Source organism: Pseudoalteromonas sp. M58 (assembly GCF_042604605.1).
Taxonomy (GTDB): domain Bacteria; phylum Pseudomonadota; class Gammaproteobacteria; order Enterobacterales; family Alteromonadaceae; genus Pseudoalteromonas; species Pseudoalteromonas tetraodonis.
The window spans coordinates 2,651,884-2,709,554 of record NZ_CP152390.1 but is presented as its reverse complement, the minus strand read 5'-3'; the positions used below and the strand labels follow the sequence as shown (position 1 = coordinate 2,709,554).

Below are 57,671 nucleotides of genomic sequence, written 5' to 3'. Positions count from 1 at the left end.
TCTAGCATCAGCTCTGTAAGGCCTTGAAAAGCGGTGCGAAGGGTTAATAACCGATGTAACTAACTCAGCATAAGTGACTATTTTGGTTTTATTTCCGCCTAGTCTGATAGAAATATCGTCATGTTTTTTTATACTGTCATCTTCTACACCTGCAAGCGTATGGCATGCCAAACACTCATACTTAATAAAAACGGCTTTACCTTTTTCAGCATTTCCCTCTGGTAAGCTAAACCCCCTTGGAGAATCAACGCCTTTATCGCAACCTGCAAGTGCAATTAAGCATAAAATTATTAATGTATATTTCATGGTAGCTCCTTTGTCTTTCATTGGGTTTGGTGAGCGGCAATTGATAAACCATAACCATAAACAACTTATGGCTAATTAGCTAAAACTAAAAGCGACCGCATTAGCGACTAAACTATGTATTTACTGCGCTGTATGATATTTGCATCTGGCTATTATTTATATTTTTAAGGTTTAGTAAGTAGCAAGAAAAGGTAATAAGGCTACGCTTATTATTAAGTGTTGATTCATTAAAATGCTTGAACACTTTATTGTTTTATAAAGAGTCATTCACAATAAATGACTCATCTAGGGTCTGTTGACCTTTCAAGGTTAAATTTGCAGCAGTCTGTTTGGTATTTAGGCAAGACAGAGCCTATGTGGTGTGGTTATTCCCCATAAATAGGCGATAACGTAGCATCAATGCCAAACAGGCGCTGCCCGAAGGGTTCTGCCTAGGGACGATTTACTCTTTGTTACTCGGTTTTTACTTAGCCCACTAGGTTACAAACCTCGCGCCGCGATTAAACCGCCCCTAGTTTGAACAAATTTTAATCCACAAAGGTCAACAGACCCTAGTGTAGTTGAGGAAAAATAATAACCCTAATTATTACCTGCATTTATCTCTTCGGAGTTTTGCGATTGAAACATCGTAACCTCGTCGACATGCTGACTGACGCTGTTTTTTTGTAAGGCAATGTATAAGTCTGAATGAATATAAATACCGTCTTTACCTGAGGCGATACCAGCGGTTTTAAACCAAGAAAGTAGCTGGCGTTTTCTTCCCGCTAGCTCTAATCGAATACCTCGTTTTTTAAAAATCACATCTAGGTCTGCGAGCATGGCCATAACGCTTAAATCAAGATGAGTGAAGCAGGGCACAGCATCAATAATGACACATTGCGTGTCGTCTTTTTGTCTTGCATATTGCTCTAACAAGCGGCGTTTAAAATAACTGGCATTAAAATAGGTTAAAGGAGAATTAAAACGATATATAAAAACCCCTTGTACTGCTTTGGCTTTATCTGTTTCGTCTAAGCTTCTTACTACGCCTTTTATATCCACACCTAAAATGGTGTCTGATGGGCGCATAACAGTTCGAATAAATTGAAATAACCCTAGTAATACAGCAAGGGTAATTCCTGGTATAACACCAATAAACAGCACAGCAAAAAGTGTGGCTAAGGCTAAGTAAAATGCCTGCTTATCTTTAAATTTTAATTGCCAGATTGCCTTTAAATCAAGCAGGTGAACAGAGGCAATTATTAATACAATCCCGAGTGCAGCACTGGGAATAAACTCAAGCGGCGCCGTTAAAAAAAGAGCGATAACGCCAATAATAGCGGCAGCTATAATCGAAACTAATTGGGTTTTTCCGCCAGAGTCGTCGTTCACGGCTGTGCGTGAGTCGGCACCACTAACGGCAAAGCCTTGTGATAATGCTGACGCTAAATTAGCGATGCCCAAGGCTCTAAATTCTTTATCGGCATCGATGTCGTAGCCATTCTTTGCTGCAAAGCTTCGCGCCGTTAGCATCATGCTGACAAAGCTAACTATGGCTAAGTTGAGTGCCGGTACAACAAGTTCTCGAATAATACCCACGTCAAATACTGGGGTGTTAAACACAGGCAAACCACCGGTTACTGTGCCTATGGTTTTTATTTCAAACTGCTCTAAATTAAATAACCAAACGAATACCGCACCTAGTGCAATGGCAAACATAGAGGCTGGCCATGTAGGTTTTAAGCGCTTTAACACAAAGTAAACGCCGAGGGTAAATAAAGCCATTAATAAGGTGGGAATATGAGTTTGCGATAAATACGTAGGGACGCCACCTAAACGCTCAAGCAAGTAGCGTTCATCAAAGGTAAAGCCAAATACTTTAGAAAACTGACCAACAATAATGGTAATAGCTACACCGTTTAGTAACCCCATTAAAATTGGTTTAGATAAAAAGTCGGCTAATACACCTAGCTTAAAGCGGCTGGCAATAAAGCACCAAAAACCGGTCATTGCGGTCATGGTGATCACTAATTGCCAATGTTTAAAGCTATCGCCTGCAGCAAGTGGAGTAACAACTGCAGCAATAACCGCACATGTTGCGGCATCAGGGCCAATAATAAGCTGTTTAGAGGTACCAAAAAGTGCATAAAGCATCATAGGTAATACGCAAGAATACAGGCCAACTGCAGCATTAACGCCTGTAAGTTGCGCATAAGCTATAGCAACAGGTAAAGCAACGGCTGCAACCGATAATGCCGCCCTCACATCATCAGCAAACCATTGACGTTGATAATTAAATAAGGTGTGTAAACCTGGCATAAAGCTATATAGACGCGACAACACTTCAAATTCCCTGCTAATAATTAGGAGTCGATAGTAAGTTCTCTTTAATAATAAGTATAGTAACTAAACGTGTTAGATGCGCTAAATAGGGGGATTTCTAGTGTATTAATAAAAGGAATATAGTTTAAAAATAAAAAAGCCCAGCAAGTTACTGGGCGTTGTAAGTCAAATGACAGCTTTAAAAATTAGCTATTCAATTGACCAGTAGATGATTCTATGTGGGCGCGAACAAACCACTGATATTGCTCAAGCTCTGCAAGTTGCGCAATGATCATATCTTCAGATACCGGATCAAGCTCAGCAAGTGATTCTATGGCTTTACGGTGATCACCGTTAACGCCGTTATATACTTTGTCTAATGCGGCTAAGTGTTCAGTTACTAAGCCTTTACCTATGGCATAATCTTCCCATGTACGACGCTCAACAATCGATTTTGGTGTGCCAACTGGGACGCCGCCTAAAGTGGCAATACGTTCTGCTATGGTGTCGGTCATTTCACGGACGGTTTCTACTTGTGGGTCTAGCATTTCATGTACGCCAATAAAGTTTGGACCTACTACATTCCAATGAATATGTTTTAAAGTTAGCTGTAAATCAATTAGCGCTACCATGCGATTTTCTAGTACAGATATTGCTTTATTTGCTGATTCGTTTTCTACACCGGGAGCGGTAAATTCAGCGACTTTATTTGCATTATTACTGTTACTCATGATTCCTCCTACTATTTCAAAAATAGTGCTCGCTTTACTCTAGTGAGTATTTAAATTGCGATAACGAACACCTCTTGTATTTATAGAAGCAATCGTCATGCCGATAGTGACATAGTTTTAACTAACTGAAAAATAGCAGTTTAATTTTTATTTATAGTACTTGATAAAGCAGTAAGATTAAGTGCATATGAAAAATATGCACTTTTTTGTAAATTCTGCAAAACAGCAGTACTTTAAAGTGTTAGCGAATAGCGTGCCCTTTATAGTGGTTATAATGAAGGTATTATCATTGTTGATTAATGTCCTGTTACATATACTCAACTTAAAGATTCATTAAAGGAGAAGTGTATGTTGAGATTTTTTTCCATCGAGCAAGGAGTGATCAAAGAGTTAGAGCCTTTACCTGATACCCCTGTTGAAGTATCCATAAAGAATGCACATTGGATTGATACTATTAATCCAACACCGCAGGAGCAAAATGCGCTTGCAAAAACGCTCAATATAACTTTTCCAGATTCGGTAGATGTAGAAGAGATTGAAACGTCGTCTAGGTGCTTTATCGATAATGAAGGTTTACATGTGCATGCATTGTTTATGTCACCTAATGAAGGGCGATTTAATACTGTAACGGTAGCTTGTTTGTTGCAAAACAATTGCTTACTTACTATTCGTGATGAGGAATTGGCTGATTTTAGACTACTGCGCTTAAGAGCGCGCAAAGGTCAGGTGGCATGCGATACAGCAAAACAATTATTAATCACTTTATTTGATCAAAAAGTTGAAAACCACGCGGATATGCTCGAAGACATGCATCATCAATTAGAGAAGCTCAGTGCTTATGTACTTGAAGAAGATAACTCAGACTTAGAAGAGGCGGTTGGTCGCATAGCTCGCTTAGAAGATGCTAATGGTAAGGTGCGTTTATGTTTAATGGATACGCGACGCAATATTTCGTTTTTAATACGCCGTATAGGCGCGCAAAATGACGAGCGCGAATCTCTTAGAGAAATTGTACTCGACATAGAAACTTTAATGTCGCACTGTACCTTTTTGTTCGACAAGGTGAACTTTTTGATGGATTCAACACAAGGCTTTATTAATATTGAACAAAATCAAATTATTAAAACCTTTTCTATTGCCTCAGTGGTTTTCTTACCGCCTACAGTAGTGGCTAGTGTTTATGGTATGAATTTTAATATAATGCCTGAGCTACAATGGGAATGGGGTTATCCATTTGCAATTGGCATTATGTTGCTGTCGGGCTTTGCCCCTTATTTATTTTTTAAACATAAAGGGTGGTTATAATACTTTAATATTGCAAGCTGAGCGCTCAAATCATTACCCGGTATATTGATGTGCTTTTAATACTTCAAGGGGAATAATATCTAGCGCTTTTTGGTTTGTTGCTTCAAGTACAACAGGAGGAGCAACATTTGCAGCAATGGCATGATACCAACGAATCGCACATAAGCACCATTTATCGCCAGCTTTTAAGCCTGCAAAATCATATAAAGGATTAGGGCTAATTAAATCGTTACCTTGCGCCTTAGAAAATTGCAAAAATTCGTCGGTCATAATGGCGCACACACTGTGATTACCAAAGTCTGAATCTGGCACATAGCAAAACCCTTCGCGAGTATAGCCGCCATTGCCACAACATAGTTGTAGGCGAGTTCCCAGTACATTTAATTGATTAGCCATATAACAAATTACCTTTTAGTGATAACTGCTGAAAAGAGCTGCTTACCATAACAGGCTGTTAGTGACTTAGCTATATGCGAAGAGGCTTCTGGGTAGGTATTTGTTTATAAAATAGCTGCGCTTTGAGTAAATTCAAAACGCAGGTTTTTTATTGTGCTATTAAGTTAAGATAATAGCGCCGCAGCTAAGCGCACAAAATCAGAAGAGGTTAAAATACCTACCAGCTGACCTTGCTCACTAACCACAGGCATACAGCCATGGCGATTCTCTACAAAAAACTTAACCACATCTGATAATGGCTGGGCTGGAGTAACACTAATAAAGTCACTCACCATAATATCTTCTACTTTTGTGAGTTTTTCTTTGCGTTGTAATGCATTTGCGCCAAAAGTAGCCATGATCCCCATTACTTTGGCAACCATAATTTTTTGCGTAAGCATGCCAACAAATGCGCCATCTTCGTCGATAACGGGAATGTGACGAACATTTTTTTCTTTCATTAAATTATGTGCGTCGTGCAAAGTACTTTTTATATTCACTGAGAATGGGTTAGGTGTCATTAAGTCTGCAACGTTTTGACTCATGTTTATTCCTTTATAAAGCGTGTGGTATATCACATTATATTAGCGCGCTTTTTAAGCTTTGCACCTTATTGAGATCAAGGTTTTTGCAGATTTAATTCACAGGAGGGAAACAGGCATCACTTAATAAAACACCCTAAAGCGTTTTATTAAGTGATAAAAAATGACTATGGGTGAATGTTATTCGTAACCACGTTCTTTTTTAGTTTTAATAACCGCAATGTAACCGTGCCAACTAGCGTAACTAAGTAGTGGCATAATAATAATGAATCCAGCGGCACCCGCAGCAAAGCCCAGTGCCACAAGTACAAATATACAAATAGACCACACCAGCATGGCTGCAAAGTTTTCTTTAACTGCATGTATTGAAGAAACCACGGCAGTCATTATATCAACGCGTCTTTCCATCATAATTTGCGGGGTAAATGCCGAAATTGAAAACACACTAATCAGTAAAATACCGCCAATAATACTGCCTATGGTTAAAAACGCCGAAAGCTCTTCAAATGTTGGGTTTGCATGGCTTGGGTACAATGCATGAACAATTGCAGCTAAGCGCATCCAAATAACCATAATTACCATAAGTAACACGGCAAAACCCCACTCACCTACAGGGTTACGAAACATCGATTTTAATGAATGGCTTAAAGTAGGTTTATGGCCTTTTTCAAGCTCCCAAGCCACATCGTACAAACCAACCGCAAACACAGGACCTATTAAGGCAAATGCAACCGTGGCTGGCAGTATTGCAAGGTGGCTGTCGGTAAGTACAACAGAGTAAACAATCGCTACGGGAATAAGTGTGAAGATTAAACCGTAAATTAAGCTCAGCATGGGCGCGCGCGCCATATCCTTAAACGCTAACGAAAGCCAATGAAAAGCGGCAAATGTATTTACTTTGTTGCACTCTAAACAACGTGCGAATTTGGTGTCTTTTTCTAATGTGTTTGTAGTTGGCATAAAGATGCTCCTTTTTTAGTCACCTTTTAGTTTTAGAACATAGATGTTTTATTTACAACTCATAAACAACTTATACGCAAGATTTAGTTGCATTGTTCATTTGTTAATCATTTTTATTGCGTGTTAGCGATTAGGTATATTTTTGAGCACGTACTTAAAAAAGTGGGTTCGTATTTCTTTTACACAGTGGTAATCTAAACGCTGTAGCTAATTTTAAGAGACCGTAATGAAGGAAAATAAACAACAATATCAAGGAGCTTTACTGAGCAGTAAACGGTTTTTACCTCTGTTTGTGACACAGTTTTTCTCCGCTTTAAATGACAATGTTTACAAGCAATCAATCCTCCTTATTTTAATTTTTCAGGCTGCTACGGTGGCCGATGGTGCTTTTTATTCTAACGTGGCTGCGGGATTATTTATTTTGCCATTCTTTTTATTTTCGGGCATGGCTGGTCAAATTGCAGAAAAGTTGGAAAAATCAAAGTTGATCAGCATCGTAAAGTTTTGCGAAATTCCAATAATGCTGGTGGGCGTGGTATCTATTTTAACCGAGCAGGTTTGGTTAATGTTAGGTACTGTGTTTTTAATGGGTTTACAAAGCACTTTTTTTGGGCCATTAAAATACTCAATTTTACCGCAGCATGTGGCTCCTCATGAATTAACCAAAGCTAATGGGTTAGTTGAATCTGGCACCTTTGTGGCTATTTTATTGGGCACCGTATTTGGCACTTATTATATAACTCAAGCTGCAGGCCCTGTTTATATCAGTATCGCGATAGTGAGCTTGGCGGTTATTGGTTATTTGAGTAGTCGTTTTATACCAAAAAGTGCTGCGAATGATGCTAATTTAAAGGTATCGCTTAATCCTATTTCCTCGACCAAAAGTGTATTTAATGTGCTTAACGCACAAACCGAGTCAGTGGGTAAATCAGTATTGGGGATCAGCTGGTTTTGGCTGATTGGTGCGGTGATACTAACAGCGCTCCCTAATTACGTAAAACATGTAATGGGAGGCGATGAGCTGGTGGTTACCTCAGCTTTAGTGGTGTTTTCGTTGAGTATTGCATTGGGGTCTTTACTTTGTGAGAAGCTATCGCGCTCACGTATTGAGTTAGGCATTGTGCCTTTTGGGGCGCTTTTAATTAGCTTGTTTTTATATTTATTAAGCCAAGAGCCAAGCATTGAGTTTTATCGCCAAACTAATGAATCGCTGCTTACCCTTGAACAAGTGATTAATACCGGCGATATGCTCTGGCACTTTATTTGGATGGCTGGTATTGGTATAGCTGCAGGTTTTTATACGGTGCCACTGTATGCACTTATTCAGCAGCGTACTCACCCAGATAGCCGTTCACGAGTGATTGCTGCCAATAATGTACTAAACGCCTTATTTATGGTGGGCAGCGCTGTTTTAAGTATTGTTACCCTAACGCTTTTACACTGGGAGATTTCACAATTACTGTTGTTATTAGCAGGGCTTAATTTACTGATATCGCTGTACATATATAGCAAAGTGCCTGAGTTTTTCTTACGTTTTATTATTTATATTTTAGCGATTTGTATGTATCGAGTACGCACTAAGGGAACGCTTAATATGCCCGATGATGGGGCTGCCGTGGTGGTGAGTAACCATGTTAGCTTTGTTGATTGGATGTTTATTTTAGCCGCGTCACCTAGGCCAATTCGGTTTGTCGTGTTTGCCCCTATTTATTATTCACCAGCACTTAATTGGTTGTTTAAAGTGGCCAAAGCCATTCCAATTGATAGTGAAAAAGCAAATCCTAAGGCGTTTAATAAAGCCTTTGACGATATCGCTCAGGCACTAGAGCGTGGAGAGCTGGTGGGAATTTTTCCTGAAGGCAAGCTCAGTGGAGATGGCGAGGTTGATGTATTTCGCCGTGGCATTGAAAAAATAATTCAGCGCACACCGGTGCCTGTTATTCCTGTCCATTTAGATGGACTATGGGGCAGTATGTTTAGTCGAAAAACGAAGTGGCGATTGCCTAGACCAAAGTGGTCGTTGGTCAGTGTGACTATTGGTGAAATGGTGGCTGCACAGAAGGTTAATGCCGATGATTTGCGCGAGCGAGTGGTTGCTTTAAAATAGCTTAATAATAAAAAAGCGCTGCAATTAATTGCAGCGCTATGGTTGTATTACTTAATGGTAATTAACGGTCTAAGTTCATTACTTTAGTCCATGCCGCAACAAAGTCTTCTACAAACTTTTGCTTTGATGTATCAAAGGCATACACCTCAGCAACTGCACGTAGTTCTGAATTTGAACCAAAAATCAGATCAACCGAAGTAGCAGTGTACTTTTGCTCGCCTGATTGACGATCAAAGCCTTGATAAATCCCCGCATCTGATGACTTTTTCCAAACCGTCGACATATCTAATAAATTAACAAAGAAGTCGTTATTTAGAGTGCCTGGCTTGTCAGTAAATACGCCGTAGTCAGTGCCTTTGTAGTTTGCATCAAGCGAACGTAAGCCGCCTACTAACACGGTCATTTCTGGCACGGTTAGGTCAAGCTGATCCGCTTTATCTATTAGCATTTCAGTTGGCGATTTATAGCTTTGTTCAGCATCAAAGTAGTTTCTAAAGCCATCGGCTGGCAGCTCTAATAAACTAAATGCATTAACGTCAGTTTGCGCTTGCGTAGCATCGCCACGGCCAGCATTAAACGGTACATCTACTGTGTAACCTGCATCTTTCGCTGCTTTTTCAATCGCTGCATTACCACCAAGCACAATTAAATCAGCAAGCGATACATGGCTTTTGCTAAATAAGCTGTCGTTAAAGTCAGCTTGAATCGCTTTTAATACGTTAAGTACTTTTGCGGTTTCGGCCGGATTATTTACCGCCCAATCCTTTTGTGGAGCAAGCGCAATGCGTGCACCGTTGGCACCGCCTCGCATATCAGAGTCACGGTAACTGGCAGCAGAAGCCCAGGCTACACGTACTAACTCAGGTACACTTAAGTTTGAGTCTAAAATAGCGGCTTTAAGCTTTTTCACAGCACCAGCATCAATGTTTGATTTAGTCTCTGCTGAAATTGGGTCTTGCCAAATTAAGTCTTCTTTAGGAACTTCTTTCCCTAAAAAGTTACGTGGTGGTCCCATATCTCTGTGAGTTAATTTGTACCATGCTTTAGCAAAGGCCAGTTGATACTCTTTAGGGTCATTTAAAAAGCGCTCAGCAATTTTGCGATACTCTGGGTCAAATTTTAATGCTAAGTCGGCCGTAGTCATTACCGGTGCGTTAAACTTACCTTTAATATGAGCGTCAGGTACAGCGTTGTGTAACGATTCATCCGTTGGGATCCACTGAATGGCACCTGCAGGGCTGCGAGTTTGTTTCCACTCAAAGTTAAGTAGGTTGCTTAAGTACAGTGATGACCAGCGGGTAGGTGCTTGTGTCCATGCGCCTTCTAAACCACTAGATACGGTATCTTCAGAGTGGCCTTTACCACATTTGTTTTTCCAGCCTAAACCTTGCTCTTCAATACCGGCTGCAGCAGGCTCTGCACCTACACAGTCTTTAGGTTTGTGCGCACCATGCATTTTACCAAAGGTGTGACCACCGGCGATAAGTGCGAGTGTTTCTTCATCGTTCATCGCCATGCGAGAAAACGCAACGCGAATGTTCTTAGCTGACCCAATTGGATCAGGAACCCCTTTAGGGCCTTCAGGATTTACGTAAATTAAACCCATGTGCGTTGCACCTAATGGGCGTTCTAATTTGCCGCTGGCATCTTCACGGTCGCTGGCAAGCATTTCTACTTCTGGACCCCAGTAAACCATGTCTGGTTCCCAGTCGTCAGTTCGCCCGCCGGCAAAACCATAGGTTTCAAATCCCATGTTTTCTAGAGCAACGTTACCTGCTAATACGATTAAGTCTGACCATGAAAGTGCTTCTCCGTATTTTTGTTTAATTGGCCAAAGTAAACGGCGTGCTTTATCTAGGCTTACGTTGTCTGGCCAGCTGTTAAGCGGTTCAAAACGTTGTTGACCACCGCCTGCGCCACCACGGCCATCAAGCGTACGGTAGGTGCCTGCGCTGTGCCATGTCATACGAATAAAAAATGGGCCATAGTTACCAAAATCCGCTGGCCACCAGTCTTGAGATTGCGTAAGTAGGGCGTCAATATCACTTTTTACTGTGTCTAAATCTAGGCTGTTAAATGCCTCTGCATAATTAAAGTCTGCACCATAAGGGTTAGAACGTAGATCATGATCACGAAGAGGAGATAGGTTTAGTTGATCTGGCCACCAAAATTGGTTTGTTCTGGTTGCGCCCATTTTAGCCTCACCCATGCCAACAGCACCTTGTGGCTTAGACATTTGTGGTTTTTCTTGGCTAAAAGCAGAGCCAGACATAAGTGCCATACTTATAAATCCAACAAGTGCTTTTTTAGTAAATGATCGGTTTTTCATTGTCAGCTTCCTTAAAGTTAACGAATTTCGTTATATACAAAGCGTATTACTATTATTAAAAATAGAATCTAATAATTTAAAAATTAGTGAGCTTTTACTCCATTCAAGTTGTTGTTTACAAAGCTTGAATGACTAAGCAGTGCGAATAGTATAGTAGAGGGGCTAAAAACCGTGTGCGAAAAAAACCGATTGATACAATCTATAAAAATGATTTATTAAAGTTAAATGATTAAATAAACAAATCACTAAAGAGCTTTGAAAGTGGCAGACATAAAAAAGCCCAGCGTAGGCTGGGCTATTAGATTAAAATCTGTGTTATTGATTTTTCATTAATTTACTGGTGATCACACCTGAGGTCATAGAGCCCGATACGTTGAGTGCTGTGCGTGCCATATCTATTAAGGGTTCAATAGAAATAAGTAAAGCCACAACCTCTATAGGTAATCCCATGGTAGGCAATACAACCAACGCTGCGAAGGTAGCACCACCACCAACACCTGCAATACCAAACGAGCTAATAACCACAATACCAATTAGCGGTAAAATAAACTCAAATGTAAGTGGGTCTATCCCCACACTTGGCGCAACCATCATTGCGAGCATCGCAGGATAAATACCAGCACAGCCGTTTTGACCAATAGTGGCACCAAAAGAAGCCGATAAGTTTGCAATTGCCGGAGGTACTTTTAACTGGTTAATTTGCACATCGACATTCATAGGAATGGAGGCCGCTGAGCTACGTGAGCTAAATGCAAAGGTCAGTACTGGCCAGATTTTTTCAAAATAATGCTTTGGATTTACACCCACAAAGCTAAGCAATAAGCCATGCACAACAAACATCAATAAAATAGCTACATACGAGGCAAGAATAAAGGCAAGTAAATTTAAAATATCGTTACTGCTAGAGTTTGCCACGACGCTTGCCATTAGGCCCGCAACACCATAAGGCGTTAGTGCAATCACCATGCGAACTAAGCTCATTACCGTAGCTTGTAGGGCGTTTACACCGTTACGAATTGGGCTGGCAAGTTCTGTTTTTTCCAGCATTACTTTACGTGCAGCTATACCAACAAGGACACCAAATATAACCGTGGCAATAATAGAGGTTGAACGTTGATTACTTAAATCAGCAAAGGGGTTTTCAGGAATAAAGCTCAGTAGCATTTGCGGCACGCTTAAGTCGGCTACATTCGCAGCTTTGCTTTGTAGGGTGTCCATTCTAGCGGCTTCTCGAGTACCCGAAACAAGCCCTTCAATACTGAGGTCAAATCCATAGGTGACAGCAATACCCACCAAAGCGGCAATTGCTGTGGTAAAGAGTAAAACAGAAATACTAATAAATGATATTTTACCTAAAGAGCCTTGGTTTTCGAGCTTTACCACTGCGGCAATCATAAAAATTAATACCAATGGCATGATGATCATTTTTAATAAACCGACATAGCCTTTACCCACCACGCTTACCCAGCTGAGTATTTCTTTAATCGTCTCTGGAGAGTGGGCAAATAAAAACTGTAGGGCTAAGCCAAAGGTGCTACCAAGCACTAAGCCAAATAAAACGGTACGAGATAAAGAGCTGCTTTTTTGCGAAAAAAGATAAATCGCGAACAGCAAACCGACAAATAATGCCAACATTAATAATACAGCAAGCGACATAGTACCCTCTTTTATAGCTGTGAATTAGCGCGGCACTTTAACGCTTTGTAAGACGTTAACAAAATACGCTTTCGCTATGGTATAGAATTAAAATGAATATAGTAATAATATTAAAGTATAACGAATGAGCACATTGTTGAAAAAATTAACCCATATGATTGTATTTTCTTTAATTTATGGCGTTTACTAGATGAAAGTAAGATCTTAACTACAGTTAAAATCGTAACCTTAGTACGCGGTAATAAGTTAATTTGTTCACTTTAGTTTTTATTTAAAAGAGGGAGTAGAGGTATGTTAAAGGCAATAATGGCACTGGTGATGGTTTTAGTGGTTAGTGGGTGTTCAACCCAATACCCAAACCAAGCACTACTTGGTAAGCAATTTCCTACTGTGACGGGAGAAAGCTTAGAGCAAAAGTCATTCACCATTCCTGAGGACTTTAACAACCCCAATACGTTGCTGTTAATTGGTTATAAACAAGATAGCCAGTTTGATATTGATCGTTGGCTTATTGGTTTAGATATGAGCGCAGTGAATGTGACCGCTTATGAGTTGCCCACTATTCAGGGTATGGTTCCTCGCATGTTTAGTACCTTAATCGATAGCGGTATGCGCAAAGGGATCCCAAAAGAGTTGTGGGGTGGGGTGATCACAATTTACAAAGATGGCGATAAGGTTCAGGCATTTACTGGTAACGAAAACCCGAATAACAGCCGCGTAATACTGCTTGATGAGAGTGGCAAAATTATTTACTTTTACGACCGTGGCTTTTCGGTCTCCGCGTTAAATAATTTAAAAGCAGTGATTGAAAAGCAATAGTTTGCAGATAAAATTAGTTGCCTTTGGGCACGCTATGACTAAACGTTAGCGTGCCACGTTATAAAAGCATTATTCGCTTACGTTGTTTCTGCCTTTCTTTTTAGCTCTATAAAGCGCTAAATCAGCATTTTTTAGAGCCTCGTCAAAGGTTTGTTTTGCTGTTCTTTGTGCTACGCCAATAGAAACAGTCACGTTCACCGTTTTATTGTCGCTTGGCTGTTTACCTTTGCGAGATTTTTTATCGGTGCGTTTTGGGTTTCTGATCACCATGTCGTAAGTTGCAATATTTTGACGCAGTGTTTCTAGTTCAGGAATTGACTGCTCAGCTGTTTTTCTTGGAAATACAACGGTAAATTCCTCTCCGCCATAGCGGTAAATCTTGCCACCCCCTTTAACGCCACTCATTTTTGCTGCCACTAGCTTAAGTACTTGGTCGCCAATATCATGGCCATAGGTGTCGTTGAATTTTTTAAAGTGGTCAATATCGAGCATAGCAACAGTGTATTTTCGCCCTAATGATAGAGCAAGCTGATTAAGTGCGCGGCGCGTTGGTAAGCTCGTTAAATCGTCTCTGTAAGCTAAATAATAAGAGTCGGTACTCACCGCTAATAAATACAGAGAAGCCATAAATACAGCAATGACAGACCAAGGAAAATCAATAACATGTTGTTGGTTAAGGCACCACACAATAAAAGTGATGAGTAACGCCGTTTGCGTCAGGTTATGTGTTCTTACGCTTTGCCAAATGAGTAAGCTGCCAATGAGCGACAGTGGTAAAGCTATGGGTAAATAAGGAAGCAGTTGAGTATAAACAGAAGGTTGTAATGATAGCCCTTGTAAATGCAGACTCAGTGCCAGCCACGCAAATGCTGCGCCGCCACATAGAATAATTAATAAGGTTCGGGTCGCAGTGTGTATTGATAAAAGTGCGCGATCTTTTATCACGGCTAACAACATTAATAAACTTGCAGCGCATAGTAAAACCCAATCAGATTGCGCTTTAAGCCAACTTGACCAGGGCAAAGCATACTCAAGTGAACATAAATAAAGTAACCAAAACGCGCACAAAATAGCAACTCGACTTCGATTAAACTGAGTGGCAAATATAGCGGTAATAATCAGTAATGGATAAACAAGATTATTAATAAGAGAGAGCTTACTTTGCCATTGGGTTTGAAATTGAGTTAATAACAAAAATAATCCACACACGGCTAAAAGACTCAAAGAAGTTGATTTAACTCCTGCTAATTTTAACAACCCATGCTCCAAAGACCGATGCCTAAAAAAATAAAAGCTTATTGTATTGATATATAAAAAATATTACTACTTTAATGCTTGTTAATTATTTAAAAACAATACTTTAAAACTAATTTTAATGTTTTTTATCGACATTTTTTAACCAAATGTATGACATTTTAGTAAATGTAAAAATAGTGAGCAGATTAAATTCAACAAGGTGGGAGACGATGTAAAAAGCGTTTAAACATTGAATAAGGCCATCCATGGCCTATTAATTAATCGTTTTTGTAGTAAGGGTAGTCACTGTAACCTTGCTCAGTCCCGCCATACATAGTGGATGCATCGGCTTCATTTAATGGCCATTGATTTTTTATGCGCGCTGGTAAATCAGGGTTTGCAATAAAAGGGCGACCAAAAGCAAATAAATCACCGTAGCCTTTAGCTAACATCGCCACCGCTTTTTCAACAGTGTACTTACCAGCGTAAATAATACGCCCAGAAAATTCAGCTCTAGCTGCTTGATAAAATTGCTCTGGTAAATCAGGAGCATTGTCCCAATCAGCTTCTGCAATTGAAAGGTAAGCAATACCGGCTTGTTCAAGTACTTTAATCGCTTCAATGTAGGTATGATGCGGGTTTGATTCTACTAACCCTAAATAAACACGGGTTTCATCAGTACTGCTAAATAAGGGCGCAAATCTAACCCCTAAGCGCTCAGGGCCTACTACGTCACTTACTGCCGCGACAATTTCTTTTAAAAAGCGCAGGCGATTAGTAAGAGAGCCGCCGTATTCATCATCTCGTTTATTGGTGTGCTCAGAAATAAACTGATTTACTAAATACCCATTAGCACAATGCAGTTCTACGCCATCAAACCCCGCTTCTAGCGCATTACGGGCAGCTTGTGCATACATGCCAACAAGCTCTTTTACTTCATCGGTTGTCAAAGCTTGTGGTTCACTTGGGTTGGCTAAAGCGCCTTGAGCCGGTCCTGTTTCAATAAAGACTTTAACGCTATCAGCTATTAGAGCTGAGGGGGCAATAGGTTTGGCTTCATTAGGCTGTAAGCTGGTGTGTGAAACGCGGCCAACATGCCAAAGTTGAGCAAAAATAATTCCACCTTCTGCATGTACTGCATCAGTTACTTTTTTCCAACCAGCTATTTGTTGATTAGAATGAATGCCCGGTGTCCAGGCATACCCTTGTCCTCTTGGTTCAATTTGAGTGCCTTCGGTAACCATAAAACCAGCACTAGCACGCTGTGCATAATATGTGGCCATCACATCGTTGGGGATATTGCCAGGAACTGTGCTGCGTGAGCGTGTAAGTGGCGGCATTACAATACGGTTTTTAAGTGTGTATGGGCCTAAATTGATTGATGAAAATAGACTGTCGATATTTTTACTTGGTTGACTCATTTTAATACCTTTTAAATTAATAATGCTGTTTAGCGCCAATTACAATGCTGGTGAGCATAGGGATTAAAAGGTACAATTTGAAACAATGCTTTTTTGTTTAAGATACAATTATGAATGGTATATCTCGGCTTGATATAAAACAATTACGAATATTGAGTGCATTACTTAAACTAAAAAATGTGTCGGATGTGGCCCGCAAAATGGGCTTAACCCAGCAGGCTATTAGTGAGCAGCTGCGAAAATTGCGTGACTTATTTGACGATCGGCTTTTTATTCGCCAAGGCAATACAATGGTTGCAACACCTAAAGCAATTGCACTAGAGAAGCCCATTAATCAAATATTAACTCAGGTAGAAGCGTTATTAATACCTAAACAATTTATCCCAAGTAGCTACAAGGGCGTATTTACAATAAGTGCGACTGATTACGCTATAGCAGCTCTTTTGCCACAATTATTAGAAATAACAAGACGCGAAGCGCCAGGATTAAAGCTGATTATTCGTGACTTTGCCTCTGATAATGTTAATCAATTAATAAGTGCAGGAGAGCTGGATTTATTAATTAGTTTTCCTGAATTTATCCCTGCAAACTTAATCTATGACACATTATTTGAAGAACAACATATTTGTATTGCGGGGAAAAACACGGTGTTTTCTTCATCGACGTTGAGCCTTGCTGAAGTGGCCGCACACCCTCAATTAGTGGTTTCAGCGTCACGTGCTAACTTACGAGGCTCTCACGACCAATGGTTTGCTGATAAGGGTTATGCGCGCAATATTGTTATGTCAGTGCCTGGCTTTTCATTTGTCCCCGATTTGCTTTGCAGTACTGACTTAATTGCTTTTTACCCATCGCGTTTACTGCCAAACGCCAAAGTGAAACAGCTTGAAGTTGAATTATTACCACCGCCATTTAAGGTGATTGCAGCGTGGCATCCACGTTCAAATAACAGCGATATTCACCAGTGGTTAATAGCGCAATTAAAACGGATTTAGTACTATTTAATTAGTTGACGAATATCGTTCCCTGTTGGTGCCTCATGGGCACGTAACGAAAAGGCGGGTAATATCGCTAATATATGGTCAAATATATCTGACTGAATATTTTCATACTCACCCCAATTAGTTGTATTGGTAAATGCATAAATCTCAATGGGTAAGCCATTTTTAGTTGGCTCTAGCTGCCTTACCATCAGTGTCATTCCCTGATGAATATGTGGATGCTGTTTTAATAGCGCGACTAAATAATGACGAAATGTGCCAACATTAGTGAGCCGACGACCATTTAACGTACAGCTCATATCTATTTTTTTCGTGGTATTTTGCTCGTTGATAACCGGTAGGGTAATTTCGAGGTAGTGACTTAATAAATCTGCTTTTTTCAGCGCGGTGATTTCTTGCTCATCTAAAAAGCGCACACTGCTCATTTCTATATGGATACTCCGTTTTATGCGCCGCCCACCGGATTCTGACATACCGCGCCAGTTTTTAAATGAGTCAGAAATTAGCGCATAGGTTGGAATAGTGGTAATGGTTTTGTCCCAATTTCTTACTTTAACTGTGGTCAAGGCTATATCAATCACATCGCCATCTGCGCCGTATTTGGGCATTTCTAACCAATCACCAACCGCAAGCATATTGTTTGCTGAAAGCTGAATACCGGCCACCAGCCCTAAAATAGCGTCTTTAAACACCAGTAGCAGTACAGCCGATAGCGCACCTAAACCACTGAGTAATATTAACGGGGATTTATTCATTAATAATGAAATCGCTAAAATACCGGTTAATACGCTGGCGATCAGTTTAATTGTTTGTAAAAAACCACGTAATGGAAAGTGAGCTGCAATGGGTTGCCTGTCAGATATTGCTTGAAAAATATTGAGCATAGAGAACAGCGAGAGCAGTGCAAATAAAATGATCCACTGATCAGTAAACATCTCAATGATATGTAAAAAAGCCGTTCCTTCTGGAACCCAGAGCCTAGCTTGTATAACAACCACAGCACCTTGTAAAACAAAGGAAATATTACGTGTTAATTTAAGCGCTAAGTCGGCAGGCGTGTGGGTATCGGTTTGAACAACTTTATCACTAAAGCGGCCTTTAAGTAGTCGTTTTGAAACTGACCTTAAGATGAGGTGCAATATGAGCGCAAATAAGCCAACCCAGCACAGTACTAATATGTTGTACCATAAATGCGCACTCCCAGGAAAATAAAGACTAAACCATTGCAGTAAAAATTCTCGCAGCTGCGATCGTATTTCAGTCATTTATATTCCCAAGAGATTTATTTGCGTGAGTTTCATCTATTTAATGAAATCTAGTTAAGCAGATGGGGCGAGAAAAGTCTATTTAAGCCGCGCTTAAATAGACGTTTTAAAAATAATATTTATATTTTATTTTCAGCAAGTTGCAGAGTTAACTCCTCAAAAATACTCGGATCGTCAATGGTTGATGGAATTTGTAGTTCTTCACCATCAATAAGTTGACGTAAGTTTTTGCGTAAAATTTTACCTGAGCGTGTTTTTGGTAAGCGCTCTACACACATAATATTTTTAAGACACGCAATAGCGCCGATTTGATTACGCACGGTTTGCACCAATTGCTGCTCTACTTCTTTATGCGAACCATGAAAATCATTTTTTAATACCACCATGGCCATGGGGTTTTGACCCTTGAGCGCATCATTAACACCAAATACGGCACATTCAGCAACCGCGGGATGAGCGGCTACAATTTCTTCCATTTCACCGGTTGATAAACGATGTCCCGCGACATTAATCACATCATCGGTGCGGCCCATAATAAATAGGTAGCCATCATCATCAATATAACCGCCGTCGCCAGAAAGATAATAGCCTTCATATTCACTTAAATAACCGGCTTTAAAGCGTTCGGTATTTTGCCAAATAGTGGGTAAACATCCTGGCGGTAAAGGCAGTTTAATAACGACTGCACCTTGTTCATTGGGGGCGCATTCGTCACCATTCATATCTAAAATACGTACGTCAAACCCAGGAGTCGCAACCGTTGAACTGCCTGCTTTTGTAGGTAGGTGCTCAATGCCGACAGGATTACAGGCTATCGCCCAACCAGTTTCGGTTTGCCACCAATGATCAAGCACAGGTAGGCCTGTTTTTTCTTTGAGCCAATCGTAGGTCGGGGGATCTAAGCGCTCGCCTGCTAAAAACAAGCGTTTCAGACTTGAAGTATCGTATTGTTTAAACCCATCGGCATTGGGATCTTCTTTTTTTATCGCTCTAAAGGCTGTCGGTGCGCTAAATAAAGCCGTTACTTTATACTGTTCAACCACTCGCCAAAATGCACTGGCATCTGGGGTTCTAACTGGTTTACCTTCAAATAAAATAGTGGCGCAGCGGTACATAAGCGGGGCATACACTATGTAGGAATGGCCTACAACCCAACCAATATCCGAAGCGGCCCAAAACACGTCACCAGGTTTCATTCCGTATACGGTTTCCATGCTGTAATGCATGGCAACGGCATGGCCGCCATTTTCACGAACAACTCCCTTGGGAGTACCGGTTGTGCCTGACGTGTATAAAATATAAAGCGGGTGATCGCCATTTACCGGAACAGGATCAACGCCAGTAGCTGTTTGCATTGCAACAGCCCAGTCAATATCACGCTCAGGCATAAGTGGTGCAGTTATTTGTTCACGCTGATAAATAATACAATGTTCTACTTTATACGAGGCTGATTCGAGGGCGTTATCAAGTAACTCTTTGTATTCAATTACGGTATTCACTTCCACACCGCAAGAAGCACTGAGTACTAACTTAGGCTTGGCGTCATCAATTCTTACGGCAAGCTCATGCGCTGCAAACCCGCCAAATACGACCGAATGAATAGCGCCGATGCGGGCGCAGGCTAACATACCAATTACGGCCTCGGGGATCATGGGCATATAAATAACCACGCGGTCTCCTTTTGTTACGCCTAAAGACTGCATTACTCCTGCGAATTTAGCGACCTCTTGTTGTAGTTCAAAGTAGCTGTAGCTGCGCGCGGTATTGGTTACGGGTGAGTCATAAATTAACGCTGTTTCATCACCATGGCCGGCAATAACATGCTGATCTACCGCTAAAAAGCAGCTATTAAGTTGGCCGTCGGCAAACCAGTGATATAAATCGTTTTCATCTTGTGTGTAAGCTGTTTCGGGAGCCTGGTACCAAGGGAGGCGTTTACTTTGCGATAACCAAAACGCTGCCGGGTTTTGTTTAAACTCGTTGTAGTGTTGTTTGTATTCACCTGACATAAAGGCTCCTGAGCAAAATTTAATATAACTTTATTTAAAACTAAGCGCTTTTTATCAGGAGTGATATTCGACTATGGTCGGTTAAATAATGAACGGATTGTGTGGTTTTTAGCTAACGCTATGGTTTATAACGAACTAACGACTAGTTTGATGATTTAAATGAGGTAACATATAAAAATGATGAACTATTTAATGTGGTAATAATGAGTCAAGTTGTCAGAGTAGGCGTTGCAGTGATAGTAATGCATGATAATAAAATTTTACTCGGTGAGCGAATAGGCGCACATGGTGCAAATACCTGGGCAACCCCAGGGGGGCATTTAGAATTTGGTGAAACGATTGAGCAATGTGCAGTGCGCGAAGTAGCAGAAGAGACAGGGCTTACTGTTACTAATATTCGTAAACTCGATTTTACCAACGATATATTTAGCGCCGAGAACAAGCACTATATTACTTTATATGTACGGGCAAAGTATGAAGGTGGCGAGCCTGTGAATAAAGAGCCTAACAAATGTTTACAGTGGCGTTGGTGCGATATTAATAACTTACCTTCACCTTTATTTACTTCATTGAAAAATTACTTAACGCAAGGCGTTTTACCTACTCAATACTAAAGGCGCGTTGGAATAGGGAGTTGCCATTTATTTAAAATTTGTTGGTATTCACCGCTTTCTTTTATCGCGTTTAATCTATTAGTAATAATTTTCGCTGTTTGCGGGTTAAGCTGCTTACTTGCTGCAAAGTGAAGAGAAGAAGGTAGCTCATCTAAATGTATACGCTTAGTAATTAAGCTTGGGTCGAGCCCTGCTCGCTTTAACTCGTTTTCAAGGGTGAGGGTGTTAGTCACCACAAAATCGATACGATTTTTATACAGCATTCTCCATAGCTGCTGGTAGTAACTCACTAAGACTAGATTCTCACTTTCAGTAAAGCCTTGAGCTTCTAAATAAGCTTGTGCAGAATAACCGCGAATAGTGGCCACTTTGTATTCTTTGGCAAAGTTTAAGTGAATCACTTCATCGTTATGACTGCGTAAACTTACTAGGTATGCATCTGCAAAATACACTTTTCCCAGCCACTTAAACTGGCTGTTTCTGTTTGGCGTTTTTAACAGTGACAGCATGATGGCATTAGGATTGGCTTGTTGTTGTTGAAACATACGCGCCATCGGCATTATTTCAAACGTTGCTGTTAAAGCCGTGCCTTTTAATACTGCTTTAGCGATATCTACTAAGGCACCCTGCGCTTCACCTTGAGGGTTTTTAAAATGATAGGGGGGCAAATCTTCAGCGATGAAGGTAACCGGGTTTGCGTGACAGACCGCACTATAAAAAACCAATACAAAAACAGTTAACATCATACGCAAACGCATAAATAATTGTCTTTAAAGCAATACATGAGGCTAGTGTAAATAAAATCAATAAAAAGGTACACGTTAAATGTGTGTTTTAGGTAATCAAATTGTTTAATTATTGTTTTTTATAAATTGACGAGGTGAGCATTGATACCAGCGCTTAAAGGCGCGATTAAAAGAGCTTTGATCATTAAACCCCAACATAGTTGCAATACTGCTTAGCGAATAATGAGGAATATATGTTAACAAACGGCGTTTTTGCTCTTGCTCAAGAAGAGCGGCAAAATTGGTGTTTTCTTGCTTTAGATGACGTTGCACTGTGCGCGGGGTCATATTTAAAGCACTAGCCGTTCTGATCAGTGAACAGTCCTGCAAATCGTATTTAGCCATTAAAATATGATTAATTTTTTCTGTTAATAATTGCTGACTTTTAAACTGGGATAGCTGTTGCTCTGACATTTGCTTTAGCACAGCGTTAATCTGGGAGTTATCGGTTTTAAAAGGAAGGGTTAAGTAACTACTTGGAAACTCTACTTGATTAAAGTTAGCGCCAGCTTTTACTGGGCAATTAAACCATTGCGCTAATTGTTGTAACTCACTGTCTGAAAAATGTGCTGTAAAATAAACGCAACTAGGCGAAAGCTGAGGATTAAGCAGTTGGCGTATAACACTTACCCACGCGGTCATATTTCGTAATACGGCTTGTGGACTGCACTGTGGGTCTGCTAACCAGGTTACCTTGCAAAGTGTTTGTTGCTGTTCAAACTCAGCACGCCCTATGTTAGCCACTAAACTGTCGTAGCTCAGTAATGCAGTAATGGCACTGGCTAGATTAGTACTCGATTCAATTAAATACCCAAGTACACCAAAATCAGCGGTACGTATTTGTTTTCCTAATTCAAACCCGAATAAGGAGTCATTTAGCGTTTGCTGTGCATAACTAAGCAGCGCATTATAGCTTTTTAAGCTAATACGAGGCGCTAATTGTTGTGTTTGCTTATTTGTATATTCATCAAATTCAATGGCAGTTAGTATCTCTTTGCTATCTAATCCTGTGCTTTGAAGATAATCCAAACAGCTAGAAAAGTAATGATCGGCTAAGGTTTTCATTTGTCGCCTAAAGCTAAAAAATAGTCATCTAATCGCAAGTTTGCCATGCAATATTTTTATATGCTAGAGATCTATAAAAATAATATGGGGCACACAATGATTGAGATAAACGTTAAACATAGTGTGGCAGCAACGCCTGAACAATTACGCACCTTATTATTAGCGCATGCTGATTTGGGGCGCTTTTTTAATGCGCAGTTTGAAGTGTTAACACCGCAAGACTTTGGTGAAATAAGTGGTGGAAAAGGCACCATTAGACAAATAAAAATGCAAGGTACAACATTTAAGGAGCAAATAATAACGGCCGATAATAGCCACATTTGTTACCGCATTTTAGGGGATAAACCCGTTGCACAGCACCGTGGTGATATTTACTTAAAAACTAATAATACTCAGCCATCACTCACCGAGATCAGCTACCATATTCGTTGTATTGCGCCTTTGTGGTTACCCGACTTTATACTGGCTTTTTTTATAAAAAAAGATGTTAGCCAAGCACTTAAAAAAATAGCCAGCTATTTTCAGGAGAAACGTCATGAGCATTGAAATTATTTTATTGGCACTGAGCCCTATTTTTTTGCTGTTTGTAGGGGTTGAGTTTATAAAATTTAGACGTTACTACGATATAAAAGACAGCTTAGCCAACGCGTTACTTGCTTTATTACATCAAGGCGCTGATGCCATTGCGTTATTATTATTAATGCCGTTTTTTTATTGGTTGTATCAGTTTCGGCTATTTGATATTGAATTGACGCTATTTACTGTATTAGGCGCTTTTTTACTGCAAGACTTTTTATACTATTGGTTTCATCGTGCATCACATCATATTCATTGGTTATGGGCCGCTCATGTAGTGCATCATAGTTCTACTAAAATGAACTTTACCACGGCATTTAGGCAAAGTTTAATGTATCCGCTGGCGGGAATGTGGCTATTTTGGTTGCCGATGATATTAATAGGCTTTGAGCCTGTGATTGTTTTTGCGGTGGTGGCACTTAATTTGGCTTATCAATTTTTTGTACACACGCAAGTGGTAAAAAAGCTCGGTTGGTTTGAAGCATTATTTAATACCCCATCGCATCATCGGGTGCACCACGCTATAAATAATGGCTACTTAGATAAAAACTTCGCTGGCGTTTTAATTATTTGGGATAAATTATTTGGCACTTATGTAGAAGAGGATGAAAACAAGCCCTGTAAATACGGCATTATTGGTCAATTAAACAGTAATAACCCAATCAAAATCACCTTTCATCAGTGGCAGTATTTATTTAAAAGTACTTACCAAGCTAAAGGGTTAAAAGCCAAGTTAAACGTGTTGTTTGGCTACCCAACAAGCTCTCAAAGTAGTAATAAGTAAGCCTATTTTTATATAAAAAAAGCCAGGAGCAAATAGCATCACTCCTGGCTTATCTCACAGTAAAATTTAGTTATTTGGCCGTTGTGATCACTGTATCAATTAAGTGTACAACGCCATTACTAGTGTAAATATCAGTGGTTGTTACATTGCTGCCAGCTACTTGTAGTGATGTAGCCGGTAAGCTTACTTGCCACCAAATATCGTTCACAGCTTGACCATTATTCTGACCAACTGCCGTATCACCTGAGAAGGTATATAAAGGGCGGCCAAGGTAAGCTACTTGCATGCTGTCATCTGAGCGAGCAATCAATGATAAACCCGGAATATTTTCAATCGATGCCGCAGTGCCTAACACGGGTGGCCACGTTGTTGCACAAGCTGCTTCACATACGCTCATTGCCTCACCTAAGTCGTTATCAAATACATACACTGTTTTACCAGGCATTGCATCGGCCATACCCGTTACTAAACGATTATTTGTTGCATCATAAGCTACGCTGTCTGTTGCTGTATTTTCGGTACTGGTAAAATCTACCACGTTTACGCTTAGCATATTATCAGCAAGTGTAGTGACCATTTTACCATTGGCTGCAAATGCATCGGTACTTCCAACTTGAGCGCCTAATACATGTTGAGTCAAAACACCTGTTAGTGCAGCGGTGTCAGCCAATAAGGCATCTAAATCAGCGGAAGGGATTTTACTAAATGCCGCATTTGTTGGTGCAAATACAGTAAATGATTGAGTGGTATCGTTAAACGTATCAACTAACCCTGCTGCTTGCAGTGCAGTTACTAATGTAGATAATGCAGGCGTTTCTGTGGCAACTGTTGCAATAGTTTTAGTCGGTGTGCCGACTTCAGCCGGTGGCATAATCACTTTATTTAATACATGAATAACGCCGTTGCTAGCGGTTACATTTGCCTCTGTGATTGTCGAATCATTGATAAATAGCGAGCTATTTACATAAGAAATAGCAGCCATGTCGCCATTGGCCATTTCTACTTTGTTACTATTGCTATTAGCAATGGCTACAGCGTCATCAGATAAAACAGTGGCGTCAGGGAATACATGGTAAAGCAAGATATCACGAAGTGTATCTGTATCGGCTAACAGCGCATTAATTGTATCCTGACCGAGCGCTGCAAATGCATCATCCGTAGGAGCAAATACACTAAAAGTGTTATCTGGATCAGCAACTAACGTATCTAAGCCTGTTGCCGTTAGCGCAGCAAGAAGTGTAGTAAAGTTACCATTTGCACTGGCTATATCAGCAATTGTTCCTGCGCTTTGCGGTAAGGTTACATCAGAAATAATAACCGAATCGATTACATGGATAACACCGTTAGAAGTCATAATATCTTTAACAATGATGTTTGCACCGCCAAACGACAACATATTTGTATCTGCGTTTATCGCAATTGGAAGTGTATTGCCTAATAGCGTTTCAGCTGACTGGCCGTTTAAAGACATTGCAGTGACTGAATCAACTGACCCAACAAGTACATGCTGCTTTAAAACATCCGCTAAAACGGTAGGGTTTGCCAGCAGTGTATTTAAAAAACCACTACCAATTGCTTCAAATGCAGCGTCGGTAGGCGCAAAAACGGTGAACTCTTTCGACGTATCCGCCAGTGCCGATGTTAAGCCTGCAGCGTCAAGTGCGGCAAGCAAAGTACTAAAGTTGCCTGCTTGTTGAGCTGTTTCAACAATATTGTTGGTTGGTGGTGTTTCTGAAACCGTTTTTGGTGTAAGTACTGCGTCAATAACATGAATAATACCGTTGTCGGTTTTAATGTCGGTCATTGTTACCGTGCTGGTATTAACTAATAAGCTTTCACCATTTAAAGACAGTGCAATACTTTGTCCGTTTACCGTTTCAACGGTTGACCCAGCTAAACCAATTGCTGCTTGCGCATCTACTCTGCCAGAGATCACATGGTAAGTTAAAATTGAGCTTAAAGTATCAGGATCAGCTAATAAATTATTGATAGTTTCTTCACCTAATAACGCAAATGCATCATCAGTAGGAGCAAAAACGGTATAGCTGTTAGTTAAGTCGTCTAGTGTTTCATCTAGACCTGTTGCTTCTAAAGCTGCAACAAGGGTAGTGAATTCTCCAGAGTCCTGTGCGGCATCAAAAACAGAAACTGCTGGTTGTGGATCTACAGTGACAGGGGCGTTGTTATCGTCGTCGCTACTACAACCTTGAATGAGTAACAAGGGAAGTATGATAGCACCGAGCTTAAATACTTTATTCATAATTTTTCCTTTAATTGAATGTTACAGTGTTACAGCTTTGTGAACTCTACGTAGCCAAACTCTGTATTGATCAAAAAAAGGAGCATTATTTTTGTACGATTTAATAGGTGTAAGATTTAATTGAACTTTTATTCAAGTAAGTCTTAAATTTTAGTTTTTTTACTGCGAGGCGCACCCAGTAAAATAAAAAGGTGGCAAATACACACTGATAAAAATGCACTAATTCCCAAAGCGCCACCAAAGCCATCAAGAATGGGAACCAAATAGGCAAAAAACAATGAAAATATAATTGCTGAACTGGCAAGCGTATAAACACCAAAGCGGTGAGGGGCGCTCATGCCAATAAAGGTGCCGCCAAAAAAAACGATACTATAGAGTTCTGCGTTGAGGCTCAGCTGTGCAAAAATCAAATAGGCAATAATTGAGAGTGCAGCGGAGGCTCTTATGGCATCAAAGCGGTTATGCTTTGCTAAATAAAAGGTAAAAAAAGCACCAGCCAAGGCTAATACTGGGTATGTAATAGTCATATCAGCAATCCTTTAGCTAAAACAAACAGGGCTACACTGGCAAATGCAATACTGCCTAATCGTCCGCCAAATCCTGCAAATACATTAAGTGTTAGTGTATATAAAACAGCGCCAATGGCAGAAATAATAGCGATTTCCCAATAGTTGCTAATTAAGCTGGTGGAACACATACCGGCAAAACTACCTGCATAAATGGAGGCATAAGGGTGGTTTTGATAACGTGCAGGAAACGGAATAAATGAGCCGATAAGGCCTGTTAAAGCAGCAGACACAACAATAGGTAATGCCAATGTGGTATGCATTATAAAGCACGACAAGCAGCCGATAAAAAAGGTGATGAATTTTAAAAGTATGAATTTAGTCATAAGGCGCACATCATAAAGGTTCAGTTTTAGCTTTAATAGTTAAAATCGACAATTTAAGACTAAAAGCGATATATGGCTTCCAAAAGAGCAAATAACCGTGGCTTTAAATTAAATGTACGCAATGAATGACTAAAAATAATGCCATTAATGTTCTATAAATTACAAATTATGTATAATGCAGCATATTTCATATATTAAAAGTTATAACCTAAGGTAATTTATGTCTAACTGTTTGCATTTGGCTATTCCAGCTGGTGATCTTGAAAAAGCGAAAGCGTTTTATTGTGACGTGCTTGGTTGTAAAACGGGTAATAGTGAAGCTGGGCGATGGGTAGACATTGATTTTTGGGGTAACGAGTTAACGCTTCATCAAAGCACAGAGCGCTTACCAACAGTGCGTCATGATGTTGATATGGGCGCAGTAGCTGTACCGCATTTTGGTATTCACTTATCTGAAGATGAATTTCAGGCGTTAAAAACTCGGATTGCGGCTGCTGGCCTTGAATATTTAGATAAGCCTTACCGCCGTTTTGTAGGTGATGAATTTGAGCAAGAAACGTTTTTTATTGAAGATCCAAATGGTAACGTTTTAGAAATGAAAACTATGGTAAACCCAGAAGTATTATTCAAAAAAGACGAGTAATGATTATGCGCCTAAACGATTACTTTAGGCGTTTTCTCTTGTGTAGGTTTGCTTAGCCTGCGCTTTTCGTAATGACTTTTTTTGATACATTGCTTCATCACCGGCTTTTAAAACCTCATCTAAATTTTTAGGCGCTTCGCTATAGTTTATTTGCCCTACGCTTGCGTAAATAGCGATGGTGTTGCCTTGGTGTTCTAAGCTAAGCGCATTTAATTTTTGTTCAAGGGTCGCAACTCGCTGGTTAATTTTATCTTTGCTGGTAAATAATGCGATAGCCACAAACTCATCTCCGCCTAAGCGGCCAACTGCGTCTTCACTGCGCATATGCTGACTAATTGACTCTGCCACCGTACAGAGTACTTTATCGCCAACATCATGGCCGTAGGTATCATTTATTGCTTTAAATCGGTCTAAATCGATATATAAAAAACACAACACGCCACCACGTTGAGCATGTTTTTTTAATAACTCATTAGCTTTTAAACTCCAGCCTCGGCGGTTATAAATATGACAAAGATGATCGTAATTAGCGTGCTGTTCAGCCCGTTTTTTAGCATAACTGAGTCGTTGAATTCGCCTACCAACTGCAATAGCAAGAAGCAGAGATTCAATCGTAAAAGCAATCACAAACCCATAACGCTGTATAAAAGGACTGTATTCGGTTAGTAACACTCTAAATATCATGCTGATAAATACACAGCTTAAGGCAATAAATACCAAGCTGGCTTCGTTAACGCCTTGTTTAGCTTGCACGGCTGAGAGTATAAAAATGGTCATCACAATCAGTAGTGACAAATAGCCAGTAACGATTGTGGTGATATTAGTAATAGCGGGTAAATCTAAAGCTATTTTTTGTAAGCACAAAGTCAGTACACATAACGCGATAATTTTTAATGCATAACTTAATTTGCGCCAATACTCAGGTAGCTCTAATAGTGCGCTCATAAACCAAGTAGCACTGACTATAGTTAAACCAATGCTTAATGTATAAAGGTGGCTGATATATGCAGAAAAGTAGCCATTGGTAAATAAATAGGGCTGGCCTTCTTGTAAAAAAATAAAGCTAGCGATACAAAAAAGATAGATGCCATACAGTTTAAAAATAGCGTCTTTAATGCCATAACCTATTATTAAAGCATAAAAAATAAGCGTTGCGCATAATCCATAAAACACCCCAAATATTAAATTGTACAACTGCACCTTTTCAATAAATTGCTGTGAGTCTAGCCAAGTAAACCGGGGGTTATAGCTGGCAGTAGTGGTTAAAGTTAGCTTTGCATTAAAGCTGCCTTGTTCCATTAAAATAGCCATTTGATTTGTTTTTAAAGGGGCTTTTAATTGGTTATTTTGTTGCCACGAAAAACGTTCAAGTGCAGGGCGAGTAAACGTAAAAACACCGCTTTGGTTTAGCGTACATACCAACTCAAATTGGTTAATGCCTTTTTCTAGTTTTATGTCTGCAGCAATACCTTGCGATAAGGGAATGGATACACTATTTGCGATAGATTTTAAATTGCAGCTATCTTTTGCAATAGCTGTATTGCAGGTAAGAAAAATAAAAATGACAAATAAAGCACCGCAAAATTTAATACATAAGGAGGTGGTTGTATGTAAGTGCTTCCTTATTGTTACGGTGTTATTGAGCATAGTAGGGTTATAAAAATGGCAGTTACCCTATATTAACAAAGCGTGTTATCTTTGCTAGTAAAAGTTAATAATAAAGTTTGATATAGCGCATGAATGGGTAAATCTTATTTTTATAACTGTATTTCACTCGGAGTTTTATTAAAGTGGCGTTTAAACTCACGGCTAAACTGTGATGCACTGGTGTAACCTACCTTAAAAGCTGCTTCATTTGCTTTGCTTCCCGCTGTGGTAATTAACTCTTTTGCTTTAGCTAAACGTACTTTTTTTAAGTATTGTAAGGGAGATTCAAACGTTACCTGTCTAAATGCACGATGAAAAGAGGATACGCTCATATTTACCTCTTCTGCTAAACCTTCAACAGTAATAGGGTTTGCATAGTCCTGATGCATCGTTGCTAGTGTGCGAGCTATACGCGCATAATGGCCATCATGCATAGCTAGGCCTATTAAAGTATTCCCTTGGGGGCCGCAAAGGACACGATACACTAGCTCTTTTACTATATCTTCGCCGAATACCTCAGCCTCAAGTGGATTATTTAAAACCGTTAGTAACCTACATGTTACCTGCTCCATTGCGCAGTCTAGCTTTGCTGATTGTACTGCGCCAATGTTCGCGCTGGAGACAGATAAAGGCCGGTGCTGCATCATCTGATTAACCAGCTTGTGCAACATGACAGGGTTTATATCTATAGCTATGCCCATAACCGGTAAGTCATTATCGGTAAACGCTTCACACTCTAATGGGACAGGTACACCTAGTACCAAGTAATCACCTTCGCCGTATTTTATTTGATGTTCTGGGAAATGAATTATTTTATGGCCTTGGCCAACCACGATTATGCCTGAATTATAAATAAGCGGCTGGCGCGGTGAACTTTTGGTAGCGCGATGAAAATACACCCCAGGAATAATTGTTTCCATGGTGCCCTCAAAGCTTAGTAAATTATTGTGCTCGGCGTATTGTTGCAACATTTTGGCTATGATGGGCATAAAAGTATCTGTAATTAAAATATTTTGCGTAAAATAACAGTGCTGGTAGTTTTAGGCAAGCTTTAGGCAGTTATTGGGCTTTTTATATATTAACTTTGCTACTAATATGCATCCATCAAAGCTTTACTTGATATGTGACTAAGTAAAGCATTATGAAATTAACCGTCACCTAGGAGCAAAATAATGAAATTTAGCTACGTAAATCCCACTCTCATCCAATTTGGCCAACAGCAAATTGCCGCACTTAGCGACTTGATCGCAAAAGATCAAAAAGTATTGGTTGTTTATGGCGGCGGCTCAATTAAAAAGAACGGCGTGTATGACCAAGTTGCTGCTGCACTTGAAGGTTTTGATTGGGTAGAATTCTCGGGTGTGGGTGCTAACCCAACAATTGAAGTACTTGACCAAGCGGTTAAAATTTGTAAAGAACAAGATATCGACTTTGTATTAGGTGTCGGCGGCGGCTCTGTAATAGATGGCGTTAAATACATTGCGGCTTCTGCAGTATACGACGGCGAAGGTTGGGACATTCCTACTGGTAAGCATACAATTACTAGCGCATTACCAATTGGTGCCGTATTAACGCTACCAGCTACAGGTTCTGAATCTAATCAAAACTCAGTGGTAAGCAAAGAAGCGACTAAGCAAAAATTGCCGTTTGCTTCACCAGAAGTACTGCCTAAATTTGCGATTATGGATCCTGATGTAATGAAAACATTACCACAGCGCCAGCTTGTAAATGGCTTAGTTGATGCGTGGGTGCATACTTGTGAGCAATACCTTACGTTCCCTGAAGGCGCATTGGTACAAGAAGGATACGCAGAGGCACTGTTAAAAACGCTCAAAACACTGGGCGATAACTTTGAAAACCAAGACGATGCATGGCGTGCAAACCTTATGTGGGCAGCTAACCAAGCACTTAATGGCTTAATTGGTTCTGGCGTATCGCAAGATTGGGCAACCCACATGATTGGTCATGAGCTTACTGCTGCCTATGGTGTTGACCATGCGCGTTCGCTTGCTATTGTTCAGCCTTCTTTATTGCGCAATCAATTTGCAGTTAAAAAAGCGAAACTAGAGCAAATGGGTAAAAACGTATTTGGCCTTGAGCAAACAGACGATTTAGCGGAGCAAACAATTCAAGCGATTGAAGCGTTTTACCACAGCCTTGAGGTTGCAACACAGCTAACTGAACATGGTGATGATAAAGCGGCTGCCATTGATAATATTATTGGCAAACTAGAAGCACATGGCATGGTTGCCCTTGGTGAAAACCAAGCGATTACGCTAAAAGAAAGCCGTGAAATTTTAGAACACGCGGTTGCTTAAGCGTTAATTTTAAAAAACCACTGGCTGTTAAAGCCGGTGGTTTTTTGTTTTATAGTTAACCTCAGTAAACGCAATTGGCGCCATTAATTGATAAAAAGCCCTTTATTGTCGTTTGTCGCTAATATACTATGTGGCTTCAATTGGTTAGGTTTATTTAAGTCAATTTTAGGCTGAGAAGATAGCTAAATTATGCGCTCAAATCGTTTGTTAATGGTCATGTTACTCGTGCTTGTGCACAGCTTTATAAGTTGTGATGGCGCTGCATACCATTTACAAGAAGACGTTGAGCATGTAAGTAACGCATTATCACAAAACACTATAACCGCTGATAATGACCAAGGACAAAGCGATAATCAGCCACCGGTTGAGATTCATGCACACCAACATTGTCACTGTGGCTATTACAGCACACTTAGTCACGCTATTATTCCTCAACAAAGTAAACCCTCAGTACTTGTGTATTACCATGGTTTAAATTATCCACCTGATGTACCCCCACCGAATTCATTTAGCTAGTTTTTAATTTAATTTAATTTCAATTAATTATTGTGCTTTTAGCTGCCTGCGCGTAAGCGTTCTATGGGCTGATATAGGCATGTTTAAATTGCTAACTATTTTACACTGTCGCTATTTTTAGCGTAGGTTGTCAATGGTTTGCAAGTGAACTCTGTTTATTAAAAAACGGACAAGCTATATGAATAAAAAACCAATTATGCTGGTGGTGATGCTGTGCGCGCTACCTGCTTTTAGTGCGTTTGCAAATGTTAAAACGTTAACCCTAAAACAAGCGTTGATAAATACCGAGCAACAAAATCCGCTATTAAAGCGCTATCCTTATCATCAAAAAATACTCAGCGCGCTTAAATCTCAAGCGGCGCTTTCGCCTAATCCTGTCTTAAATGTAGAAGCCGAAAACCTATTAGGAACTAACGATGCGCGTGGTGTGCAAGGGGCTGAAATAACCTTGTCATTTAGCCAGCTTATAGAGCTTGGAGATAAACGCCAAAGCCGTATAAATTACGCAACGGCGAACATTAAAGCCCAAGCAATACAATATCAAAATACTCGGTTAGCTTTATTAGCAACCACTGGTGAGCGATATTACGAGGCGCTTAAATTTCAAACCTTACTTACGCTTAACAGCGAACGACAACACGTGGTGAGCCAAGCTCTCAAAGCAATAAAGCAACGGGCTAACGCTGGCGCTGTATCGCAAGCCGATGTAACCCGTATGCGTTATGCGCTAAGCCAAGTTGAGCTTGAGAAAGCTAAGCTAAATAGCGAATTTGAGCGAGCGCGTTTATCGCTCAATGAGCTGTGGAATGAGCAACATGACTACACGAATTTCGCAGGAAATATGGCTACCTTAATACCGCTTAAATCTGAGCAAGCGTTACTCAATGCAGTTAACCAAGCGCCTGAGTTTGCCATGTTGCAGCAACAATACTTACAGCAAGCGGCCAACTTAACGCTGCAAAAAGCTAACGGGCAAAGCGACATTAATGTAGGTGCGGGCCTGCGCTACAATCAGCAAAGCGATACCAGTTCGTTGCTGTTTTCGTTTTCTATGCCATTGCAATTGAGTAACCCAAATAGCGGTAATTTTGAAGCGGCTAACAGTCAGTTGGCATTGTTACGTGAGCAGCAAGGGCAATTACGGGTTCAGTTACGCCAACAAGTTCGTACCTTGTACGCCTATTACCAAGGCAAAACGTTACAGGCGCAGTTGCTATCAGAGCAGGTTATTCCACAAGCCCAAACACTCATTGAGCAAAGTTTAAAAAGCTATCAACGCGGACAAATTTCGGTGTTGCAATTGCTCGATGCTCAACAAGCTCTATTTGACTCTAAACGCGCACTTATCAATACCTATGCAGCGCTATATCAAACGCACCTTACTCTTGAGCGTTTAACTGGCCAATCTTTAACTGGGACTTTTCAATCATGAACAACACGTTTATCGCACTATTAATATTTCTTTCGTTTACAACGAGCGTTATAAGTACACATGTATTTGCCTCAGCAGAGCATGGGCAAATGCAGCAATCCCAAAAACAAGGTGCCCATGGCGGCTTTTTATTAACTAACGCAAAGCTCACTCTTGAGTTAAAGCTGCGAGAATTGGCAGGTAAAGTTGAGCTGCGCGTATATGGTTATGAGCAAAATCAGCCGATAGATATAAACGATTTAAGCATCGAAATGAACTTAAAACGATTAGTAGAAGCGCCGCAAAAAATACAATTTACGCGTGAGAATGAGTACCTTGTTAGCACGCAACCCATAAATGAGCCACATTCGTTTTCGCTTTTCATTACTGCCAATTATAAAGGTGAACACGTTAGTTTTGAGTACACCCAACACGAAGGCCGCACTGTGCTTAGTGAGCGAGCGATTAAAGGTGCGGGTATTGAAACGCAGATAGCAAAAAGTGGCGAAGTTGATATTTCCGACACGCTGTTTGGTGTTATTGCACCGACACAGCACGGCACAGTAGAAGTGATGGCGCCATATACCGGATTGATCAGCGATATTTTTGTCAGCATTGGTCAAACGGTTCAAAAAGGTGAGGTACTGGCCAGTGTCACCAACCGTGAAACATTACAAAACTACAGTATTAAAAGCCCCATTAGCGGTGTGGTAACCGAGCAATATTTAAAGCGTGGCGAACTGGCAAGTACTCGCGCGCTTATGCAAGTCGTGAACCTTGATAAAGTATGGGTTGAGCTCTCAGCCTTTCCTGAAAACATCGAAAACCTAGCCATTGGTCAAAGTGCCACGGTGTACGATTTACATCACCATTTAAATGCCCAAGGTAAGGTGTTTTTTATAGCGCCTATGATGACCGGCGGGCACATTGCACGTGCCCGTATAGCACTTAATAACCCTGATGGTCATTGGCGTCCGGGCATGCATGTTAATACTGATGTCAGTATCGATAAGGTTAATGCTAACGTGCGTGTAAAGCCTGAGGCTATTCAAGAGTTTAACGGCATGGCGAGTGTGTTTGTGCGTAAAAATAATGTGTTTGAAGTACGCCCGGTTACTTTAGGCGCAAAAAATAGCGAGTGGGTTGAAGTCATCGCAGGTTTAAGCCCCGGTAGTGAGTACGTCACTGCCAATAGCTATGTGATCAAAGCCGATATTTTAAAAAGCGGCGCAAGTCACGCTCACTAGGAGGTACCATGATTAACTGGATTGTTTCTTTTGCGGTTAAACGCCGCATGATGGTGCTTGCGCTAACATTTTTATTTGCTGGGTTTGGTGTGTCTAACATTCAAAACTTAGCGGTAGATGCTGTCCCCGATATTACCAATGTACAAGTGCAAATTAATTCTAAAGCGCCTGGTTTTACCCCGCTTGAAGTTGAGCAGCGCATCACTTACTTAGTCGAAACGGCGATGGCGGGTATTCCTAAGCTTGATTACACCCGTTCGCTTTCTCGCTATGGGCTTTCTCAAGTAACTGTTATTTTTGATGAAGGCACCGATATTTATTGGGCGCGTCAGCAAATTGGTGAACGTATTCAAAGTATTCGCGCCGATTTACCTAATAATATTGAGCCAAACCTTGGACCTATTGCCAGTGGTTTAGGTGAAATATTTACCTATAGCGTGCATGCAAAACCCGATGCGTTAAAAAGTGATGGTACGGCGTATAACGCCGAAGACTTACGTACTTTGCAAGACTGGGTTATTCGTCCGCAGCTTTTAAAAGTAAAAGGGGTAACCGAAATAAACAGCCAAGGTGGCTTTGAGCGCCAATACCAGGTTGCGCCCATGCCAGAAAAGCTCATTGCTTATAAGCTGACAATCAAGGATGTTATTAGTGCACTTGAGCTTAATAACAGCAACCGTGGCGCTGGTTATATAGAGCGCTTTGACGGCCAATATTTAGTGCGCTCGCCTGGGCAATTAAAAACCTTAGCCGATATAGCAAACACCGTTATCGCCAAGCGTGATGATGCTCCTGTGCGAATTAAAGACGTGGCAAATGTGTATTTAGGAAAAGAGCTCAGAACCGGCGCGGCTACCTATAATGGCGAAGAAACCGTACTAGGCACGGCAATGATGCTAATAGGTGAAAACAGCCGTGTGGTTGCCAAAGCCATGGCTGATAAGTTGATAGAGGTACAAAAAAGCTTACCTGCAGGGGTTATCGTTGAGCCTGTCTATGACCGTACCAACCTGGTTGATAAAACCATTGCCACAGTTCAAAAAAATCTGTTTGAAGGGGCGGTATTAGTTATCGTCATTTTACTGTTATTGCTCGGGAACATCACTGGTGCGCTTATTACCGCCATGGTTATTCCGCTGAGTATGCTATTTGCTATTACTGGTATGGTGGGCAATCGAGTCTCGGGTAACTTAATGAGCTTAGGCGCAATCGATTTTGGATTAATTGTAGATGGCGCGGTGATTGTGGTTGAAAACTGCCTTCGTCAATTAGGGATGGCTCAACATAAACATGGGCGCTTACTTACACTCAGTGAGCGTTTAAAAGTTGTCACTTCAGCCACCAAAGAAGTGTTTAGCCCCGCCGTATTTGGTATTTTAATTATTATGTTGGTGTATTTACCGCTATTTGCGCTCAGTGGTGTTGAGGGCAAAATGTTTCAGCCTATGGCGTTTACTGTGGTTGCCGCGTTAATAGGTGCACTCATTTTTGCTGTCACCTTTGTGCCAGCGGCTATTGCCGTATTTGTGCGTGGTAAAGTAGATGAAAGCGAAAACGCAGTAATGCGTGGCGTTAAAAAAATCTACAAGCCACTGCTTAACTTATCGCTTAAATTACCGTGGCTGATGGTGAGTATTGCTACGGTTTTAGTACTAGTGCTTGGCTTTAAAGTTAAAAATATGGGCGCCGAATTTTTACCTCAGCTTGATGAAGGTGACATTGCAATGCATGCGCTGCGTATTACTGGCACCGGTATTGAACAATCGGTGCAAATGCAAAAACAGTTGGAGCAGGCTTTATTAGCGCAACCTGAAATTGCGAACGTATTTTCGAAGATTGGTACTGCGGATGTAGCCAGCGATCCTATGCCGCCTAATGTTGCCGATACCTTTTTAATGTTAAAGCCGTCCGAGCAATGGCCTGACCCATCAATAAGTAAAGACGCGTTAGTGCAGCAAATTCGTCATCGCGTGAATGAGGTACCGGGTAATAACTATGAATTTACCCAGCCTATAGAAATGCGCTTTAACGAGTTAATTGCTGGTGTGCGTGCCGATGTAGCGCTGCGTATTTATGGTGACGATTTAGCCATACTTAAGCAGTTTGGCGAAAAAGCCACTGGTTTAATGCGAAATATTACCGGTGCTACTGATGTTCGTTTAGAACAAATACAGGGGCTGCCTACACTTTCTGTTACTCCAATGCGAGACCAAATGGCGTTATTAGGATTAACTGTAAACGACATTCAACAAACGCTTGCCGCTGCCGTTGGTGGGGTGCAAACAGGGCTCATTTATGAGGGCGATAAGCGCTTTTCGTTACTAGTACGCTTAGATAAGCGTTGGTCTGATGATGTCTCTGCGCTTGCGCGTTTACCTATTGCATTACCTCAAAGTAGTAACCCTGAGCTTGCATTTGTACCGCTTGGAGAAGTGGCTACAATCAGCATTGAAAAAGGGCCGAATCAAATAAACCGCGAAAGTGGTAAGCGTAATGTGGTAGTAACGGCCAATGTAGCGGGGCGCGATTTAGCAAGCTTTGTCAGTGATGCCCAAGCGAAAATGAACGCACAACTTAACCTACCTAGCGGTTACTGGCTTGAATACGGCGGTACGTTTGAGCAATTACAATCGGCGAGTAAACGTTTGTCGTTGGTTGTGCCTGTGACTTTATTGCTTATTTTTGGCTTACTTTATAGTGCTTTTGGCTCGCTGCGTGATTCACTCATTATATTCAGCGGTGTACCTCTGGCACTGACCGGTGGGGTATTGGCGTTATTGCTACGAGATATGCCGCTTTCTATTTCAGCGGGTGTGGGGTTTATTGCCCTAAGTGGTGTTGCGGTATTAAACGGTGTAGTGATGTTGTCGTTTATTAAGCAGTTACGAAACGAAGGGTTAAGTTTATACCATGCAATACACAGCGGCGCATTACAGCGATTACGCCCTGTGCTGATGACCGCGCTTGTGGCAAGTTTAGGCTTTATACCTATGGCGCTCAATACCGGTACCGGCTCTGAGGTGCAAAGGCCATTAGCAACCGTGGTTGTAGGCGGTATTATGTCATCTACCTTACTAACGCTATTAATTTTGCCAGCACTTTATAAGTTAGTGCATACAAAATTTAAAAAGCAGCAAACAGCTTAGGGTCTGTTGATCTTTGCGGATTAAAATTTGTTCAAACTAGGGGCTGTTTAATCGCGGCGCGAGGTTTGTAACCTAGTGGGCTAAGTAAAAACCGAGCAACAAAGAGTAAATCGCCCCTAGGCAGAACCCTTAGGGCAGCGCCTGTTTGGCATTGATGCTACGTTATCGCCTATTTATGGGGAATAACCACACCACATAGGCTCCGCCTTGCCTAAATACCAAACAAACTGCTGCAAATTCAACCTTGAAAGATCAACAGACCCTAGCTAATTACTAATTAGGTAATAACGTAAAAAGCAGCTGAAGTGTCAGCTGCTTTTTCGTTGTTATTAAGTAAAGCGTGCAGTTTAATTATATTGAAACAGGTTATCCCAGCGTTCATCTAATATGGCCTTTGCGTGCTCTAGATTTATCGCGTTATATTGGGTGTTTGTGCAGGTTACTAAATGCATACGTTCAAGTTTTTCAAGCGCGTCGCTAATTTCAAAATCTAGCTCGCATTGATACTTAGTTTTAAACCACGTCTCTATTTGCTCATCAAGCGCGTGTGCGCTTAAGCCATTTTTAGATTTTAGTAAAAACGTATACGCAAGCAGGGCTTCTTTAATGTCTTCTTCTTCGGCAGCGTCTATCAGAGTGTGGAATACACCGGCGTTGTTATCTAGGTTTTTAAAGTAGAGATTATCGCTCAGCGCTTTCATAAATTTAATTTTGCGGTTTTTAAATTTACTCCACTCTTTAAAAACAAAACTACCAAATACCCCAATACCAATCGCTAATGTAATAAAGTGCTGCTGAGTCATGGTAACGGCTTCATCTCTAAACCCTCCCCAAAATGCAAACAAAGCAAACAATAAAAGTAATGAGGCGCCCAGTTTGGTAACTAACACCACCGCACCGCCAATAAGTGCAGATGAGCCAATAATAATTTTATCAATCGGGCGCATCCGCACTTCGCTATTCGGAAACAGCATTTCTAAGTCAGCTTTTGGCACATTTTGAAATAGTTTTACTATGGTAGAACTTGGCTCAAACCCCATAGGTAGTTTATTTTTTGATTCAAAATAGGCTTTATCTTTAAAGCGAATAAATACCGCTACGCGGTCGTAGTTGGTAAAATGCAGTGGCTTTTTACGTAAGCCCCAAAAGCTGGTTATGGTTTCGGTGAGTTGCGATTCGCCTCTGCGATAAAAGACCACTTCTTCAAAGTCGTCAAACTCTACCTCTAGGCGTACCTTAAAAAGCGATTCTTCGTTGAGTGCATCTTGTAGGTCTTCATTGGTGATCACTTCAAAATTAGCCGCATTTAATACGTTGGCAAAATCTTTAGCAAAATCGCGTTGGCACTGGGCTTTTTGCTCCTTCGAGACAGGAGCTAACGAGCGAGTGTCGCTATTAGGATCAAACGGTGCGTAATTGTTTTTTAGTGACTCAAGGGTTGAGTGGTAATTATAATGAATCAGGCTGGCGAGCACGTCGCAAAACTGTTTGAAAGAGGTTTGTTGTGCACTATCGGCAAGCTCTTGGCTGCACATGCCTATGATATCTTGCTTTCTAAAAGGAATAAAACGCGCAGTTTGCATAATTAATAATTGTCAGAAAAGTATAATGGCATTGAGCAATAATAAAGTACTCTGGGAAGTATTACTATTTTGCCAATGTTAAATCTATAAATAATAAGGCGTTATATTTTCAGGTTAGATTAACCTAACTGTGCGATGATGCCAGTACCCGCTAAAATATTAATCTCAGTAGTTAAAAGGATGTTTAATGGCTATACAAAAAAAGCTAAAGCAAAAAACGCGTCAGTTTATTGAGTCTAAAAATATGCTCAGCGGTATTACGTTTGCCTCATTTTTAGAATCCACCATAGTGCCCATTCCACTTGAAGCAGTACTGGTGCCATTAATGCAGGCAAGGCGTGAAAAACTGTGGCAAATTGCCCTTATGGCCACAATCGGCTGTGTTATTGGGGCGTTGTTTGGTTATGCGTTGGGTTATTATTTATTTGATGTGATTGGCGATTGGGTTATCAACACATTCTCAAGCCCTGAGCAGTTTGAAAACGTTAAGCAAAAAATGCAGGCACAAGGTTTTTGGTTTGTATTAAGCTTAGGTATTGTGCCTATTCCGTTTCAAATTGCGATGTTGGCCGCTGGTGCAACTAAGTATTCGCTGGCACTGTTTTTAGTGGCATCTGCGATTGCGCGCTCTATACGCTATTTTGGATTAGCGTTAGTGGTATATTATGCAGGCAATCAAGCTGAGCGACTTATCAGTAAACATAAAACTAAAACCATGATTGGGTTAACTATTTTAGTTGCTATTGGCTGGGTTGTTAGCACACTAATATAAATCAATCCGTTTTATAATTTGTGGTATAGTTTTTAATAGTAATTATAAAAATAATGTAAATATCGCCTATGATGAACCCGGAAAAAGTGAGTCTAAAGTTAAGCCATTTTGTTAAAATTACCAGATTAAATAAGCTGTTAATTTTGATGACGCTGGCGTTTATTATCGCTTTCTCAATTTTTTCGTTGATGTACTTTCCCCGATTAGACATAACCCAAAACCTCTATGGCTTTACCACTGACTTTATTAATTTAGTGGTGATTTTTGCTATTTTTTTTGTAGTGCAATGTTCACGGTTAGCTAAAAAAGCGTATTTATATGTCAGTATCGGTTTAATGCTATGGATTGTAGGTTCTACTGCCGATGTGCTTGATGAAGTGATACGTCAGCCTTTTTGGATAAGTAATTACGTAGAAGACTTATGCCGCACATTAGGTATGCTAATTACCGCTTATGGTTTATTTAAAACCATGCACTTTATGCAGCGAATGCACAACCGGTTAGCGCAAGAGTTTATTATGGATGATTTAACGAAAGTGTATAACCGTCGCTGCTTTTATCAGCATGTGAAGGGGGTTGTTAATAATCCTTACACTGTTTTAATTATAGATCTCGACCACTTTAAACGTATTAATGACGATTATGGCCACGATGTGGGCGATAAGGTGCTTAAACAGTTTGCTGATAAAGTGAACCGTCTTTTTAAAGATGAAAATATTTTTGCTCGTATAGGTGGTGAGGAGTTTGCCGCTTACCTGCCTAGTTATGAGCTTGATGAAGTACTTAACTTTTCGCAGACTATTCTAGAGACGGCTCGTACTATTACAGTACAAAATCAGCGTTCTTTAACGGTCAGTATCGGTATTGCACATCGTACAAGCGACCAGACCTTTGATAATGTAATGAAACGTGCTGATCAAGCATTATACCGCGCTAAAAAAGCAGGCCGTGATCGCCTTGAGGTTGCTTAACCATCGTAATTTTATGGTATAAGCTTTGTTTGTAATTTTTTGGGTACTTGTTTTGTAAAATAAAAAAGGGACTGTATGGATGAGTTAATCGGATTAGCAATCATTATATCTATTGCGATTGTTGCAGGAGGCGTATGTGGTTTAGTTGCCTTAGTGCAATTAAACGGCTTAAAACAAGAGATTGCAGTATTAAAATTCAAGCTATCACAGTATGAGTTAAACTCAAATACAGTCCCTAGCGAATCCCCTGTAAACACACAACCAGATAACGCAAAATCTTTAAACCGCGCAGACATTCCTGCCTCTGTTTATAAACCAGCAAGCATTAAACATACGCCACTACCTAAAGTAGCAATTAAAAAGCCATCGAGTATTGAACTGCTTTTTAAACAATTACGTGCAGGCTTTGAACAAAACTGGATGACCTGGATTGGTGCTATTGCTTTGGCTTTAGGTGGCGTGTTTTTAGCCAAATACAGTTTAGAGGCGGGGCTACTTTCACCTGCAATGAGGCTCAGTGCCGGTGGATTATTTGGCATTGGCTTAATCGCAGCAGCGTATTATTTACATTATAAACGTATTGTTTTTGAAGGCTTTAATAATTACATTCCTGCAGCCCTTGCCAGTGGCGGCTTTATGACTTGCTTTGCCTTAATGTTTTTGGCCTATAACAGCTTTACCATGCTAAGTGCTGAGTGGGCATTTATTGGCTTAGCAGTGATTGCTCTTTGCGCCAGTGCAATGGCGATTAAGTTAGGTCCTTTACTTGCTGTAATTGGCATTATAGGCGCATACAGTGTTCCTATTTGGGTAAATACGGGCAGTGGTCAGTTATTTTCTTTACTTATTTATGTTGCACTTGTGAGTGTTGCCGCAGCGGTTGTGGCACATAAAGTACAGCGAGTGTGGTTGTGGTATTTACTATGGGTAGGGCATATAGGCTGGTACTTGGTTGGACTCACTCTATTTAACTACGACACAGTGTGGTTAATAGGCGCTTATGCGTTACTAAGTATTTTAGGCTTAATCGCTATTGCACGTTTAGGTTTGGGCTTTAATACCCTTGAAGTGCGCCCGCACAGCTTCAAACGATTAGTTAACTTATTTCCAGATCACGGATTATTACTGGCCTTTATGGCGCCTTTAATGATTTCCATGCTATTGAGTTTGTTTAATTTACAATGGCAAATCGTGGCGTTGTTAAGCATCGCTTTGTTACTATTTTTAGTGTTAAAAAATAGCCGTTGGGATGCATGGCAAGGGGTTTCTTTAGTGATTGCGCTGTTACTAGTGATCAGTGCTAAACAAACTTATGCCTTTGATGATGCGTTATTTATTTTTAAAAACGAATATGGGCTAGGCTTATTACTTGCTCTGGGGTTAAGTGGCTATGGACTCTATTTTGGTAATAAATACTCAAAACGATTAGCTTTTCATTTGCTTGCTTCATTAAGTGTGTTTGCATTAGTTGGCACTTTGTATGCGATGATCCCAAATACGGCTTTAGCAACCGCTTATCCACTTTGGGCGGTATTGTTATGTTTAATGAGTGCGGTGTTAATTAAATTTACGCAAAATAATACAACCTTATGGCAGCGTTTTAGTTATTGGGTGGGAGCAAACGCCAATATCACTTTAGCAATTACTATGCTACTGAGCGATAGCGGCCTTACCATTGCACTGGCTATTCAAGTATTACTGCTGAGCTTATTAATAAAAAAATACAGTGTGGCTATGCCACACTGGCCAATAAAAGCCCTTGTGGCGGCATTACTTTTACGCCTTACCTTATCGCCGTGGACGCCTAGTTATGATTCTCTAACTATCTTTGGTTTGCATTGGAGCTTAGTTGTTTACCCGCTGTGTATTGGGTTATTTTTTGCAGCGGCTAAATGTTTTAATACTTCAAAACTAAAAATATGGTTAGAGGGGGCAGCACTGCATTGTTTAGCGTTATTTGTGACAACCGAAACCAGTTATCAACTGGTAGGGCACTACCCTCAGTTGTTTTCTTTAAGTTTTTATGAGCAAGTTTTGCTCAGCTGTAACTTGCTTGCTTTAGGCTGCGTTTATTTATATCGCGCGCAAAGTGCAGGGCAGCTGGGTAAGTTATACCGCACTGCAGGTTTGATTTTATCAGCGTTAGCTGGCTTATTATTAATCAATACAACGTTGGATGATAATCCGTTATTAATGCGTCTTTATGTTGGTGAAACGCCAATATTTAACTGGGTGCTTTTAATCTGGTTCGTCCCGAGCCTGCTGGCGTTATGGTTAGCGAGTTTAGTTAAATCGTTAAATGCTAAATTGAGTCAAATTACACTCGGTGTGTCTGGTTTATTAGCGGTATTAGCTATCAACGCCTTGATCCGCCAATATTGGCAAGGCGGCTTTATTTACCTTGATAAGGCAACCAGTGACGCCGAGCTATATAGCTATTCGGTTATTTGGTTATTACTTGGCGCATTGGTGGTGATTGCCGGACATTTAAAACAGCTGCGGTTATTACAAAATGTCGGTTTGGGGATTCTTGGTGCGGTAATCGTTAAAGTATTTTTAATTGATATGGCTAATTTAACTGGGCTTTTAAAGGCATTATCGTTTATTGGCTTAGGGCTTTCGTTAGTCGGGCTTAGTTGGTTGTTCCAAAAACTAAGAAAGCGTAATTATAGCAATTAAGCATAGCTTTAAGCCCAGTATTTTACTGAGCTTAAGCGTTTATTGGGGGTTAAGTACTATGATTAAGCAGGGCCTTAAGTTTACCTGGTTTTACTGGTTTACTTAGGTAATGAATATTTTCAGCTTTGGTTGTTTGTTTTAGCTCGGTGTCACGCACCGCGGTAATTAAAATTGCCGGAATGTCGCTTTGCCAAGTCTCTCGCAGTGTTTTAATTAAAGTAATGCCATCCCAATCATTACCTAATTGATAATCCATTAAAATAACATCGGGCGCTGCATGCGCTTTAGCATACGCTAACACAGCATCAACTTTGTCGAATAAGGTGTAATTTGCCCGCCATTTTTTCAATAAGCTGGCCATCGCGGCTAAGTTTTCAGGATCGTCGTCAACGGCAATAATATTAATCGCAGCGCGGTTGTCTACGATATTTTGATTTGTTTGTTTTTGTTGCACTAATTGCGCATCACCATAAGGCACTTCTATACTAAATCGACTGCCTTTATTAGGTAAAGAAACCACATCAATCGGCAGGCTCAGTAAATCAGCCATACGTTTAACTACCCCTAGACCAAGGCCTACGCCTTTATTGTCGCCCGCTTCAATTCGGTAAAAGTCGTTAAATATTTTTGCCTGTTCAATATCGCTAATGCCCGGGCCTGTATCCCATACTTCTATTCGTAAACTGTGTTTTCGATTTCTGCAGGCAATTAGCACTCGGCCATTTTCGGTGTATTTAATCGCATTAGACAGCAAGTTTTGTAGTATTCGGCGCAAGTAGGTAATGTCACTATGCACTATTTGCTTATTTGAGCGCACTGTAAATGACAGTCCTTTATCGCTCGATAAAATGGCATATTCACTTTTGAGAGGGTCTAAAATATCGTCAATACAAAAGTGACGTGGGCTTGGGGTCATTGCGCCTTGTTCTAATTTTGCAATTTCGAGTAAGGCCGACATTAAATGCACAGTTGAATCTAAACTGTCGCCAAGCTTATTAAAATTATTTTTATTCGTGGTGTCTAGTTGTGTTTCGTCAATCGCGGCAAGGTATAAACGTGCAGCATTTAATGGCTGTAAAATATCGTGACTGGCCAATGCTAAAAAGCGAGTTTTACTATCATTGGCTTGTTCTGCCTCGCGCTTGGCCAAAGTAAGTGCTTGCTCTGTTTGTACGCGGCTATCTATTTGTGCTTGTAGATTACTATTAATCGTTTGTACTTCTTGGGTGCGCGCTTCAATACGGTTTTCTAAGTCCATATTAATTTCTTCTAGCGCATTTTGAGTACTAATGTGATTAGTAATATCAGAAAAACTAGTCACAAATCCGCCATCAGGAAGTGGGTTACCGATCATTTCATACACTTGGCCGTTTCGACGATGGCGAATAAAGTGATGTGAACTACCATTTTTTAAATGCTGAACTCGCTTATCAACATGACGGTCAATTTCACCTGGGCCACATTCACCGCGCTCTGCGTTATACCGGATTATTTCCTCAATAGGTTGGCCAACTTGCAAAAAGCCCTCGGGGTAATTAAACATTTCACTGTAGCGCTTATTCCAAGCCACGAGGTTTAGGTCTTTATCAACAACGGATAGGCCATGGCTTAAGTTCTCTAACGAGGTAAACAATAAGTTTTGATTAAACTGCAGTGCTTGTGTGGTTTCATCAAAAAAGTTTACCACCTCTTCAAACGCCATGCGTTTGCCCGATGATACGGTATGAATAAGTGCTTGCGCTGATGAGGCACCTAATACCCCAGTAAGCGCACGTTCGCAGTAAGCAATAAAGTCAGCGCGAGGGTGAGCATTGTTGTCGTTTAAGTCGTGATGAAGCGCATAGTGTGATAATACTTGCTGGCTACGTTGAATGCCTAAAAAGGTCTGTAGCAGTATTTTGAAGTCGTATACCGTGGCTTTTACATTTTTATTTAAGCGACGCGATAAAATAGCCTGATCTTTAGGATTAACAAAAGCAGCCGCTTGAATTTTGTCGATTAAGCGCTCTTCAGCCCCTAGCGAAAAACTAATGTAACAGCCAATATTAGCAAACAAAGCGATAAGTGTACCGCGCGTTATTAGGGTTTGTTGTAACTCACTGTCTAGTGGGTTGGGGGCATCTAAAATAGGCAACATTAAAAACAGCACCCAACATATCACGCCGGCGAGTAGTCCAGCATAAACCCCATAGGCATGGCCTTTTCGCCAATATAAACCACCCACAATGGCAGGCAATAGTTGCGATACCAATGAAAAAGCAACCAATCCCATACTAGCCAGTGCACTGCCATTTCCAAACCATTGCTGATAGAAGTAAGCTAAAATAAGTACTCCGGCAATGGTAAATCGACGCACTAGTAAAATACGTGATTTATAGCTGCTGGTAATTAAGTTACGTTTAAATTTACGACGTAACATTAACGGCAGTACCACATCATTTGAGATCATGGTACTTAACGTTAATGTGGCTACAACAATCATGGCTGTAGCTGCTGAAAGCCCCCCAATAAACACAAACGTAGTCAAAAAAGCATTATTGTGCAGCATAGGTAAGGCAAGTACAAAGCTGTCTGGTGATAAGCTGCGGCCTATTTCTGGGTGAATCGCAGCGGTGGCAATAGGTAAAATCATTGCTGCTGTTAGTAATAAATACAGTGGGAAGGCCCAACGCGCAGTGAATAAATGGCGCTTATCTTGGTTATCGACCACGGTTACATGAAATTGGCGTGGCAAACAAATAATAGCCGCTGCTGCCATAAGTGACTGGCCGATAAAATTAAAACTAAAAAAGTCAAAGTGTGTCCAGTGCATCCAAATAGACTCGGCAACTTGACTGCTACTTTGGGTAGGTAAATTAAATAAGCTGTATATCGCAAGCCCTGCAACGGCGGCTAAGGCAAACAGTTTAACTAGAGATTCAAACGCCACAGCGAGCATTAAACCTGAACGGTATTCGGTTACATCAACTTTGCGCGTGCCAAAAAATATAGCAAATAGCGCCATCATTAACGTGGCCGATAGCGCTAAAATATCCCCTGATATCTGATTGCTGTTTTGTAGGAGTAAAAAGCTAGAGCTGAGTGCTTTTAATTGCAATGCAATGTACGGAATGGTGGCCAATAAGGCGATTATTGTCACCATAATGGCGGTGGTTTGACGCTTACCATAGCGGGCTGAAATAAAGTCGGCAATAGTGGTGATATTTTGTTTTTTACTCACCAGTACCAGTTTACGTAAAAAGCCTTGACCGAAAAAAAACAATAAAGCGGGGCCTAACAATATAGGTAAAAAACTCCAGCTGCTGGTCGCTGCTGTGCCTACTGAGCCGTAGTAAGTCCATGAAGTGCAATAAATACCTAGTGCAAATGAATACACAAACGGGTGATGACTAATACGCTTGGCAAGTGGCGTGGTTTTATCCCCCCAATTAGCCAGCCAAAACAGCACGCCTATGTAGCCAAAGGCAACAATGAGTAGTACAGCCGTCATGTTTATTTAACCTTGTAGAATATTTTTATAATTTGCCATAACTATACCCAAACTATTTCAAGATGCGAGCGTCAGTTGGCGTTTGAGGTAGTTTGGGTTTTTACAATACTTGGTTGCGGGTTAAATAGGGGGTATACATTTTATTTATATTATCTATAAATAAAATAAGGTATTGATTTTTAATGTTTTATTTTAAATTGGTTATTTAGTTAGACTAATGTCTTATTCTCACGCTTTACTCAAAAATTGGCGTAAACACCTCGCAAATAAATTAATTAACTTACTGAAATTAAAGTAGTTCACTTGTTGTTTACTAATTAAGCGCCTACAGTTTACGAAAACGTTAACATGTTGTTACGACTATTGTCGCAATTCAATATTTGAGTAGCGTTGCTAAATTGATTAACGAATATAAAAAACCACCCATCGTAATCTTGCGATGTTTAAAGGGGAAAATAAAAATGGCTTTTAAAAATGAAGAACAAGCAAAAGCTTATTGGGCAGAAAACATTTCATTACTGTTTAAGTTATTAGCGGTATGGTTTGTGGTCTCTTTTGGCTTTGGCATATTACTTGTAGATGTACTAAATGAAGTACGTTTTTTTGGGTTTAAACTTGGCTTCTGGTTCGCCCAGCAAGGCGCGATTTATACCTTTGTAGCTTTGATTTTTGTGTACGTTTTCAAAATGAATACGTTAGATAAAAAATATGGCGTAGACGAATAGGAGCTAAGCAATGGATGTTCAAATACTCACTTTTATAATCGTCGGTTTAAGCTTTGCGCTTTATATCGGCATTGCAATCTGGGCTCGTGCAGGGTCAACAAATGAATTCTATGTTGCCGGTGGTGGTGTACCTCCACTAGCCAATGGTATGGCAACTGCTGCGGATTGGATGAGTGCTGCGTCATTTATTTCAATGGCAGGTATTATTTCGTTTGCTGGCTATGACGGTAGTGTTTACTTAATGGGGTGGACGGGTGGTTATGTACTACTGGCCATGTGTTTAGCGCCTTACTTACGTAAATTCGGCAAGTTTACTGTGCCAGACTTTATCGGGGATCGTTACTACTCACGTACTGCGCGTTTAGTGGCTATTTTATGTGCCATCTTTATTTGTTTTACTTACATTGCGGGTCAAATGCGTGGTGTGGGTGTGGTGTTCTCTCGTTTCTTAGAAGTTGAAATTGAAACCGGCGTTTACATCGGCATGATAATTGTTTTCTTTTATGCTGTACTTGGTGGCATGAAAGGCATTACTTACACGCAAGTTGCGCAGTACTGTGTACTGGTATTTGCTTATTTAGTACCGGCTATTTTCATCTCGATGATGGCAACCGGTCACTTTTTCCCACAAACAGGGTTTGGTGCCACGCTAAGTGATGGTTCAGGCATGTATGTATTGGATAAATTAGATGGTTTAAGTACTGAGTTGGGCTTTGGCCAATACACTGAAGGCTCGAAGAGCATGATTGATGTATTTGCAATCACAGGTGCTCTTATGGTGGGTACTGCTGGTTTACCACATGTAATTGTTCGCTTTTTCACTGTACCTCGCGTAAAGGACACACGTATTTCAGCGGCGTGGACACTGGTGTTCATTGCTATTGTTTACACAACAGCACCTGCAGTAGCTTCGTTTGCCCGTGTAAACATGATTGACACCATTAATGGTAAAGACGGTAGCGGCACAGCGTATGCAGATGCGCCTGCATGGATCAAAAACTGGGAACGTACGGGCCTAATTACCTTTAATGATAAAAATGGTGACGGCAAAATGTTTTACACATCAGGTAAAATCACTGACCCTAATAGCGCGAACGAAGTAAACGTTGACCGCGATATTATGGTACTAGCGAACCCTGAAATTGCCGACTTACCAGCATGGGTTATTGCACTCGTTGCTGCTGGTGGTATTGCCGCGGCACTATCGACTACAGCGGGCTTACTATTGGTTATTTCAACCTCAGTATCGCACGATTTGCTAAAACGGACACTCAAACCGGATATAACCGACAAGCAAGAATTACTTGCAGCGAGGTTAGCAGCGATGATTGCTATTGTAATATCCGCCTACTTTGGGATTAACCCGCCAGGATTTGTGGCCTCGGTTGTAGCCTTTGCCTTCGGCTTAGCAGCAGCGAGCTTCTTCCCTGCAATTATTATGGGTATTTTCTCTAAATCAATGAACAAATTTGGTGCGATTGCAGGCATGGTAACGGGTATTACCTTTACTGCTGCATACATCATCTACTTCAAGTTTGTGAGCCCAGAGCTTAATAGCCCAGAAAATTGGTTCTTAGGTATTTCACCTGAAGGGATTGGTTTAGTAGGTATGATCATTAACTTTGCAGTAGCTGCAGGTGTTATGAAAATGACTCAACCGACACCAGTTGAAATCCAAGAAATGGTGGAAGGCATTCGTAATCCTAAAGGGTCTAGTGAAGCACATGCTCACTAATCCATATAGCTAATGATATAACGCATCAAAGCCCGACTTAAGTCGGGCTTTTTATTTGTTTAAAAAATGACTACATTTCAGGTTAAGTCGCTTTTTATTGAGGATGATTTATGAGTAGTGAGCAACAGGAAGTCGCGCAGTTTATTAACAAGCAAGCACCATTTTCAATGTTACAGGACAGCGCCTGCAGTTATTTTGTTAACCATCTCGATAGTATTTATTTGACCCGAGAAAACCAAACGCAATGGCTTAACAGTGAACAGCCTAAGTTATTTTTAATCCGCTCCGGGTTATACGATTTAGTCGATGCCAAAGGCGATACGGTAACGCGTTTAACCCAAGGTGATTACTTTGGTTACCCCTCTTTACTAACGGGAGATGCAATTCAAAACAGTTTAGAAGTACAAAAAGAGGGCATAGTATATATGCTCGACCAAACGCATTTTGATTATTTACGCCGAGAATATAAAGCCTTTGAGCAATACTTTGTCCGTGCACATGCAAATCGATTACTGTCATCGCATTATAAGAGCAACAACGACAGTTGGTCTGAGCGTAAAATATCAGAGATCATGACTCGCAAAGCGATAACGCTGCCCCCCGATGCCAGCATCCGTCATAGTGCTAAAAAAATGCAAGAGCATGGGGTTTCTTCAATAATGATCACCGAAAACTCGCACCTTGTTGGGGTGGTTACTGACCGTGATTTACGTAATCGAGTGCTTGCTGATGAGGTGGAGCCCGCGCAAGCTATCAATAGTATTATGACCAATAAGCCTAAGTTTATATTTGAAAATAATCGTGTGTTTTCAGCGCTACACTTAATGCTTAAGCATAATATTCATCATTTACCTGTGCTTGATGAAAATCATAAACCGCTAGGTATGATCACTAGTACAGACTTACTACGCCAACAAAAAAGCGACCCTGTCCAGCTCATTGGTCGTATTTACAAAGCGCATAATGTCGCTGATTTAAAGCGTTACGCTAAAGAAATTCCTGAGTTATTAAAGGGGTTTTCTAATAATATTGATGATATTTCACTGATTGGAAAACTACTCAGCGGTTTAACCGATGCGCTAACCTCGCGGCTAATATTTTTATTTCAACAACAACATGGTGTTGCACCTACGAGCTTTAGCTTTATTTGTTTTGGCTCTCAAGCGCGCGAAGAGCAAACACTGCATTCTGATCAAGATAACGGCTTGTTATTACCCGATGGTCTAAACGATGAGCAGCACGCGTACTTTAAACAAATGGGTGAATTTGTTTGTGAAAACTTAGTTGAATGCGGTATTCGTCGTTGCCCTGGTAACATTATGGCCAGCAGTGATGCGTGTCGAATGAGTGTTAGTGATTGGCGGGCGAAGTTTTTAAAGTGGATCACCAGCCCCACACCCCAGGCAATGCTCAACTGTAAAATATTTTTTGATCTGCGTTTTATTGAGGGATCAACCACGCTTTATAGCCAGTTTTGTGAAGAGTTAACCCATATTTCTCGCAACGATCTTTTTTATGCGGCAATGGCCAGCGATGTGAATACCAACAGCGCGCCGATTGGTTTATTCAATAACTTTAAAACCGAGAAAACCGAGCAGCACCACAAATACATTGATCTTAAAAAGCGCGGGGTTGTGATCATTAACGATCTGGCAAGGCTGTATGCATTAAAAGTAGGCATCCGCCGTGCTAACACCCAAGAGCGATTAGACGCCTTATTAAAGTATTCATTGTTAAGCAAAGAGGATATTTATAATTTAAAAGATTGTTGGCGATTTTTAACTCAACTTAGGTTGCGTACACAAATAAACGAAGAGGGGTTACCCAGCAATTGTATAAACCCAGATAAGCTCAATTCGTTAGAGCGTCATCAGCTTAAAGAAGCGTTTTACCTAGTAAAACAAGCGCAGCAAGGCGCGGCGTTTAAATTTGCGCGTGGGAGTTTGTAACAACAATGGTTAAGCAGCTTATTACTCGTTATTTAAAGCGCCGCCATTTGCTCGTGCAAAGTGCTTTAAAGCAACGTTACTTAGTAATTGATTTGGAATTAACAGGGCTTGATCCTAAACAACATGAAATTGTCTCGGTTGCTTGGGTACTGATTGATAACGAATGTATCAAAAACAGTCAGTCGCAGCATTTGGTTAATAAAGAGGTGAAAAGTCTAGAGCAGAGCCCCGTTTTTCATGGCATTAGTACTGACTCGGTGGCACAAGGGCAAAGTCTACAAAGCATTATAACGTCTTTAAGCGCTCACTTTAGTGACTGTATTTTAGTATTTCATAATGCCATGCTCGATTGGGGTTTTATAAAGTTAGCACTAAAAAATGCAGGGATCACCCAGCGCCCCAAGTTGATTATCGATACCTTACAAATAGAAAAAAAGCGTCTGCTAAAACATAGCTCAGATATAAAATTAGACGATTTAACTCTTAATGAATGTCGTAAACGCTACGACTTACCAAGCTATCATTGTCATCACGCCCTTACCGATGCACAAGCTACTGCTGAGTTGTTATTAGCCCAATGCCATCAAATAAGCGCCGGTAAAGAACTTAAAGTAGGCGATCTAACGTAGGTTGGGTAGAGCGAAGCGAAACCCAACTACAATATAGATTTTCTTTTAATACAGTTACTTCGTAGTAGAGCATTTACTTTTATCATTATGTGTATAAATATGGGATATAAATAAGAAAAACTATGAGTAAAGAATTGTCTGAAAAAGTAGGAAATTGGGAAAAATACTTTGAATACTCAAAAGAAACTCTAGCTAATGAAGAGGTACGTCTTAACAACTTAGATGAAAAGGCTACAAAGTTTATTGGTGTCACCACTATATTAGTAGCTTTATTAGGTATTTTGTTTTCAACATTATTTAAAAGCTTTATTTTCACTAACAGTTTTTTTGGATATTTATCTATAGGTTCTCTAATTTTGGGAGTCAGCATGCTTCTATCTTCGATTGTTTTCTCTTTGCAAGCTTTGAAGCTTAAAGAAACTAATAGGATGCCATTAGATAAACAAACAGACGATCTATTTTTCCAAAGTACAATGGAAGATGTTTATGTAAAACTAATTAAATCTATACAAGTTTCATATAATAGTTTTAGAGAAGTGGCAGAGCTAAAAGTAAAAAAACTTGAAATTGCATTTAATGAGCTGCTTGGTTCAATATTTTTTATTGTTTCGGGCTTAATTCTATTATTTATAAGGTAAAACTTATGTCCGATGAAAAAAATAAAGTACCACAACAAAATCCCTTAGATACAACCACTCCGCTTGATATGGTAAGAGCGAAAAACGAAAAAGAGAAAAAATAGAATAACTAAAGCTATTCGCTTAAAAATGTCTCTACGCTTGTACTTTGTAAGCGTCTTTAAGCTTATGTATCTAGTTTCTGTAAAACATAATACAAAAACTTTTTTCAGAAATTCAAGGAACGAATATGAAACTTATCATCGCTATTTTTATTACCTTATTCCCTCTTATTACTTTTGCTAATTCAAGCGTGCCAGCTAATCGTCATATTGCAGTGCAGGGGTCAGCTGAGGTATTTGTTGAGCCAGATATGGCTCAAATTATATTTGAAGTAAAAAGCACTGAAGATACATTACTTGAGGCTAAAGGTGAGCTTGATGGCCGGATTAGCTTGCTACTTGAACAATCAGACAAATACGGTTTTGGCCAAGACGATGTTTATATATCTGGTTTAAAAAGCAAGTTATACACTATGATTGGTACAGAATCTGGGACTGTTTCAGGCGATAAATATTTAGCCCTGAAAACAGTTAAAGTCACATTAAAAGATATTAAAAAAGTCGATGAATTTATTAATTTTGCTCAAAGCTTAAAAATAGACAATATCGAAAAAATTAATGGTTTATCCTCTAAAGTTAATCAGTTAGAGGCAGAGGCAACACAATTAGCAATCGATAACGCAAAAGCGAAGGGAAATAAGCTCGCTCAAGCTTTTGGCGCTGAACTTGGCAACGTTTACAGTATCAGTGCAAATTCCAGCAGCTCAGATTACGATTATGACGCGGGCGGTGTTAAGCACATTATTTTATCTAGCCACAGAAATAGTATGGTTGCTAGTAATAACGAGAATCCATTTATGCAGCAGCAATATTTAGGCGCAACAATAAGCGTTAAAGCATCAATAAAGGTGGTGTTTGATTTAAAACTAAAATAGCAAACAGTGCAAATACCCACTAGCAGGGCTAAAAGTAAAAGTGCAGTGTGTGTTGATTATGACGTTAATTTAAAGTTTCTAATGCTTGGCTCTTATAATCACAGGCAAGGTCGATTACAATACCGCCATCTAAAAGGCGACGCTGCCTTTCTCTGTACGTAACTAGAGTGGATTTTATATTTCATGGCAATCAAACTTGCAATTAATGGTTTTGGTCGTATTGGTCGAAATATTGTCCGTGCACTATACGAATCAGGCTTAAGCGACGAGATCAAAATTGTTGCAATTAACGAACTAGCCGACCCTGAAGCTATTGCCCATTTATTAAAATACGACACCTCTCATGGTCGTTTTGCTTTTCCAGTTAAACTAGGTGAAGACACTATCAGCGTTGCTGATGACACCATTGCGTTATTTTGTGAACAAAATCCAGTTGAATTACCGTGGCAAACGTTAGATGTTGATGTGGTGCTTGAATGTACGGGGGTTTACCACTCACGTGAGCACGCACAGTTACATTTGACTGCGGGCGCAAAAAAGGTGCTGTTTTCACATCCTGCGGATAATGATGTTGATGCCACTATTGTTTACGGTATTAATGACGATGAGCTTAAAAGCGAGCATACTATTGTCTCTAATGGCTCGTGTACCACCAACTGCGTTGTTCCTGTTATTAAAGTACTCGATGATGCTTTTGGCATTGAATCAGGTGCTATTACGACCATTCATGCGTCAATGAACGATCAGCAAGTGATTGATGCGTATCATCATGATTTACGCCGTACGCGTGCCGCCAGCCAGTCTATTATTCCTGTAGATACAAAATTAGCCCGTGGTATAGACCGTATTTTACCTAAATTTAAAGGTCGCTTTGAGGCCATTGCGGTCCGTGTACCGACCATTAATGTGACGGCGATGGATTTAAGTGTCACGGTTAATGCAGATGTAGATTTAAGTGCGGTTAATAATGCGCTTAAAGCACAAGCTAAAGACCGCCTTGAAGGTATTTTAAGTTACACCGAAGAGCCGTTGGTATCGGTTGATTTTAACCATGACCCACATTCTTGTATCATAGATGGCACACAGACACGTGTTAGTCATAAACGACTGATAAAGTTATTAGTTTGGTGTGATAACGAGTGGGGATTTGCGAATCGCATGCTCGATACCGCGCGTGCTATGATGGCATTTAAGTAATATTTAAAACGTATTTTTCAGGTTCAGTATCGTTAACTAAGGAGATGTTCATGTCGGTCATTAAAATGGCAGATTTAGATTTAAACGGCAAACGCGTATTAATTCGTGAAGATTTAAATGTACCCGTTAAAGCAGGAAAAGTGACGTCAGATGCACGTATTCGTGCTGCGTTACCTACTATCAAACTAGCGTTAGAGAAAGGCGCGAAAGTGATGGTTATGTCACACCTTGGCCGTCCTACGGAAGGGCAATACGAAGACGAGTTTTCATTGGCTCCGGTTGTCGATTACTTAAATGATGCACTTGAGCAAACAGTTCGCCTAGAAAAAGATTACCTAAACGGCGTTAATGTTGCAGATAACGAAGTCGTTGTTTTTGAAAACGTGCGTTTTAATAAAGGCGAGAAAAAAGACGACGAAACCTTATCAAAGCAATTAGCTGCATTATGTGACGTGTACGTAATGGATGCCTTTGGTACTGCGCATCGCGCACAAGCATCAACGCATGGTGTAGGTTTATTTGCTGATGTAGCGTGTGCCGGTCCATTATTATCGGCTGAACTTGAAGCGCTAGGTAAAGCACTTGATAACCCAGCCCGTCCGTTAGTGGCGATTGTGGGTGGTTCTAAAGTGTCAACTAAGTTAACCGTACTTGATTCGTTATCTAAAATTGTTGACCAGCTTGTTACCGGTGGCGGTATTGCTAATACCTTTATTGCCGCTGCAGGTTACCCTGTAGGTAAGTCCCTTTTTGAGGCTGACTTAATGGACGAAGCTAATCGCTTATGTGCAGCAGCAAAAGCTAACAATGGTGAAATTCCGGTACCGACAGATGTTGTTGTGGGTAATGAATTCTCAGAATCAGCTGTAGCTACACTTAAAGATGTAAGCGAAGTCACTAGCGACGATATGATTTTTGATATTGGCCCTGATACAGCAAACAAACTTGCAAAAATTATTGCTAATGCGGGCACCGTTGTATGGAATGGCCCAGTGGGTGTTTTTGAATTTGATCAGTTCGGTAATGGTACACGTGCTATTGCCCAAGCAATTGCTGATTCAAAAGCGTTTTCAATTGCAGGCGGTGGTGACACTTTAGCAGCAATTGACAAGTACGGCATTAGTGACAAAGTTTCGTATATTTCTACCGGTGGTGGTGCTTTCTTAGAGTTTTTAGAAGGTAAAAAACTGCCAGCAGTAGTGATGTTAGAATCACGTGCTAAGTAATACGTAAAGTATTAGCTAGCCGTTAGGCAGATGTGGAGTGTTCGCATCTGCTACACTTAACTGATAAATACCTCTCACTTTTATTTATTAGTTATTTAATTCGAATTTTAGGCATTGAGCTTTAAGGTTCGAGGTGCAGTTATTGCACCAAACTAACAAATCCGTTCAAACTAGATAGTTTAATGACTATCGATAAATTGGAGAATACCCAATGGCTTTAATCAGTATGCGACAACTTCTGGATCATGCCGCTGAGCATGGTTACGGTGTACCCGCGTTTAATGTAAATAACCAAGAGCAAATGCGTGCAATTATGGAAGCGGCTGATAAAACAAACAGCCCTGTTATTGTGCAAGGTTCTGCGGGCGCACGTGCGTATGCCGGTGCACCTTTTATTCGTCATATGATTTTAGCGGCAGTTGAAGAATGGCCACATATCCCCGTGGTTATGCATCAGGATCACGGTACATCACCAGGTGTATGTCAACGTTCAATTCAGTTAGGTTTTTCATCAGTAATGATGGATGGCTCGTTAATGAGCGATGGTAAAACTCCGTCAAGCTACGATTACAACGTTGATGTAACACGTAAAACAGTTGAAATGGCACATGCATGTGGTGTTTCAGTTGAGGGTGAGCTAGGTGTATTAGGTTCACTTGAAACCGGTGAAGCGGGTGAAGAAGACGGCGTTGGCGCTGAGGGTAAACTTACCACAGAGCAAATGCTAACGAATCCAGAAGAAGCGGCAGACTTTGTAAATAAAACCCATGTTGA

Annotated in this window: 46 protein-coding genes (2 of these 46 only partly in view); 25 read left to right on the top strand and 21 right to left on the bottom strand. The window is 40.5% G+C overall.

Going from position 1 to position 57,671, the window contains the following annotated elements; all coding sequences use genetic code 11:
- The 3 genes from AAGD16_RS12485 to dps form a co-directional block, all read right to left on the bottom strand.
- Positions 1 to 306: the 5' portion of a c-type cytochrome gene (locus AAGD16_RS12485; protein WP_028835688.1), read on the bottom strand. Its footprint begins 138 nt before the window's first position; only the first 306 of its 444 coding nucleotides appear in the window; the start codon lies at positions 304 to 306; its stop codon lies beyond the left edge, outside the window.
- Positions 307 to 885: 579 nt separating this feature from the next.
- Positions 886 to 2,628: a SulP family inorganic anion transporter gene (locus AAGD16_RS12480; protein WP_064664006.1), complete on the bottom strand. Its 1,743-nt coding sequence runs from the start codon at positions 2,626 to 2,628 to the stop codon at positions 886 to 888.
- A 185-nt stretch (positions 2,629 to 2,813) separates the two neighbouring features.
- Positions 2,814 to 3,338: a DNA starvation/stationary phase protection protein Dps gene (gene dps, locus AAGD16_RS12475; RefSeq protein ID WP_016900503.1), complete on the bottom strand. Its 525-nt coding sequence runs from the start codon at positions 3,336 to 3,338 to the stop codon at positions 2,814 to 2,816.
- 348 nt (positions 3,339 to 3,686) lie between these two features.
- Here dps and corA point away from each other — a divergent pair, with 348 nt between their 5' ends.
- Positions 3,687 to 4,643 carry a magnesium/cobalt transporter CorA gene (corA, locus tag AAGD16_RS12470; RefSeq protein ID WP_024601436.1) on the top strand — a complete coding sequence of 319 codons (957 nt, stop codon included), beginning with the start codon at positions 3,687 to 3,689 and terminating at the stop codon, positions 4,641 to 4,643.
- 33 nt (positions 4,644 to 4,676) lie between these two features.
- Here the strand turns inward: corA and AAGD16_RS12465 are convergent, their stop codons facing one another.
- The 3 genes from AAGD16_RS12465 to AAGD16_RS12455 all read right to left on the bottom strand — a co-directional run bounded on the left by AAGD16_RS12465 (position 4,677) and on the right by AAGD16_RS12455 (position 6,580).
- A complete protein-coding gene (locus AAGD16_RS12465; RefSeq protein WP_016900500.1) occupies positions 4,677 to 5,039 on the bottom strand; it encodes a DUF2237 family protein in 363 nt (120 codons plus the stop codon).
- Between the two features lie 164 nt (positions 5,040 to 5,203).
- Positions 5,204 to 5,623 carry an HPP family protein gene (locus AAGD16_RS12460; protein ID WP_016900499.1) on the bottom strand — a complete coding sequence of 140 codons (420 nt, stop codon included), beginning with the start codon at positions 5,621 to 5,623 and terminating at the stop codon, positions 5,204 to 5,206.
- 177 nt (positions 5,624 to 5,800) lie between these two features.
- Positions 5,801 to 6,580 carry a DUF2189 domain-containing protein gene (locus tag AAGD16_RS12455; protein WP_377112127.1) on the bottom strand — a complete coding sequence of 260 codons (780 nt, stop codon included), beginning with the start codon at positions 6,578 to 6,580 and terminating at the stop codon, positions 5,801 to 5,803.
- A gap of 226 nt (positions 6,581 to 6,806) precedes the next feature.
- Here AAGD16_RS12455 and AAGD16_RS12450 point away from each other — a divergent pair, with 226 nt between their 5' ends.
- Positions 6,807 to 8,687, top strand: a complete 1,881-nt coding sequence (locus tag AAGD16_RS12450; RefSeq protein WP_377112124.1) for an MFS transporter — start codon at positions 6,807 to 6,809, stop codon at positions 8,685 to 8,687.
- A 61-nt stretch (positions 8,688 to 8,748) separates the two neighbouring features.
- Here AAGD16_RS12450 and katG read toward each other — a convergent pair whose 3' ends face one another.
- Complete coding sequence (katG, locus tag AAGD16_RS12445) at positions 8,749 to 11,016, bottom strand: catalase/peroxidase HPI (RefSeq protein WP_377112121.1); 2,268 nt, start codon at positions 11,014 to 11,016, stop codon at positions 8,749 to 8,751.
- Positions 11,017 to 11,331: 315 nt separating this feature from the next.
- Positions 11,332 to 12,672 (bottom strand): L-cystine transporter, encoded by a 1,341-nt coding sequence (locus AAGD16_RS12440; protein WP_290172836.1) that lies wholly within the window; start codon positions 12,670 to 12,672, stop codon positions 11,332 to 11,334.
- Positions 12,673 to 12,963: 291 nt separating this feature from the next.
- Between AAGD16_RS12440 and AAGD16_RS12435 the strand changes: the two genes are divergently transcribed.
- Positions 12,964 to 13,491: a hypothetical protein gene (locus AAGD16_RS12435; RefSeq protein WP_008111407.1), complete on the top strand. Its 528-nt coding sequence runs from the start codon at positions 12,964 to 12,966 to the stop codon at positions 13,489 to 13,491.
- 69 nt (positions 13,492 to 13,560) lie between these two features.
- Here AAGD16_RS12435 and AAGD16_RS12430 read toward each other — a convergent pair whose 3' ends face one another.
- Together AAGD16_RS12430 and AAGD16_RS12425 are read right to left on the bottom strand one after the other, a co-directional pair.
- The gene (locus AAGD16_RS12430; protein WP_290172835.1) at positions 13,561 to 14,748 is read right to left on the bottom strand and encodes a diguanylate cyclase; all 1,188 of its coding nucleotides are present in this window, start codon (positions 14,746 to 14,748) and stop codon (positions 13,561 to 13,563) included.
- A gap of 257 nt (positions 14,749 to 15,005) precedes the next feature.
- A complete protein-coding gene (locus AAGD16_RS12425) occupies positions 15,006 to 16,148 on the bottom strand; it encodes an alkene reductase (RefSeq protein WP_290172834.1) in 1,143 nt (380 codons plus the stop codon).
- A gap of 110 nt (positions 16,149 to 16,258) precedes the next feature.
- Between AAGD16_RS12425 and AAGD16_RS12420 the strand changes: the two genes are divergently transcribed.
- On the top strand, positions 16,259 to 17,143 hold the full coding sequence (locus tag AAGD16_RS12420) for a LysR family transcriptional regulator (RefSeq protein ID WP_024601320.1): 885 nt from the start codon (positions 16,259 to 16,261) through the stop codon (positions 17,141 to 17,143).
- 2 nt (positions 17,144 to 17,145) lie between these two features.
- On the opposite strand, the gene AAGD16_RS12415 is transcribed toward AAGD16_RS12420, so the two are convergent.
- A complete protein-coding gene (locus AAGD16_RS12415) occupies positions 17,146 to 18,414 on the bottom strand; it encodes a mechanosensitive ion channel family protein (RefSeq protein ID WP_290172833.1) in 1,269 nt (422 codons plus the stop codon).
- Between the two features lie 119 nt (positions 18,415 to 18,533).
- Positions 18,534 to 20,423 (bottom strand): propionyl-CoA synthetase, encoded by a 1,890-nt coding sequence (locus AAGD16_RS12410; RefSeq protein ID WP_377112115.1) that lies wholly within the window; start codon positions 20,421 to 20,423, stop codon positions 18,534 to 18,536.
- 203 nt (positions 20,424 to 20,626) lie between these two features.
- On the opposite strand from AAGD16_RS12410, the gene AAGD16_RS12405 reads away from it, so the two are divergent.
- A complete protein-coding gene (locus AAGD16_RS12405) occupies positions 20,627 to 21,037 on the top strand; it encodes an NUDIX hydrolase (RefSeq protein ID WP_028835696.1) in 411 nt (136 codons plus the stop codon).
- Here the strand turns inward: AAGD16_RS12405 and AAGD16_RS12400 are convergent.
- A complete protein-coding gene (locus tag AAGD16_RS12400) occupies positions 21,034 to 21,795 on the bottom strand; it encodes a substrate-binding periplasmic protein (RefSeq protein WP_377112112.1) in 762 nt (253 codons plus the stop codon). The genes AAGD16_RS12405 and AAGD16_RS12400 overlap by 4 nt on opposite strands.
- Positions 21,796 to 21,888: 93 nt before the next feature.
- The gene (locus AAGD16_RS12395; RefSeq protein WP_028835697.1) at positions 21,889 to 22,887 is read right to left on the bottom strand and encodes an AraC family transcriptional regulator; all 999 of its coding nucleotides are present in this window, start codon (positions 22,885 to 22,887) and stop codon (positions 21,889 to 21,891) included.
- 96 nt (positions 22,888 to 22,983) lie between these two features.
- Here AAGD16_RS12395 and AAGD16_RS12390 point away from each other — a divergent pair, with 96 nt between their 5' ends.
- Both AAGD16_RS12390 and AAGD16_RS12385 read left to right on the top strand, forming a co-directional pair.
- Entirely contained in the window at positions 22,984 to 23,433 is a 450-nt protein-coding gene (locus AAGD16_RS12390; protein ID WP_377112108.1) for an SRPBCC family protein, read from the top strand.
- On the top strand, positions 23,423 to 24,247 hold the full coding sequence (locus tag AAGD16_RS12385) for a sterol desaturase family protein (protein ID WP_008111422.1): 825 nt from the start codon (positions 23,423 to 23,425) through the stop codon (positions 24,245 to 24,247). Before AAGD16_RS12390 ends, AAGD16_RS12385 begins: the two co-directional genes overlap by 11 nt.
- Positions 24,248 to 24,317: 70 nt before the next feature.
- Here AAGD16_RS12385 and AAGD16_RS12380 read toward each other — a convergent pair whose 3' ends face one another.
- The 3 genes from AAGD16_RS12380 to AAGD16_RS12370 form a co-directional block, all read right to left on the bottom strand.
- The gene (locus tag AAGD16_RS12380; protein ID WP_377112104.1) at positions 24,318 to 26,507 is read right to left on the bottom strand and encodes a fasciclin domain-containing protein; all 2,190 of its coding nucleotides are present in this window, start codon (positions 26,505 to 26,507) and stop codon (positions 24,318 to 24,320) included.
- Between the two features lie 143 nt (positions 26,508 to 26,650).
- Entirely contained in the window at positions 26,651 to 27,034 is a 384-nt protein-coding gene (locus tag AAGD16_RS12375) for a hypothetical protein (RefSeq protein ID WP_008111424.1), read from the bottom strand.
- Positions 27,031 to 27,336 (bottom strand): hypothetical protein, encoded by a 306-nt coding sequence (locus AAGD16_RS12370; protein WP_008111425.1) that lies wholly within the window; start codon positions 27,334 to 27,336, stop codon positions 27,031 to 27,033. The genes AAGD16_RS12375 and AAGD16_RS12370 overlap by 4 nt, the downstream gene beginning before the upstream one ends.
- Positions 27,337 to 27,619: 283 nt before the next feature.
- On the opposite strand from AAGD16_RS12370, the gene AAGD16_RS12365 reads away from it, so the two are divergent.
- Positions 27,620 to 28,042, top strand: a complete 423-nt coding sequence (locus AAGD16_RS12365) for a VOC family protein (RefSeq protein ID WP_013465768.1) — start codon at positions 27,620 to 27,622, stop codon at positions 28,040 to 28,042.
- Positions 28,043 to 28,066: 24 nt separating this feature from the next.
- On the opposite strand, the gene AAGD16_RS12360 is transcribed toward AAGD16_RS12365, so the two are convergent.
- Both AAGD16_RS12360 and AAGD16_RS12355 read right to left on the bottom strand, forming a co-directional pair.
- On the bottom strand, positions 28,067 to 29,689 hold the full coding sequence (locus AAGD16_RS12360) for a diguanylate cyclase (protein ID WP_377112099.1): 1,623 nt from the start codon (positions 29,687 to 29,689) through the stop codon (positions 28,067 to 28,069).
- Between the two features lie 110 nt (positions 29,690 to 29,799).
- On the bottom strand, positions 29,800 to 30,678 hold the full coding sequence (locus AAGD16_RS12355; RefSeq protein ID WP_377112096.1) for an AraC family transcriptional regulator N-terminal domain-containing protein: 879 nt from the start codon (positions 30,676 to 30,678) through the stop codon (positions 29,800 to 29,802).
- A gap of 183 nt (positions 30,679 to 30,861) precedes the next feature.
- Here AAGD16_RS12355 and AAGD16_RS12350 point away from each other — a divergent pair, with 183 nt between their 5' ends.
- From AAGD16_RS12350 to AAGD16_RS12330, 5 genes are all read left to right on the top strand, one after another.
- A complete protein-coding gene (locus AAGD16_RS12350; protein WP_013465765.1) occupies positions 30,862 to 32,007 on the top strand; it encodes an iron-containing alcohol dehydrogenase in 1,146 nt (381 codons plus the stop codon).
- Between the two features lie 189 nt (positions 32,008 to 32,196).
- Positions 32,197 to 32,523: a hypothetical protein gene (locus tag AAGD16_RS12345; protein ID WP_013465764.1), complete on the top strand. Its 327-nt coding sequence runs from the start codon at positions 32,197 to 32,199 to the stop codon at positions 32,521 to 32,523.
- A gap of 178 nt (positions 32,524 to 32,701) precedes the next feature.
- Positions 32,702 to 33,955 carry a TolC family protein gene (locus AAGD16_RS12340; RefSeq protein ID WP_377112091.1) on the top strand — a complete coding sequence of 418 codons (1,254 nt, stop codon included), beginning with the start codon at positions 32,702 to 32,704 and terminating at the stop codon, positions 33,953 to 33,955.
- Complete coding sequence (locus AAGD16_RS12335) at positions 33,952 to 35,181, top strand: efflux RND transporter periplasmic adaptor subunit (RefSeq protein ID WP_290172825.1); 1,230 nt, start codon at positions 33,952 to 33,954, stop codon at positions 35,179 to 35,181. The genes AAGD16_RS12340 and AAGD16_RS12335 overlap by 4 nt, the downstream gene beginning before the upstream one ends.
- An 8-nt stretch (positions 35,182 to 35,189) precedes the next feature.
- Complete coding sequence (locus AAGD16_RS12330) at positions 35,190 to 38,327, top strand: efflux RND transporter permease subunit (RefSeq protein WP_377112087.1); 3,138 nt, start codon at positions 35,190 to 35,192, stop codon at positions 38,325 to 38,327.
- 347 nt (positions 38,328 to 38,674) lie between these two features.
- Here the strand turns inward: AAGD16_RS12330 and AAGD16_RS12325 are convergent, their stop codons facing one another.
- Positions 38,675 to 39,910, bottom strand: a complete 1,236-nt coding sequence (locus tag AAGD16_RS12325; protein ID WP_335675018.1) for a TMEM143 family protein — start codon at positions 39,908 to 39,910, stop codon at positions 38,675 to 38,677.
- A 187-nt stretch (positions 39,911 to 40,097) separates the two neighbouring features.
- Here AAGD16_RS12325 and AAGD16_RS12320 point away from each other — a divergent pair, with 187 nt between their 5' ends.
- From AAGD16_RS12320 to AAGD16_RS12310, 3 genes are all read left to right on the top strand, one after another.
- On the top strand, positions 40,098 to 40,682 hold the full coding sequence (locus AAGD16_RS12320) for a YqaA family protein (RefSeq protein ID WP_016900491.1): 585 nt from the start codon (positions 40,098 to 40,100) through the stop codon (positions 40,680 to 40,682).
- Positions 40,683 to 40,753: 71 nt separating this feature from the next.
- Positions 40,754 to 41,653, top strand: coding sequence for a GGDEF domain-containing protein (locus AAGD16_RS12315; protein ID WP_024602348.1), 900 nt, complete (start codon positions 40,754 to 40,756; stop codon positions 41,651 to 41,653).
- A 75-nt stretch (positions 41,654 to 41,728) separates the two neighbouring features.
- On the top strand, positions 41,729 to 44,332 hold the full coding sequence (locus AAGD16_RS12310; protein ID WP_377112083.1) for a DUF2339 domain-containing protein: 2,604 nt from the start codon (positions 41,729 to 41,731) through the stop codon (positions 44,330 to 44,332).
- Between the two features lie 49 nt (positions 44,333 to 44,381).
- Here AAGD16_RS12310 and AAGD16_RS12305 read toward each other — a convergent pair whose 3' ends face one another.
- On the bottom strand, positions 44,382 to 47,822 hold the full coding sequence (locus AAGD16_RS12305; RefSeq protein WP_024602351.1) for a PAS-domain containing protein: 3,441 nt from the start codon (positions 47,820 to 47,822) through the stop codon (positions 44,382 to 44,384).
- Positions 47,823 to 48,283: 461 nt separating this feature from the next.
- Here AAGD16_RS12305 and AAGD16_RS12300 point away from each other — a divergent pair, with 461 nt between their 5' ends.
- The 9 genes from AAGD16_RS12300 to fba form a co-directional block, all read left to right on the top strand.
- Entirely contained in the window at positions 48,284 to 48,547 is a 264-nt protein-coding gene (locus AAGD16_RS12300) for a DUF4212 domain-containing protein (protein ID WP_008464847.1), read from the top strand.
- A 10-nt stretch (positions 48,548 to 48,557) separates the two neighbouring features.
- Entirely contained in the window at positions 48,558 to 50,282 is a 1,725-nt protein-coding gene (locus AAGD16_RS12295) for a sodium:solute symporter family protein (RefSeq protein WP_377112078.1), read from the top strand.
- Positions 50,283 to 50,392: 110 nt separating this feature from the next.
- Complete coding sequence (locus tag AAGD16_RS12290) at positions 50,393 to 52,231, top strand: DUF294 nucleotidyltransferase-like domain-containing protein (protein WP_377112075.1); 1,839 nt, start codon at positions 50,393 to 50,395, stop codon at positions 52,229 to 52,231.
- 5 nt (positions 52,232 to 52,236) lie between these two features.
- Positions 52,237 to 52,860: an exonuclease domain-containing protein gene (locus AAGD16_RS12285; RefSeq protein WP_377112072.1), complete on the top strand. Its 624-nt coding sequence runs from the start codon at positions 52,237 to 52,239 to the stop codon at positions 52,858 to 52,860.
- 122 nt (positions 52,861 to 52,982) lie between these two features.
- Positions 52,983 to 53,498, top strand: coding sequence for a hypothetical protein (locus AAGD16_RS12280; RefSeq protein ID WP_377112069.1), 516 nt, complete (start codon positions 52,983 to 52,985; stop codon positions 53,496 to 53,498).
- Between the two features lie 229 nt (positions 53,499 to 53,727).
- Complete coding sequence (locus AAGD16_RS12275) at positions 53,728 to 54,474, top strand: SIMPL domain-containing protein (RefSeq protein ID WP_377112066.1); 747 nt, start codon at positions 53,728 to 53,730, stop codon at positions 54,472 to 54,474.
- A 183-nt stretch (positions 54,475 to 54,657) separates the two neighbouring features.
- Positions 54,658 to 55,671: an erythrose-4-phosphate dehydrogenase gene (epd, locus tag AAGD16_RS12270; RefSeq protein WP_016900482.1), complete on the top strand. Its 1,014-nt coding sequence runs from the start codon at positions 54,658 to 54,660 to the stop codon at positions 55,669 to 55,671.
- A gap of 50 nt (positions 55,672 to 55,721) precedes the next feature.
- The gene (locus AAGD16_RS12265) at positions 55,722 to 56,897 is read left to right on the top strand and encodes a phosphoglycerate kinase (RefSeq protein WP_377112063.1); all 1,176 of its coding nucleotides are present in this window, start codon (positions 55,722 to 55,724) and stop codon (positions 56,895 to 56,897) included.
- 211 nt (positions 56,898 to 57,108) lie between these two features.
- Positions 57,109 to 57,671, top strand: partial view of a class II fructose-bisphosphate aldolase gene (gene fba, locus AAGD16_RS12260; RefSeq protein WP_008111197.1) — the 5' portion only. The gene runs 502 nt beyond the window's last position; the window shows 563 of its 1,065 coding nt (coding positions 1–563); it begins with the start codon at positions 57,109 to 57,111; its stop codon lies off the right edge, out of view.

Excerpts from the sequence above, each read along its gene's own strand:
- dps (WP_016900503.1), bottom strand. The coding sequence starts at position 3,338 with ATGAGTAACAGTAATAATGCAAATAAAGTCGCTGAATTTACCGCTCCC.
- corA (WP_024601436.1), top strand. The coding sequence starts at position 3,687 with ATGTTGAGATTTTTTTCCATCGAGCAAGGAGTGATCAAAGAGTTAGAG.
- AAGD16_RS12465 (WP_016900500.1), bottom strand. The coding sequence starts at position 5,039 with ATGGCTAATCAATTAAATGTACTGGGAACTCGCCTACAACTATGTTGT.
- AAGD16_RS12460 (WP_016900499.1), bottom strand. The coding sequence starts at position 5,623 with ATGAGTCAAAACGTTGCAGACTTAATGACACCTAACCCATTCTCAGTG.
- AAGD16_RS12455 (WP_377112127.1), bottom strand. The coding sequence starts at position 6,580 with ATGCCAACTACAAACACATTAGAAAAAGACACCAAATTCGCACGTTGT.
- AAGD16_RS12450 (WP_377112124.1), top strand. The coding sequence starts at position 6,807 with ATGAAGGAAAATAAACAACAATATCAAGGAGCTTTACTGAGCAGTAAA.
- katG (WP_377112121.1), bottom strand. The coding sequence starts at position 11,016 with ATGAAAAACCGATCATTTACTAAAAAAGCACTTGTTGGATTTATAAGT.
- AAGD16_RS12440 (WP_290172836.1), bottom strand. The coding sequence starts at position 12,672 with ATGTCGCTTGCTGTATTATTAATGTTGGCATTATTTGTCGGTTTGCTG.
- AAGD16_RS12435 (WP_008111407.1), top strand. The coding sequence starts at position 12,964 with ATGTTAAAGGCAATAATGGCACTGGTGATGGTTTTAGTGGTTAGTGGG.
- AAGD16_RS12425 (WP_290172834.1), bottom strand. The coding sequence starts at position 16,148 with ATGAGTCAACCAAGTAAAAATATCGACAGTCTATTTTCATCAATCAAT.
- AAGD16_RS12420 (WP_024601320.1), top strand. The coding sequence starts at position 16,259 with ATGAATGGTATATCTCGGCTTGATATAAAACAATTACGAATATTGAGT.
- AAGD16_RS12415 (WP_290172833.1), bottom strand. The coding sequence starts at position 18,414 with ATGACTGAAATACGATCGCAGCTGCGAGAATTTTTACTGCAATGGTTT.
- AAGD16_RS12410 (WP_377112115.1), bottom strand. The coding sequence starts at position 20,423 with ATGTCAGGTGAATACAAACAACACTACAACGAGTTTAAACAAAACCCG.
- AAGD16_RS12405 (WP_028835696.1), top strand. The coding sequence starts at position 20,627 with ATGAGTCAAGTTGTCAGAGTAGGCGTTGCAGTGATAGTAATGCATGAT.
- AAGD16_RS12400 (WP_377112112.1), bottom strand. The coding sequence starts at position 21,795 with ATGCGTTTGCGTATGATGTTAACTGTTTTTGTATTGGTTTTTTATAGT.
- AAGD16_RS12395 (WP_028835697.1), bottom strand. The coding sequence starts at position 22,887 with ATGAAAACCTTAGCCGATCATTACTTTTCTAGCTGTTTGGATTATCTT.
- AAGD16_RS12390 (WP_377112108.1), top strand. The coding sequence starts at position 22,984 with ATGATTGAGATAAACGTTAAACATAGTGTGGCAGCAACGCCTGAACAA.
- AAGD16_RS12385 (WP_008111422.1), top strand. The coding sequence starts at position 23,423 with ATGAGCATTGAAATTATTTTATTGGCACTGAGCCCTATTTTTTTGCTG.
- AAGD16_RS12380 (WP_377112104.1), bottom strand. The coding sequence starts at position 26,507 with ATGAATAAAGTATTTAAGCTCGGTGCTATCATACTTCCCTTGTTACTC.
- AAGD16_RS12375 (WP_008111424.1), bottom strand. The coding sequence starts at position 27,034 with ATGACTATTACATACCCAGTATTAGCCTTGGCTGGTGCTTTTTTTACC.
- AAGD16_RS12370 (WP_008111425.1), bottom strand. The coding sequence starts at position 27,336 with ATGCATACCACATTGGCATTACCTATTGTTGTGTCTGCTGCTTTAACA.
- AAGD16_RS12365 (WP_013465768.1), top strand. The coding sequence starts at position 27,620 with ATGTCTAACTGTTTGCATTTGGCTATTCCAGCTGGTGATCTTGAAAAA.
- AAGD16_RS12360 (WP_377112099.1), bottom strand. The coding sequence starts at position 29,689 with ATGCTCAATAACACCGTAACAATAAGGAAGCACTTACATACAACCACC.
- AAGD16_RS12355 (WP_377112096.1), bottom strand. The coding sequence starts at position 30,678 with ATGCCCATCATAGCCAAAATGTTGCAACAATACGCCGAGCACAATAAT.
- AAGD16_RS12350 (WP_013465765.1), top strand. The coding sequence starts at position 30,862 with ATGAAATTTAGCTACGTAAATCCCACTCTCATCCAATTTGGCCAACAG.
- AAGD16_RS12345 (WP_013465764.1), top strand. The coding sequence starts at position 32,197 with ATGCGCTCAAATCGTTTGTTAATGGTCATGTTACTCGTGCTTGTGCAC.
- AAGD16_RS12340 (WP_377112091.1), top strand. The coding sequence starts at position 32,702 with ATGAATAAAAAACCAATTATGCTGGTGGTGATGCTGTGCGCGCTACCT.
- AAGD16_RS12335 (WP_290172825.1), top strand. The coding sequence starts at position 33,952 with ATGAACAACACGTTTATCGCACTATTAATATTTCTTTCGTTTACAACG.
- AAGD16_RS12330 (WP_377112087.1), top strand. The coding sequence starts at position 35,190 with ATGATTAACTGGATTGTTTCTTTTGCGGTTAAACGCCGCATGATGGTG.
- AAGD16_RS12325 (WP_335675018.1), bottom strand. The coding sequence starts at position 39,910 with ATGCAAACTGCGCGTTTTATTCCTTTTAGAAAGCAAGATATCATAGGC.
- AAGD16_RS12320 (WP_016900491.1), top strand. The coding sequence starts at position 40,098 with ATGGCTATACAAAAAAAGCTAAAGCAAAAAACGCGTCAGTTTATTGAG.
- AAGD16_RS12315 (WP_024602348.1), top strand. The coding sequence starts at position 40,754 with ATGAACCCGGAAAAAGTGAGTCTAAAGTTAAGCCATTTTGTTAAAATT.
- AAGD16_RS12310 (WP_377112083.1), top strand. The coding sequence starts at position 41,729 with ATGGATGAGTTAATCGGATTAGCAATCATTATATCTATTGCGATTGTT.
- AAGD16_RS12305 (WP_024602351.1), bottom strand. The coding sequence starts at position 47,822 with ATGACGGCTGTACTACTCATTGTTGCCTTTGGCTACATAGGCGTGCTG.
- AAGD16_RS12300 (WP_008464847.1), top strand. The coding sequence starts at position 48,284 with ATGGCTTTTAAAAATGAAGAACAAGCAAAAGCTTATTGGGCAGAAAAC.
- AAGD16_RS12295 (WP_377112078.1), top strand. The coding sequence starts at position 48,558 with ATGGATGTTCAAATACTCACTTTTATAATCGTCGGTTTAAGCTTTGCG.
- AAGD16_RS12290 (WP_377112075.1), top strand. The coding sequence starts at position 50,393 with ATGAGTAGTGAGCAACAGGAAGTCGCGCAGTTTATTAACAAGCAAGCA.
- AAGD16_RS12285 (WP_377112072.1), top strand. The coding sequence starts at position 52,237 with ATGGTTAAGCAGCTTATTACTCGTTATTTAAAGCGCCGCCATTTGCTC.
- AAGD16_RS12280 (WP_377112069.1), top strand. The coding sequence starts at position 52,983 with ATGAGTAAAGAATTGTCTGAAAAAGTAGGAAATTGGGAAAAATACTTT.
- AAGD16_RS12275 (WP_377112066.1), top strand. The coding sequence starts at position 53,728 with ATGAAACTTATCATCGCTATTTTTATTACCTTATTCCCTCTTATTACT.
- epd (WP_016900482.1), top strand. The coding sequence starts at position 54,658 with ATGGCAATCAAACTTGCAATTAATGGTTTTGGTCGTATTGGTCGAAAT.
- AAGD16_RS12265 (WP_377112063.1), top strand. The coding sequence starts at position 55,722 with ATGTCGGTCATTAAAATGGCAGATTTAGATTTAAACGGCAAACGCGTA.